At 73.1% G+C, this 57,375-nt stretch carries 55 protein-coding genes, 1 tRNA gene and 1 pseudogene (1 of these 57 only partly in view); 32 read left to right on the top strand and 25 right to left on the bottom strand.

Annotated elements, in window-relative coordinates; all coding sequences use genetic code 11:
- The 3 genes in view from JL106_RS14555 to JL106_RS14545 are tightly spaced (each overlapping or abutting the next) and all read left to right on the top strand, a layout consistent with a single transcriptional unit that may run on beyond the window.
- Nucleotides 1–602: the 3' portion of an SDR family NAD(P)-dependent oxidoreductase gene (locus tag JL106_RS14555; protein WP_205261461.1), read on the top strand. Its footprint begins 232 nt before the window's first position; 602 of the gene's 834 nt are visible here — the last part of the coding sequence; its start codon lies off the left edge, out of view; its stop codon occupies nt 600–602.
- Nucleotides 599–1,342: an SDR family NAD(P)-dependent oxidoreductase gene (locus tag JL106_RS14550; protein WP_205261460.1), complete on the top strand. Its 744-nt coding sequence runs from the start codon at nt 599–601 to the stop codon at nt 1,340–1,342. The genes JL106_RS14555 and JL106_RS14550 overlap by 4 nt, the downstream gene beginning before the upstream one ends.
- A complete protein-coding gene (locus tag JL106_RS14545; protein WP_205261459.1) occupies nt 1,339–2,880 on the top strand; it encodes a class I adenylate-forming enzyme family protein in 1,542 nt (513 codons plus the stop codon). Before JL106_RS14550 ends, JL106_RS14545 begins: the two co-directional genes overlap by 4 nt.
- 3 nt (nt 2,881–2,883) lie before the next feature.
- Here JL106_RS14545 and JL106_RS14540 read toward each other — a convergent pair whose 3' ends face one another.
- Nucleotides 2,884–4,062, bottom strand: a complete 1,179-nt coding sequence (locus JL106_RS14540; protein ID WP_205261458.1) for a thiolase family protein — start codon at nt 4,060–4,062, stop codon at nt 2,884–2,886.
- Between the two features lie 218 nt (nt 4,063–4,280).
- Entirely contained in the window at nt 4,281–5,363 is a 1,083-nt protein-coding gene (locus JL106_RS14535) for a LacI family DNA-binding transcriptional regulator (protein ID WP_205261457.1), read from the bottom strand.
- A gap of 253 nt (nt 5,364–5,616) precedes the next feature.
- On the opposite strand from JL106_RS14535, the gene JL106_RS14530 reads away from it, so the two are divergent.
- The 3 genes from JL106_RS14530 (at nt 5,617) to JL106_RS14520 (ending at nt 9,622) form a co-directional block, all read left to right on the top strand.
- On the top strand, nt 5,617–7,263 hold the full coding sequence (locus JL106_RS14530) for a glycoside hydrolase family 13 protein (RefSeq protein ID WP_236007716.1): 1,647 nt from the start codon (nt 5,617–5,619) through the stop codon (nt 7,261–7,263).
- A gap of 142 nt (nt 7,264–7,405) precedes the next feature.
- Entirely contained in the window at nt 7,406–8,623 is a 1,218-nt protein-coding gene (locus JL106_RS14525; protein ID WP_205261456.1) for an ATP-binding protein, read from the top strand.
- 180 nt (nt 8,624–8,803) lie between these two features.
- Complete coding sequence (locus tag JL106_RS14520) at nt 8,804–9,622, top strand: ABC transporter ATP-binding protein (protein ID WP_205261455.1); 819 nt, start codon at nt 8,804–8,806, stop codon at nt 9,620–9,622.
- 7 nt (nt 9,623–9,629) lie between these two features.
- Here the strand turns inward: JL106_RS14520 and JL106_RS14515 are convergent, their stop codons facing one another.
- Nucleotides 9,630–10,514: a helix-turn-helix transcriptional regulator gene (locus tag JL106_RS14515; RefSeq protein ID WP_205261454.1), complete on the bottom strand. Its 885-nt coding sequence runs from the start codon at nt 10,512–10,514 to the stop codon at nt 9,630–9,632.
- Nucleotides 10,515–10,615: 101 nt separating this feature from the next.
- On the opposite strand from JL106_RS14515, the gene JL106_RS14510 reads away from it, so the two are divergent.
- Nucleotides 10,616–11,380, top strand: a complete 765-nt coding sequence (locus JL106_RS14510) for an SDR family oxidoreductase (RefSeq protein WP_205261453.1) — start codon at nt 10,616–10,618, stop codon at nt 11,378–11,380.
- Between the two features lie 6 nt (nt 11,381–11,386).
- Here JL106_RS14510 and JL106_RS14505 read toward each other — a convergent pair whose 3' ends face one another.
- The 5 genes from JL106_RS14505 to JL106_RS14485 form a co-directional block, all read right to left on the bottom strand.
- Entirely contained in the window at nt 11,387–12,331 is a 945-nt protein-coding gene (locus tag JL106_RS14505) for a hypothetical protein (protein WP_205261452.1), read from the bottom strand.
- Between the two features lie 68 nt (nt 12,332–12,399).
- Nucleotides 12,400–13,938 (bottom strand): circularly permuted type 2 ATP-grasp protein, encoded by a 1,539-nt coding sequence (locus JL106_RS14500; RefSeq protein WP_205261451.1) that lies wholly within the window; start codon nt 13,936–13,938, stop codon nt 12,400–12,402.
- Nucleotides 13,935–15,083: a carboxylate-amine ligase gene (locus JL106_RS14495; RefSeq protein ID WP_205261450.1), complete on the bottom strand. Its 1,149-nt coding sequence runs from the start codon at nt 15,081–15,083 to the stop codon at nt 13,935–13,937. Before JL106_RS14495 ends, JL106_RS14500 begins: the two co-directional genes overlap by 4 nt.
- Nucleotides 15,080–17,239: a S9 family peptidase gene (locus tag JL106_RS22160; RefSeq protein ID WP_205261449.1), complete on the bottom strand. Its 2,160-nt coding sequence runs from the start codon at nt 17,237–17,239 to the stop codon at nt 15,080–15,082. Before JL106_RS22160 ends, JL106_RS14495 begins: the two co-directional genes overlap by 4 nt.
- Before the next feature lie 153 nt (nt 17,240–17,392).
- A complete protein-coding gene (locus JL106_RS14485; protein WP_205261448.1) occupies nt 17,393–19,186 on the bottom strand; it encodes an N-acetylglutaminylglutamine amidotransferase in 1,794 nt (597 codons plus the stop codon).
- A 300-nt stretch (nt 19,187–19,486) separates the two neighbouring features.
- Here JL106_RS14485 and JL106_RS22155 point away from each other — a divergent pair, with 300 nt between their 5' ends.
- Entirely contained in the window at nt 19,487–20,569 is a 1,083-nt protein-coding gene (locus JL106_RS22155) for a GTP-binding protein (protein ID WP_205261447.1), read from the top strand.
- 376 nt (nt 20,570–20,945) lie between these two features.
- Here the strand turns inward: JL106_RS22155 and JL106_RS14475 are convergent, their stop codons facing one another.
- The 4 genes from JL106_RS14475 to JL106_RS14460 all read right to left on the bottom strand — a co-directional run bounded on the left by JL106_RS14475 (nt 20,946) and on the right by JL106_RS14460 (nt 24,574).
- On the bottom strand, nt 20,946–21,419 hold the full coding sequence (locus JL106_RS14475) for a hypothetical protein (protein WP_205261446.1): 474 nt from the start codon (nt 21,417–21,419) through the stop codon (nt 20,946–20,948).
- A gap of 42 nt (nt 21,420–21,461) precedes the next feature.
- On the bottom strand, nt 21,462–22,040 hold the full coding sequence (locus JL106_RS14470) for a TIGR04338 family metallohydrolase (RefSeq protein ID WP_205261445.1): 579 nt from the start codon (nt 22,038–22,040) through the stop codon (nt 21,462–21,464).
- A complete protein-coding gene (locus JL106_RS14465) occupies nt 22,037–22,960 on the bottom strand; it encodes a DUF2786 domain-containing protein (protein ID WP_205261444.1) in 924 nt (307 codons plus the stop codon). Before JL106_RS14465 ends, JL106_RS14470 begins: the two co-directional genes overlap by 4 nt.
- 108 nt (nt 22,961–23,068) lie before the next feature.
- A complete protein-coding gene (locus tag JL106_RS14460) occupies nt 23,069–24,574 on the bottom strand; it encodes a DHA2 family efflux MFS transporter permease subunit (protein WP_236007690.1) in 1,506 nt (501 codons plus the stop codon).
- 179 nt (nt 24,575–24,753) lie between these two features.
- Here JL106_RS14460 and JL106_RS14455 point away from each other — a divergent pair, with 179 nt between their 5' ends.
- A complete protein-coding gene (locus JL106_RS14455) occupies nt 24,754–25,491 on the top strand; it encodes a TetR family transcriptional regulator (protein WP_205261443.1) in 738 nt (245 codons plus the stop codon).
- Nucleotides 25,492–25,579: 88 nt separating this feature from the next.
- Here the strand turns inward: JL106_RS14455 and JL106_RS14450 are convergent.
- Nucleotides 25,580–25,662 (bottom strand) — tRNA-Leu (locus JL106_RS14450).
- Between the two features lie 260 nt (nt 25,663–25,922).
- Here JL106_RS14450 and JL106_RS14445 point away from each other — a divergent pair.
- The 8 genes from JL106_RS14445 (at nt 25,923) to JL106_RS14410 (ending at nt 37,542) form a co-directional block, all read left to right on the top strand.
- Nucleotides 25,923–27,167 carry a DUF3662 and FHA domain-containing protein gene (locus JL106_RS14445; RefSeq protein ID WP_328842433.1) on the top strand — a complete coding sequence of 415 codons (1,245 nt, stop codon included), beginning with the start codon at nt 25,923–25,925 and terminating at the stop codon, nt 27,165–27,167.
- A 16-nt stretch (nt 27,168–27,183) separates the two neighbouring features.
- Nucleotides 27,184–27,675: an FHA domain-containing protein FhaB/FipA gene (locus JL106_RS14440; RefSeq protein WP_205261441.1), complete on the top strand. Its 492-nt coding sequence runs from the start codon at nt 27,184–27,186 to the stop codon at nt 27,673–27,675.
- On the top strand, nt 27,672–29,249 hold the full coding sequence (locus JL106_RS22150; protein WP_205261440.1) for a PP2C family protein-serine/threonine phosphatase: 1,578 nt from the start codon (nt 27,672–27,674) through the stop codon (nt 29,247–29,249). Before JL106_RS14440 ends, JL106_RS22150 begins: the two co-directional genes overlap by 4 nt.
- A complete protein-coding gene (locus JL106_RS14430; RefSeq protein WP_205261439.1) occupies nt 29,249–30,808 on the top strand; it encodes an FtsW/RodA/SpoVE family cell cycle protein in 1,560 nt (519 codons plus the stop codon). The genes JL106_RS22150 and JL106_RS14430 overlap by 1 nt, the downstream gene beginning before the upstream one ends.
- Nucleotides 30,805–32,313, top strand: a complete 1,509-nt coding sequence (locus JL106_RS14425; protein WP_205261438.1) for a penicillin-binding transpeptidase domain-containing protein — start codon at nt 30,805–30,807, stop codon at nt 32,311–32,313. Before JL106_RS14430 ends, JL106_RS14425 begins: the two co-directional genes overlap by 4 nt.
- Entirely contained in the window at nt 32,313–33,596 is a 1,284-nt protein-coding gene (locus tag JL106_RS14420; RefSeq protein WP_205261437.1) for a serine/threonine-protein kinase, read from the top strand. Before JL106_RS14425 ends, JL106_RS14420 begins: the two co-directional genes overlap by 1 nt.
- Complete coding sequence (gene pknB / locus JL106_RS14415; RefSeq protein ID WP_205261436.1) at nt 33,593–35,830, top strand: Stk1 family PASTA domain-containing Ser/Thr kinase; 2,238 nt, start codon at nt 33,593–33,595, stop codon at nt 35,828–35,830. The genes JL106_RS14420 and pknB overlap by 4 nt, the downstream gene beginning before the upstream one ends.
- A gap of 125 nt (nt 35,831–35,955) precedes the next feature.
- Nucleotides 35,956–37,542, top strand: a complete 1,587-nt coding sequence (locus tag JL106_RS14410; RefSeq protein WP_205261435.1) for a S1C family serine protease — start codon at nt 35,956–35,958, stop codon at nt 37,540–37,542.
- 84 nt (nt 37,543–37,626) lie between these two features.
- Here the strand turns inward: JL106_RS14410 and JL106_RS14405 are convergent, their stop codons facing one another.
- On the bottom strand, nt 37,627–37,839 hold the full coding sequence (locus JL106_RS14405) for a calcium-binding protein (RefSeq protein ID WP_236007705.1): 213 nt from the start codon (nt 37,837–37,839) through the stop codon (nt 37,627–37,629).
- A gap of 297 nt (nt 37,840–38,136) precedes the next feature.
- Here JL106_RS14405 and JL106_RS14400 point away from each other — a divergent pair, with 297 nt between their 5' ends.
- The 3 genes from JL106_RS14400 to JL106_RS14390 are packed head-to-tail and all read left to right on the top strand — an operon-like array spanning nt 38,137 to nt 41,002.
- Nucleotides 38,137–39,255 (top strand): LolA-like protein, encoded by a 1,119-nt coding sequence (locus JL106_RS14400; protein WP_205261433.1) that lies wholly within the window; start codon nt 38,137–38,139, stop codon nt 39,253–39,255.
- Nucleotides 39,252–40,196: an ABC transporter ATP-binding protein gene (locus JL106_RS14395; protein WP_205261432.1), complete on the top strand. Its 945-nt coding sequence runs from the start codon at nt 39,252–39,254 to the stop codon at nt 40,194–40,196. The genes JL106_RS14400 and JL106_RS14395 overlap by 4 nt, the downstream gene beginning before the upstream one ends.
- On the top strand, nt 40,193–41,002 hold the full coding sequence (locus JL106_RS14390; RefSeq protein ID WP_205261431.1) for an ABC transporter permease: 810 nt from the start codon (nt 40,193–40,195) through the stop codon (nt 41,000–41,002). Before JL106_RS14395 ends, JL106_RS14390 begins: the two co-directional genes overlap by 4 nt.
- Before the next feature lie 54 nt (nt 41,003–41,056).
- Here JL106_RS14390 and JL106_RS14385 read toward each other — a convergent pair whose 3' ends face one another.
- Together JL106_RS14385 and JL106_RS14380 are read right to left on the bottom strand one after the other, a co-directional pair.
- Nucleotides 41,057–41,857, bottom strand: coding sequence for an esterase/lipase family protein (locus JL106_RS14385; protein WP_205261430.1), 801 nt, complete (start codon nt 41,855–41,857; stop codon nt 41,057–41,059).
- Between the two features lie 60 nt (nt 41,858–41,917).
- Entirely contained in the window at nt 41,918–42,223 is a 306-nt protein-coding gene (locus JL106_RS14380; RefSeq protein WP_205261429.1) for a hypothetical protein, read from the bottom strand.
- Between the two features lie 12 nt (nt 42,224–42,235).
- Here JL106_RS14380 and JL106_RS14375 point away from each other — a divergent pair, with 12 nt between their 5' ends.
- Together JL106_RS14375 and JL106_RS14370 are read left to right on the top strand one after the other, a co-directional pair.
- The gene (locus JL106_RS14375) at nt 42,236–42,415 is read left to right on the top strand and encodes a hypothetical protein (protein WP_205261428.1); all 180 of its coding nucleotides are present in this window, start codon (nt 42,236–42,238) and stop codon (nt 42,413–42,415) included.
- Between the two features lie 42 nt (nt 42,416–42,457).
- The gene (locus JL106_RS14370) at nt 42,458–42,952 is read left to right on the top strand and encodes a DUF2306 domain-containing protein (protein WP_205261427.1); all 495 of its coding nucleotides are present in this window, start codon (nt 42,458–42,460) and stop codon (nt 42,950–42,952) included.
- 6 nt (nt 42,953–42,958) lie between these two features.
- Here the strand turns inward: JL106_RS14370 and JL106_RS14365 are convergent, their stop codons facing one another.
- The 5 genes from JL106_RS14365 to JL106_RS14345 form a co-directional block, all read right to left on the bottom strand.
- Nucleotides 42,959–43,348, bottom strand: a complete 390-nt coding sequence (locus JL106_RS14365) for an acyl-CoA/acyl-ACP dehydrogenase (RefSeq protein ID WP_205261426.1) — start codon at nt 43,346–43,348, stop codon at nt 42,959–42,961.
- Nucleotides 43,349–43,678: 330 nt separating this feature from the next.
- Nucleotides 43,679–44,335 carry an aminodeoxychorismate/anthranilate synthase component II gene (locus JL106_RS14360; protein ID WP_328842425.1) on the bottom strand — a complete coding sequence of 219 codons (657 nt, stop codon included), beginning with the start codon at nt 44,333–44,335 and terminating at the stop codon, nt 43,679–43,681.
- 50 nt (nt 44,336–44,385) lie between these two features.
- Entirely contained in the window at nt 44,386–44,547 is a 162-nt protein-coding gene (locus JL106_RS14355; RefSeq protein ID WP_205261424.1) for a hypothetical protein, read from the bottom strand.
- A 3-nt stretch (nt 44,548–44,550) separates the two neighbouring features.
- Nucleotides 44,551–45,447 carry a class E sortase gene (locus tag JL106_RS14350; protein WP_205261423.1) on the bottom strand — a complete coding sequence of 299 codons (897 nt, stop codon included), beginning with the start codon at nt 45,445–45,447 and terminating at the stop codon, nt 44,551–44,553.
- 76 nt (nt 45,448–45,523) lie between these two features.
- On the bottom strand, nt 45,524–46,276 hold the full coding sequence (locus tag JL106_RS14345; RefSeq protein WP_205261532.1) for a DUF881 domain-containing protein: 753 nt from the start codon (nt 46,274–46,276) through the stop codon (nt 45,524–45,526).
- A 413-nt stretch (nt 46,277–46,689) separates the two neighbouring features.
- Between JL106_RS14345 and crgA the strand changes: the two genes are divergently transcribed.
- The 4 genes and pseudogenes from crgA to JL106_RS14330 all read left to right on the top strand — a co-directional run bounded on the left by crgA (nt 46,690) and on the right by JL106_RS14330 (nt 49,539).
- Nucleotides 46,690–46,977 (top strand): cell division protein CrgA, encoded by a 288-nt coding sequence (gene crgA, locus JL106_RS14340; RefSeq protein WP_205261422.1) that lies wholly within the window; start codon nt 46,690–46,692, stop codon nt 46,975–46,977.
- A gap of 504 nt (nt 46,978–47,481) precedes the next feature.
- Nucleotides 47,482–47,961 (top strand): annotated as a pseudogene (locus JL106_RS22580) (PH domain-containing protein); the annotation flags it as partial.
- An 81-nt stretch (nt 47,962–48,042) separates the two neighbouring features.
- On the top strand, nt 48,043–48,567 hold the full coding sequence (locus JL106_RS22575; protein WP_407940173.1) for a peptidylprolyl isomerase: 525 nt from the start codon (nt 48,043–48,045) through the stop codon (nt 48,565–48,567).
- 246 nt (nt 48,568–48,813) lie between these two features.
- Nucleotides 48,814–49,539 (top strand): rhomboid family intramembrane serine protease, encoded by a 726-nt coding sequence (locus tag JL106_RS14330; RefSeq protein ID WP_205261420.1) that lies wholly within the window; start codon nt 48,814–48,816, stop codon nt 49,537–49,539.
- A 12-nt stretch (nt 49,540–49,551) separates the two neighbouring features.
- Here JL106_RS14330 and JL106_RS14325 read toward each other — a convergent pair whose 3' ends face one another.
- Nucleotides 49,552–50,229, bottom strand: a complete 678-nt coding sequence (locus tag JL106_RS14325) for a DUF2020 domain-containing protein (RefSeq protein ID WP_205261418.1) — start codon at nt 50,227–50,229, stop codon at nt 49,552–49,554.
- A gap of 201 nt (nt 50,230–50,430) precedes the next feature.
- Here JL106_RS14325 and JL106_RS14320 point away from each other — a divergent pair, with 201 nt between their 5' ends.
- Nucleotides 50,431–50,838, top strand: a complete 408-nt coding sequence (locus JL106_RS14320) for a Fur family transcriptional regulator (protein ID WP_205261417.1) — start codon at nt 50,431–50,433, stop codon at nt 50,836–50,838.
- A 15-nt stretch (nt 50,839–50,853) separates the two neighbouring features.
- Nucleotides 50,854–51,330 carry an NUDIX domain-containing protein gene (locus tag JL106_RS14315; protein WP_205261416.1) on the top strand — a complete coding sequence of 159 codons (477 nt, stop codon included), beginning with the start codon at nt 50,854–50,856 and terminating at the stop codon, nt 51,328–51,330.
- Here the strand turns inward: JL106_RS14315 and JL106_RS14310 are convergent.
- The gene (locus tag JL106_RS14310) at nt 51,308–52,165 is read right to left on the bottom strand and encodes a DUF4097 family beta strand repeat-containing protein (RefSeq protein ID WP_236007696.1); all 858 of its coding nucleotides are present in this window, start codon (nt 52,163–52,165) and stop codon (nt 51,308–51,310) included. The genes JL106_RS14315 and JL106_RS14310 overlap by 23 nt on opposite strands.
- 153 nt (nt 52,166–52,318) lie before the next feature.
- Nucleotides 52,319–52,552: a hypothetical protein gene (locus JL106_RS14305; RefSeq protein ID WP_205261414.1), complete on the bottom strand. Its 234-nt coding sequence runs from the start codon at nt 52,550–52,552 to the stop codon at nt 52,319–52,321.
- A 283-nt stretch (nt 52,553–52,835) separates the two neighbouring features.
- On the opposite strand from JL106_RS14305, the gene JL106_RS22140 reads away from it, so the two are divergent.
- Nucleotides 52,836–53,336, top strand: coding sequence for an NADPH-dependent FMN reductase (locus tag JL106_RS22140; protein WP_205261413.1), 501 nt, complete (start codon nt 52,836–52,838; stop codon nt 53,334–53,336).
- 12 nt (nt 53,337–53,348) lie between these two features.
- On the opposite strand, the gene JL106_RS14295 is transcribed toward JL106_RS22140, so the two are convergent.
- The gene (locus JL106_RS14295) at nt 53,349–53,945 is read right to left on the bottom strand and encodes a GNAT family N-acetyltransferase (RefSeq protein WP_205261412.1); all 597 of its coding nucleotides are present in this window, start codon (nt 53,943–53,945) and stop codon (nt 53,349–53,351) included.
- A gap of 392 nt (nt 53,946–54,337) precedes the next feature.
- Between JL106_RS14295 and JL106_RS14290 the strand changes: the two genes are divergently transcribed.
- The 3 genes from JL106_RS14290 (at nt 54,338) to JL106_RS14280 (ending at nt 56,838) form a co-directional block, all read left to right on the top strand.
- Nucleotides 54,338–55,555 (top strand): toxic anion resistance protein, encoded by a 1,218-nt coding sequence (locus JL106_RS14290; protein ID WP_205261411.1) that lies wholly within the window; start codon nt 54,338–54,340, stop codon nt 55,553–55,555.
- A 52-nt stretch (nt 55,556–55,607) separates the two neighbouring features.
- Complete coding sequence (locus JL106_RS14285) at nt 55,608–56,153, top strand: hypothetical protein (protein WP_205261410.1); 546 nt, start codon at nt 55,608–55,610, stop codon at nt 56,151–56,153.
- Between the two features lie 88 nt (nt 56,154–56,241).
- Entirely contained in the window at nt 56,242–56,838 is a 597-nt protein-coding gene (locus JL106_RS14280; protein WP_205261409.1) for a TerD family protein, read from the top strand.
- Nucleotides 56,839–57,375: the final 537 nt, after the last annotated feature.

The raw sequence follows: 57,375 nt of genomic DNA, 5'->3' as shown, positions 1-57,375 counted from the left end.
TCACGCACGACGGCGCTCCCATCGACCTGCTGGTCAACAACGCCGGGATCGGCGGGCCCTACGCCCCCGTCGAGGACGTCGACCTGGACGCGTTCCGGACCGTGCTGGACGTCAACGTCATGGGTCAGGTCATCCTGACCAAGAAGGCCGTTCCGTCGCTGCGCGGCCGCTCGTCCCGGCCCGGTGCATCCGGTGCCGACGGCGGCCCGGCCAGTGTCGTCTTCGTGTCATCGGCGGCGGGGAAGCTGGGGTACCCGATGCGCTCGCCGTACGCCACCAGCAAGTGGGGCGTCGTGGGGCTGACCAAGACCCTGGCCTGGGAGCTGGGCGCGGCCGGGATCCGGGTGAACGCCGTGCTGCCCGGCATCGTCGACACCCCGCTGGCCCGGCAGGTGCTGGCCGATCGCTCGGCCGCGCTCGGCACCACCTCCGACGAACTGTGGGGTCGCTTCCTGAGCCGCAACGCACTGCCGACCCCGGTGGTGGTGGACGACGTGGTGAACACCGTGCTGTTCCTGCTCAGCCCGCTCGCCGGGCACATCTCCGGTCAGGCCCTGTCCGTGGACGGCGGCGCGGACAGCATCGCGGTGATGGACCGGTGACCGCGCCCGACACCGCCGTGGTGGTGACCGGCGCGGCGAGCGGGATCGGCTGGGGCATCGCGTCGCTGCTGCTGAGCCGCGGCACCGGCGTGGTGGCCGTCGACCGGAACGCCGACCGCCTCGCGCAGCTCGCCCGCGAGCACGACGGCCGGCCGCTGAGCACCGTCGAGGCCGACCTCGGCAGCGGCGCCGGCTGCGCCGCCGCCCTGGCCGCGATCGAGGCGACGGGCCGCCCGATCAGCGGGCTGGTGAACAACGCCGGGATCGGCACCACGTCGCCGTACCTGGAGTCCGACTACGAGACGGCCCGGACGGCGATGGCGGTGAACGTGCTGGCCGGCATGGAGCTCACCCGCGGCCTGCTGCCCGGGATGATCGCCCGCGGCGGTGGTTCCGTCGTGAACATCTCGTCGATCGCCGCCCACCTGGGTGGCGGCATCTTCGGCGACACCACCTACGCGGCCAGCAAGGGCGCGGTGCTGTCCTTCACCCGGGGCATCGCCCGGGAGTTCGGCCCGGCCGGGATCCGCTGCAACTCGGTGGCTCCCGGCGCGGTGATCACACCGATGAACGAGCACCTGGCCGACCAGCACGGCGAACGGGTCCGCGGCATGGTGCCGCTCGGGCGGCTGGGCACGGTCGAGGACATCGCGGCGACCGTCGCCTTCCTGCTCTCGGACGAGGCCGCGTACATCAGCGGCAGCACGTTCACCGTCGACGGAGGGATGTCCCGACCATGATCGACCACCCGCTGCCGCTGCTCGAGCGCAGCATCGCCCAGCGTGGCCCGAAGACCGCCATGCGATTCGGGGACCGGGAGATCTCCTACACCGAGTACGGCCGGCTGGCCGAGGTCGCGATGACCCGCCTCTGGGAGGCGGGGGTGCGCCGCGGTGACCGCGTCGGTCTGCTGTTCACCAACAGCCCGGAGTTCATGGTCACCGACCTCGCGCTGCTGCGGATGGGTGCGGTCGAGGTGCCGATCAACCCGATGCTGGCCGACGGCGACATCGCGTACCTGATGGCGCATTCCGGCGCGACGTGCCTGGTCACGCTGGAGGACCTGGCCCAGAGCCGACTGCCCGGCATCCGATCGGCCGAGCCGCGCGGCAACTGGCGGCACGTCTCGTTCGGGGACGGCCTGCGGGCCGACGGGCCCGTCGAGGTGCCGGCCGGGGCGCTCGATCCGTCCGGTCCCGGGGACGACGCGGTGATCTTCTACACCGGCGGCACCACCGGACGCCCGAAGGGCGTGGTGCACACCAACGCCTCGGTGGGCACCAACTGGCTCGCCCACATCATCGAGGGCGAGATCCGCCGGGAGGACGTGCTGCAGCTCAGCAGCCCGCTCTCGCACTCGGCCGGCCGGTTCGCCGCCGCGGCGTTCATCCGCGGCGCGACGGTCGAGCTGGGAGTGAAGTACTCAGTGGACGACCTGATCTCGGGCGTGCTGCACCGCGGCGTCACCTGGACGTTCCTGGTGCCGACGATGATCTACCAGCTGCTGGACGCGATCGACGGGACCGGTGAGGATCTGGCCGGGCTGCAGACCATCGTCTACGGGGCCTCGCCGATCACCCCGGCCCGGCTGCGGCAGGCGCTGAGCACGGTCCGGGCCGGGTTCATCCAGCTGTACGGGCAGACCGAGTGCCCGAACTGGGGCACCACCCTGTCCAAGACCGACCACCGGCGCGCGCTGGACGAGCCGGAGCTGCTCACCTCGTGCGGCGCGTCCGGCACCCTCTGCGAGGTGAGCATCGCCGCCGAGGACGGCGGCGTCGCCGCACCCGGCGACGTCGGCGAGGTGCAGCTGCGGTCGCCGTACCTGATGCGCGGCTACCTGGACAACCCGGAGGCCACGAGCGAGGCGTTGGTCGACGGCTGGCTGCGCACCGGCGATCTCGGCCTGCTCGATCCGAACGGCTACCTGCATCTCAAGGACCGGGCCAAGGACATGATCATCTCGGGTGGGATGAACGTGTACTCGAGCGAGGTGGAGAGCGTGCTGCAGCGCTTCGACGGCATCTCGCAGGTGGCCGTCATCGGCGTCCCGCACGAAACCTGGGGGGAGGCCGTCACCGCGTTCGTGGTGGTGAAACCCGGTGACACGGTGGATCTGCCGGCGCTGGACGCGTACGCACGGCGGGAGCTGGCCACCTACAAGCGGCCGAAGTCGATCGAGCTGGTCGACGCGCTCCCGCTCACCGCGGTCGGCAAGCCGGACAAGAAGGCGCTGCGGGCGCCCTACTGGACGTCCGCCGACCGCCAGATCACCTGACGGTCAGAGCCTCTCGATGATGGTGGCGTTGGCCATGCCGCCGCCCTCGCACATGGTCTGCAGGCCGTAGCGGCCACCGGTGCTCTCCAGCACGCCGAGCAGCGTGGTGAGCAGCCGGGTCCCGGAGGCTCCCATCGGGTGGCCCAGGGCGATGGCGCCGCCGCGCTGGTTGAGCCGGGCCGGATCCGCCTTGAACTCGTCGGTCCAGAGCATCGGCACCGGTGCGAACGCCTCGTTGACCTCGTAGGCGTCGAGATCGGCCAGGTCCAGGCCGGACCGCTGCAGCACCCTGTGGGTGGCGGGCAGGATGCCGTCGAGCATGACCACCGGGTCGGAGCCGCTCACCGAGAAGGCGTGGAACCGGGCGCGCGGGGTGAGGCCCAGTTCCACCGCCCTCGCCTCGTCCATGATGAGCACCGCGGACGCGCCGTCGGTCAGCGGCGAGGAGTTGCCCGCGGTGATGCGCCAGTCGATCTGCGGGTACCGGCGGGCGAAGTCGTCGTCGAAGAAGGCCGGCCTGAGCCCGGCCAGCGACTCGGCCGTGGTGCTGGGCCGCACCGTCTCGTCGACCGTGTGCAGGCTGCCGTCCGGCAGTCGCACCGGCACGACCTCCCGGTCGAAGGCGCCGTCGGCCGCGGCCGTCGTGGCCCGGCGGTGCGACTCGGCCGAGAACTCGTCCAGCGCAGCGCGATCCAGGCCCCACCGGACCGCCAGCAGCTCCGCGCCGATGCCCTGGTGCGGCAGCCCGTCGGGGTAGCGCTCGGCCAGCGGCCCGAGCGGGTCGCCGCCCCGGGACGGCATGCCGATCGGCACCCGGCTCATCGACTCGACGCCGCAGGCGATGACGATGTCGTAGGCGCCGGCCGCGACCCCCTGCGCGGCGAAGTGGGCGGCCTGCTGGCTCGACCCGCACTGCCGGTCGACCGTGGTCGCCGGCACCGACTCGGGGAATCCCGCCCGCAGCACCGCGCTGCGGGTGATGTTCAGCGCCTGGTCGCCGGCCTGGTCGACACACCCGCCGATGACGTCGTCGACCGTCTCCGGATCGAGCCCGTTGCGCTCGACCAGCGCGGTGAGGGTGGCGGCCAGCAGGTCCACCGGGTGCACCTCCGAGAGCGCACCTCCGGGCCGGCCGCGGCCCGAGGCCGTCCGCACTGCGTCGACGATGACGGCGTTGCCCATGGTGTGTCCTCCCGGGTTTCGTTGATCCAGGCTAACGGAGCGGGCGCATCGCGCCGAGTTGCGGGCCGCGGCATCCCCGGGATGCTCGTCGACGGTGCCGGCTCGCCGACCCCGCGACGGGGTGGGGTCGGCCCGGCCGCCCGGGACGATCGGGCAGGGGCTCCGTCATGACTGGATCGTTTCGGCGCCGTCCAGGTGACCGGTGGGCTGACGCCGGGTCAGCCCGCCTGCGGCGGCCCGCTGCTGCCCCGCACCACCACGTGCGTGGGCAACACCCGGCGCCGGTCCTCGCCGCCGGGTCGGTGGCTCAACCACAGCTCGGCGGCGACCCGGCCCTTGTCCTGCAGCGGCTGGTGCACGGTGCTCAGGCCGGCCGTCGCGGCCTGCGGGATGTCGTCGTAGCCGGTGACGGTCAGGTCGCTCGGGACGTGCAGACCGCGGGCCCGGGCCGCGTCCAGCGCCCCGAGCGCCATCACGTCCATCAGCGCGCACACCGCGGTCAGCTCGGGACACCGGGTCAGCAGCGCGTGCAGGGCGTCGGCCCCGGCGGCGGCCGAGTTGACCGGCCGTTCCTCGATCGGCAGGTCGGTCACCCCGACCTCGGCCAGCGCGTCGGCGATCCCCAGCACCCGGCGGTGGTGCACACCCACCGGATCGGCGGCCACCCGGGCCAGGCCGACCGGGCCGCTGTACCCACCGCCGCCCGCGGTGATCACCCCGATGCGACGGTGCCCCATCGCCACCAGGTCCTCGGCCAGCTGCCGCGCCCCGGCCCGGTCGTCCGGCCCGACCCAGTCCGCGCCCGGGAACGGCGCTGGTGAGTCGACCACGACGGTGGGCAGCTGGCGGTCCCGGATCTGCCGCAGGGACGGGTCGTCCTCCCGCACCGAATAGACGACGAACCCGTCCACCACAGCGTTGCTGACCGCCCGGCCCGGCACCTGTGCGCGTCCCGCCACCGGCTCGCTGGAGATGAGCAGCAGGTTCAGCCCCGCGCCGTGGCACCCGGTGGACAACCCCTCCAGGAAGGCCACCGCGCCGGGATCGCTGAACGCGGCCGGCAACCGGGCGGTCAGCAGCAGGCCGAGCGTGTCGGTGCGACCCCGGCTGAGCTGCGCGGCGACCGGATCGGGACCGGCGTACCCCTGTCGTTGCGCCTCCGTGCGGATCTGCTGCAGCAGCCCCGCCGACAACCGCTCGGGTCGGTTGTAGGCGTTGGACACCGTGGCCGCCGAGACGCCGACCGCCCGGGCCACGGTGGCCAGGGACGGCCGCGACGGGCCGGGGCGACGGGGCGACACGCGGGCAGGGTATCGATCACGTCAACCCCTTCAATTCGGCAGCACCAATCCGGCCGGCACCGGAGGTCAGTGGAACCGGTTGTTGAACAACGATTCTGGCTAGGACGGAATGCCGTTTGAACTCGGGCGGTTGAAGCGGTTCAATCGAGGACAGGCCGGGCCACCACCGCCGACCGTCCCGCCGTCGCACTCGTCCCGCTCCGAAAGGCCTCCGGTGACCGTCTCGCCTCCCACCGAACGACCCACCGACGTGCTGGTCGACGCCCCGACCGAGGTCGCCCCCGCGCCCACGCCGCCCACCGGCGATGCACGCTCGCCCTGGTGGCGGTCGGCGGTCATCTACCAGATCTATCCGCGCAGCTTCGCCGACGGTGACGGTGACGGGATGGGCGACCTGGTCGGGGCGCGGCAGCGGCTCGGGTACCTGGCCGAGCTGGGCGTGGACGCGATCTGGCTCAGTCCCTTCTATCCGTCGCCGCAGGCCGACGCCGGGTACGACGTGGCCGACTACCGCGACGTGGAGCCGGCGTTCGGAACCCTGGACGACGCCCGGGCGTTGGTCGCCGAGGCGCACGAGCGGGGACTCCGGGTGATCATCGACCTGGTGCCCAACCACACCTCGGAGGCGCACGCCTGGTTCCAGGCCGCCCTCGCCGCCGGCCCCGGCAGCCCGGAACGGGCCCGGTACGTGTTCCGCGAGGGACGCGGCCCCGACGGCGACCTGCCGCCGAACAACTGGACGTCGAACTTCGGCGGCCCGGCCTGGACCCGGCTGCCCGACGGCTGGTGGTACCTGCACCTGTTCGCCCCGGAGCAGCCCGACCTGGACTGGACCAATCCCGAGGTCGCCGACGAGTTCGACGACGTGCTGCGCTTCTGGCTGGACCTGGGCGTCGACGGGTTCCGCATCGACGTCGCCCACGGGATGGTCAAGGACCAGTCGCTCCCCGACCTGGACGACCCGGTCGGCCACCACCTGCTGCTGGCCACCGACGATGGCGACCACCCGTACTGGGACCAGGACGGCGTGCACGAGATCTACCGGCGCTGGCGGCGGGTCATCGACGCCTACCCCGGCGAGCGGATCTTCGTGGCCGAGGCGTGGGTGCCGAACCCGGACCGGTTCGCGCTGTACCTGCGGCCGGACGAGCTGCACACCGCCTTCAACTTCGACTTCCTCGAGGCGCCCTGGGACGCCGCCGCCGCGCGGGACGTGGTGGACGGGACACTGCGCCGGCTGCACCGGGTCGGCGCACCGGCCACCTGGGTGCTGTCCAACCACGACGTGATCCGGCACGTGACCAGGTTCGGCGGTGGCCAGCTGGGCCTGCGCCGGGCGCGGGCGGCCACCCTGCTGTCGTTGGCCCTGCCGGGCGGCGCGTACGTGTACCAGGGCGAGGAACTCGGCCTGGAGGAGGTCTTCGACATCCCGGCCGCGGACCGGCAGGACCCGGTGTTCTTCCAGACCGACGGGGATCGGCTCGGCCGGGACGGCTGCCGGGTGCCGCTGCCCTGGTCCGGCACCGCGGCGCCGTTCGGCTTCGGCCCGGCCGGCACCCCGTGGTTGCCGCAGCCGGCCGACTGGGGCGCCGTCACCGCCGCGGCGCAGGACGGCGACCCGACCTCCACGCTGACCTTCTACCGCACCGCCCTGGCCGCCCGGCGGGCCGAACCGGCGCTCGGCGACGGCCCGATGCGCTGGATCGACACCGCCGAGCCGACCCTGCTCGCCTTCTGGCGGGGCGACGGCTTCGCCTGCGTCGTCAACTACGCGGACGAGCCCACGCCGCTACCGACCGAGCTGGCCGGTGGGCGGGTGCTGGTGGCCAGCACCGACGACGCACTGACCGGTGGCGTGCTGGCGGGCAACGCCGCGGTCTGGGTGCGGATGGCCGGCTGAGGCGGGTGTTCACGGCGTTCCCGCACTCACCGATCGACGGAGCGCACCCGACCGGTCGACGATCGCGCGGTTGGCTGCTGACCGACTTTTCAGCACTTTAGCCGCAGCGGCTAAACTCGACAAAAGTCGGTAAGCTCGGTCCGTGGACCCAGTGGCCAACCCGTACACACCGAACGCTGGCGCCGAGCCTCCCCTCATCGCCGGCCGCAACGACCAACTGGTGACCTTCGATGTGCTGTTGCGACGGTTGAGCGCGGGTCGGAGCGAGCAGTCGATGATCATCACGGGGCTCCGCGGCGTCGGCAAGACAGTTCTGCTCGGTCGATTCCGCACCAGAGCGCTGTCCGAGGACTGGGTCGTGATCGAGGCAGAGATCGCCAAGCACGACGACTCCGAGTTCCGGCGGCGGATGACGGGCTGGGTCCGAACTGCATTGTTCGAGCTGTCACCCCGCGATCGGTGGGGCGGGCGACTCAAGCGCGCAGCCGGCGTCCTGAAGTCGTTCTCGCTGTCGATCGACCCGTCGGGTGCGCTGACGGCGGGCGTCAGCGGCGAAGCCTCCTTCGGCCACGCCGATCACGGAGACCTCCAGCAGGACCTGTCAGACCTGTTGGTCGCGGTGGGAGAGGCCGCACAGGACGCCGGCCGCGGGATCGTGTTGTTGCTCGATGAAGTGCAGTTCTTGAACAAAGTCCAACTCGAAGCGATCATCGCCGCACTGCACAAGACGGTGCAACGGAACCTGCCGGTGACGATGGTCGGGGCCGGTCTCCCGCAGATCGCCGAACTCGCGGGTGACGCCAAGTCGTATGCCGAACGGCTCTTCAAGTTCCCGAGGATCGGCACTCTCGGGCCCACAGATGCAGCATCCGCGCTCCGGGACCCCGCGATCGCGGAGGCCGCTGACTACGACGACGCTGCCCTCGCCCTCGCCGTCGACGTGACCGGCGGGTACCCGTACTTCCTGCAGGAACTGGGCTACGCGGCGTGGGGTGTCGCGCCAGGGCCGGTGATCGCTCGAGCGGACATCGAGCGCGCGATGCCCATCTACGAGTCGAAGCTGGATGAGTCGTTCTTCACAGTGCGCCTCGATCGCGCCACCGGGATGCAGCGGATGTACCTGCGCGCCATGGCTGAACTCGGACCTCAGCCACAGAAGGCCGGCGACGTTGCCGAGAAGCTCAACCGGACGTCGCCGCAAGTCGCGCCGACCCGGAGCGAGCTCATCAACATGGGCCTGCTGTACACGCCTGAGTACGGGTATGCGGCGTTCACCGTCCCGCATTTCGATCGGTACATGAAGCGTGCGATGCCAGAACTGGTACAGCCGGAGGGACGTCCCCGCGGACGCCGCCCCTGACTCGTCGCGACTGTTGTGGGATCAGCCAACGGAACCAAGGCGCCCAAGCAGCGGCGCGGAGATCGACAGCCGGCACTGTGACGTGCATCGGCCGTCCGGTCGGAACCGGCCGTCGTCGGATACCGTGATCGGCCGCGTCACAGAGGCGCACGACACCGGAACAGCAAGGTACCGACGCTCATGACGCAGACCGCCACGCCGATCGCGCTCGCCCTCGACGACGTCACGTTCCGCCGTGGCGACCAGACGATCATCCCTGGCCTGTCGGTGACCGTCCGGCGCGGTGAGCACTGGGCGCTGCTGGGCCCGAACGGCGCCGGCAAGAGCACGCTGATGAGCCTGGTCGGCGCGGTCGCCCACCCGTCCAGCGGCACCGTCCGGATCCTGGACAGCCAGATCGGGCGGGTCGAACTGCAGGCGCTGCGCCGCCGCATCGGGCACGTGAACCCGCGGCACCCGCTGCGCTCGCCGCTGACCGTGCAGGACGTGGTGCTCTCCGGCCTCACCGGCAGCGTCGATCTGCCGCCCCGGTGGCGGGCCGACGCGGACGAGCTCGACCACGCCACCCGGCTCATCGAGCTGTTCGGCCTGGGCGGCAAGGCCGAGAAGCGCTGGCCCACCATGTCCCAGGGCGAGCGGGGCCGGGCCCTCATCGCCCGCGCCCTCATCACCGACCCGGAGCTGCTGCTGCTCGACGAACCGTCCACCGGACTGGACATCGGCGCCCGCGAACAGCTGCTGGAGACGCTCGACCTGCTGGCCGTGACCCGGCCCGAGCTGACCTGGCTGCTGGTCACCCACCACCTCGAGGAGCTGCCCACCACGACCACGCACGCCATGCTGCTGACCCGCGGGCAGCTGGTCGCGGCCGGTCCGGTGGGCGAGGCGCTGACCAGCCGGGCCGTCACCGAGACGTTCGGCTATCCGATCGAGGTCGTCGAGGGCGACGGCCGCTGGGCCGCCCGGACCGGTCGGACGGCCATCGCCGGCCGGGTCTGATCCCGCCTCACCGGACCGCGGGATCCTGCGCCACGGCATCGGTGCGCTCGCCCGAGCCGAACTGCTGGGTCCCCAGCACGGCCAGCAGCGCCAGCTTGCCGGCCGCCTCGCTCCGCGGCGGCGCGGTGAGCACCAGCAGCACCTGGGACGCGTCCTCGGTGAACAGCGCCTGGCAGTCCACCTCGATCTCGCCCAGCTCGGGGTGCAGCAGCACCTTGTGGTCCTCGAACCGCCGGCCCACCTCCTGGGCCTCCCACAACCGCCGGAACTCCGGGCTGCGCCGGGTCAGGTCGCGCACCAGCTCCCCGGCCCGCGAGTCGGCGCCCATCCCGCCGTACGCCGCGCGCAACGAGGCGACCTGGGCGCGGCTCTGCCGGTCGTGGTCGGCCGTCGGGTAGACCGCCCGCGCCCGCTCCGGATGCACGAACCAGCGGAAGATGCCGCTGCGCTCCAGCCCGGTCGACGCGCTGGCGTCGCCGAACAGGGCACGGGCCGGACCGTTCTGCACCAGCACCTCGTCCAGGGCGGACAGGATGAGGGCCGGGGTGTCGGTCAGCCGGTCCAGCACCCGCAGCAGACCCGGCGCGACGTGGTCCCGCCCGACGACCCGGTCCGGCGCACTGTGCCCGGCGACCCGGTACAGGTAGTCCCTTTCGTCCGCGGTCAGCCGCAGCGCCCGGGCCAGTGCGGCCAGCATCTGGGTGCTCGGCTGCGGCCCGCGTCGCTGTTCCAGCCGGGTGTAGTAGTCGGTCGACATGACCGCCAGCTGGGCGACCTCCTCGCGTCGCAGTCCGGTCGTGCGCCGGCGCGCTCCCGCGCTCAGTCCCACGTCGCCCGGCTGCAGGCCGTGGCGGCGGCTGATCAGGAACTCGGCGAGCGCGGGGCGATCCACCCCTCCATACTGCGCACCCGGGTGCCCGACGACCAGGGATCGGCGATCCCCCGATCACCGCGCTCTGCCTCGGCCGCCGCGGCACCCGAAGACTCGGTCCCATGCACATCACCGGCAACACCGTCTTCATCCCGGGCGCCACCAGCGGGATCGGCCTCGCCCTCGCCCTGCGGCTGCACGACCGCGGCAACACCGTCATCGTCGGCGGTCGCCGCACCGAGCTGCTGGACCGGATCACCGCCGAGCATCCCGGCCTGCACGCCGTCCGCATCGACACCACCGACCCGGACAGCATCAGGATCGCCGCCGAGCAGGTGCTCACCGAGCACCCCGAGCTGAACGTGCTCATCCCGATGGCCGGCATCATGCGGGCCGAGGACTGGACCACCCCGGACGGGTTCCTGGCCACGGCCGAGGAGACCGTCACCACCAATCTGCTCGGGCCGATCCGTCTCATCGGCGCCTTCATCGAGCACCTGCGCAGCCGGCCCGACGCCACCATCGTCACCGTCTCCTCCGGGCTGGCCTTCGCGCCGCTGCGCATCACGCCGACCTACAACGCGACCAAGGCGGCCATCCACATGCTCAGCGAGTCGATCCGGCTGCAGCTGGCCGACACCTCCGTCCGGGTCGTGGAACTCGAACCACCGGCGGTGCGAACCGATCTCATGCCGGGCCACGCGGAGAACGAGACGGCCATGCCGCTGGCGGACTTCATCGACGAGGTGGTGCAGCTGATCGAGTCGCACCCGGAGGCCACCGAGATCCAGGTCGAGACGGTCAAGTTCCTCCGCTACGGCGAGGCCCGCGGCGACTACCCGCAGGTCGTGGCTGCGCTCAACCAGCACGACCCGCACGGGAAGTGACGCGGCTCAACCGGTGAGCGGTAGCGGCCCGTCGCCCACGCCGACCAGGGTGTCGGTCAGGCGGCGGCCGCCCCCGGCGGTGACCATGCAGTCGGCCAACCCGCCGGCCGTCGGCGGCGGCTCCAAGGACAGCTGCAGGGCGCCACCGGCGGTCGGGTCGGCCAGGCCGGTGCGATGGCGCACCTGGTCGGCGCACGACGCCAGCACCTGGTCGCGCGGGGCGGCTCCGCCGTCGGGATCGCCGCCGGAGTCGCCGGTGCGGTCATCGCTGTCGCCGTTGCCGATCAACCGGGCGATCACCTCGGCCTCGTGCGGGGCGGTGCACCGCACCGGCTGCCACGCGCCGGTGTCGGAGCGCGCCCGGCACACGGCCAGGTCGGACGGCCGGTCGGCGGTCAACGTCGGCACCGGCGCTCCCGCCCCGCGGTCCGGCACCACCACGCACGCGGTCCACTGCTGCCCGGCGGCCCGGGCCGGCGCCATCGGCCCGACCAGCAGCACGCCGATCACCGTGGCGGGCTGCCAGATCAGCCCGGCCCGGTCCCGCAGGTCCAGCATCGGCGTCAGGCGACGACCGCTGCGCCACACCGCCTCCCGCGAGGCGCACGACATGCCGGACATCCGCACGTACCTGGCGCTGTCCACCGTCTCCGGCAGTGTCGTGCCGAACGACCGCCCGATGACCAGACCCACCGAGCGGTCGTCACAGGGCGCCGGCGTGGCCGACGGGAACGCCCCGACCACCGGGCCCGAGGTGGGCTGTTCGCGGACCAGCGCCTCGTACAGCCGGGTCAGCTGGGCGACGCACTGACCGACCACGGGCATCCCCGGCGCGGGGATGGCCCGGCCCGGCACGGTGTGCTCGACCCCCGACAGCAGCAGCGCAGCGACGACCGACAGCAGCAGGGTGGCACCGGCCGCCCGACCGCCGGGACGCCCGTGAGGGTGCATGCGCCGAACCTCCGCCGAGAACCGGTGTCAGCATGCGCGTCACCGGTCCGCTCCGCCGGGTGGCGGCCTCAGCGCAGCAGCCAGGTGTCCTTCGAACCGCCGCCCTGCGAGGAGTTGACCAGCAGGCCCTCGGACTCCAGGGCCACCCGGGTCAGCGCGACGGGCGCCACCACGGTGTCCTCGCCGCTGAGCACGAACATGCGCAGGTCCACGTGCCGGGGCACCAGGTGCCCACCGATCAGCGTGGGATGGGTGGAGAACCGGATGACGTCCTGGGCGATGTACCGGTGCGGCGCCGCCGCCACCTCCGCCTCCAGCCGGGCCACCCGCTCCTCGGACAGGTCCGGGCCGATCATCACGCCCTGCCCGCCGGAGCCGTCGATCGGCTTGACCACCAGCTCGTGCATCCGGCCACGCACCGCCTCGTACTGGTTCGGATCGGCCAGCACCCAGGTGCCGACGTCCCGCAGGATCGGATCCTCACCCAGGTAGAACCGGATCATCGGACCGACGAACGCGTAGATGGCCTTGTCGTCGGCCACCCCGTTGCCCGGGGCGTTGGCGATCGAGACCCGCCCGGCCCGGGCCGCGTCGACGAGCAGGTCGGCCGCCCGCCGCCGGACCGGATCGATCGAGGTGTCTCCACCGGCCGTGGGCTTGCGGCCCGCATGCACCAACTCGTCGTCGCCGAGCCGGCGGTAGACGACGTCGATCGGCAGGTGCGCGCCGTCGACCATGGCCGCCACCCCGCCCCCCTCGTCCGGGACCAGATCGGCCGGGGTGATCACCGGGACGCCCATCAGCTCGGCCAGCCGCTGGTGCTCGTACCAGGCCGAGTTCTCCGGCCCGTCGGAGAGCACCACCACCTGCGCCATGGTGCGCGGACAGCCGATCGGCATCTGGTCCAGCAGCGCCCGGTGCAGCATCCGGCCCACCTCGTCCGGGCCCTGCACGCCGATCCGGTCGGCGACCTCGGTCAATTCGGGCAGGACCGCCGCGGCGGTGACCCGATTGGCCCGCGAGTAGGCCAGCCCGGACGGCACCCGGAGGTTGTCCTCCAGCACCACCCAGTCGCCCCGCTCGTCGGTGAGCAGATCCAGACCGGTGACGGTGGCCCGCACCTGGCCCCCCGGGGTGATGTCGCGCGCGCCGTGCAGGTAGCCCGGGCTGCGGCGCACCCAGGCGTCCGGGACGATGCCCTCCGCCACGATGGCCGGCGGCTCGTCGGTCGGCCGGTACACATCGGTCAGGAACGCGTTCAGCGCCCGGACCCGCTGGGTCGCCCCACGGGCCAGGAACGCCCACGAGTCGGCGTCGATGATCCGCGGCACCAGGTCCATCGGGAAGGACCGCAGCTCGGTGCCGGTGGCGTTGAGCGCCGGGAAGGTGACGCCGTGCCCGAGCCGCTCGGCGTCCAGCCGGTCGTGCCGGGCGGCCAGCTCGTCGGCACCGAGCCGGTCGAGCACCTCGAGCACCTGGCGGTAGGCCGGCCGGATCGCGCCGAGCGGATCGACCGCCTCGTCCAGCGGCTGCGGTCCGTACCCGGCCGCGAGACCGCCCTGTTGATCGGTGTTGCCGCTCGCCTCACTGGTTCCCGGACGGCTCACGCCATCGCTCCTGTTCCCGCCCCGAGACCGGCCCGGCCGGTGGCCCGCGTCTCCGCCCGCAGCAGATCGACGGCCGCCCGGACACTCCTGGTGCTGTGCTCCGATCGGGCCACCGCCCGCCGCTGCCGGGCGGCGCTGCCCCCGTCGGCCAGCGACGCCGCGCACAGCTCGGCCAACTCGGCGGCGTCACCGGTCCGCTCCGCGTCGTCGCGGACCTCGGCCAGCAGCAGGCCGACCGCCTCGGCCGCGAGGACGGGTCGGAAGGTGCGGGGGTCCAGGAGCACACCGGTCAGCCCGGAGCGGGCCGCCCGCCACCGCGCCGCCTCCAGCAGCTCGACCGGCACCGGGAGGACGCCGCCCGGCTCGGCCGTCTCCCGCGCCACGGCCCGGCAGACCAGCGCCCGGGCCAGCCCGGCGAGCAGCACGACGTCGTCGACCAGCGGGACCGAGTCGCAGATGCGGATCTCCAGCGTCGGCGCGGCGAGCGCCGGGCGGGCGTCGAAGTAGATCATCTTGTCGTCGTGGGCGACGCCGGACGCGACCAGCGCGTCGACCAGGGCGTCGTACTCGGCGGCCGAACGGACGCAGGGCACCGGACCGGCCGTCGGCCAGCGCCGCCAGGCGATCGTGCGGTAACTGGCGTAGCCGGTGTCCCGGCCCTGCCAGTACGGCGAGCTGGCCGACAGGGCCAGCAGGATGGGCAGCCAGGGCTGCAGCCGCACCATCACCCGGACACCGAGATCCCGGTCGGGGCAGTCAATGTGCACCTGCAACCCGCAGATGAACTGCTCCTCGGCCAGTTTGCGGTAGTCCTCGCGCATCTCCTCGTACCGCTCGGTGTGCACCACCGGGATGCCCTCCGGCGACCACAGCGGCGCCGCGCCGGTGCCGATCACCCCGAGTCCGATCGCGTCGGCCGCCTCGACCACCGCCCGGCGGGACGCGATCACGTCGGCCCGCAGCCCGTCCAGGGTCCCGCAGACCCCGGAATTGGTCTCGACCGCCGACGCCATCAGTTCGGGCTTGAACCTGGCGCCGGTGGGCAACCCGGCCAGCACCCCGGTCGACCCGGGGCTGAGCACGCCGGTCGCCGGGTCGACGAGGTGGAACTCCTCCTCGACCCCGATCCGCACCGAACCGCTCACGGCAGCCACCGGGTGAACCAGGTCGACACGGCGACCGCGAGGTCGGCGCGCCGGGACGCCTCCACGATGGTGTGCCCCTCGCCGCGCAGCAACAGCAGCTCGGCCGGCACGCCGTTGGCCCTGAGCGCCTGGTGCGCCCGCACCGACTCCCCGACCGGGACGTTGGTGTCGGCGTCCCCGTGCACCAGCAGCACCGGCACCTGCACGCGCGAGATGTGCGTCAGCGGCGACAGTCGGCGCAGCAGTTCGGCGTCGGACTCCGGGTCGCCGTACTCGGGGACCGACGCGGCCGCCATCCACGGTTCGGTCTCGGCGTAGAAGCCGGCCAGGTCGGACATCCCGGCGTGCGCGGCGCCGGCGGCGAACTTCTCCGGCCAGCGGGTCAGCGCGGTCAGCGCGAGGTAGCCGCCGTACGACCAGCCGTACACGCCGACCGCCTCGGGCCGGGTCAGCCCGGCGTCGACCAGGTGCTCGACGGTGGCCAGCACGTCCTGGAACGAGGTCTCCCGGGCCGCCCCGTCGTCGGACTCCATGAACGACCGGCCGTAGCCGGTGGAACCCCGCACGTTCGGGGCGAAGACGGTCAGCCCGGCGGCCACCATCGACTGGCACAGCAGCCCGTACGCCGGCCGCTCCTGACTCTCCGGGCCGCCGTGCAGCGAGATGACCGTGGCCTCGGGGCCGTGCGCCGACCGCGGCCGGTACAGCCAGCCCTCCAGCGGAGTGCCGTCCGGGGCACGGTAGCGCTCCAGCGTGGGCACCACCAGGTCGGGCAGTGCGTCGACGGGCGGCATGGACGGCAGGCGGCGGATCCGGGCGGTGGACGGCGCGGGCGCCCGATCGGTCAGCGCGGGATGGCTGCGCAGCGGTCCCGGGCGGGCGTCCGACCCGGCGAGCACCGCGCTGGACCCGTCCCGACCGGACCCGGCGCTCACCCCACCGGCGGTGAACACCGCCCCGCCGTCCACCCCGGACGCGGCCTCCAACGGACCGACCGCATCCTGCAATTCGACCCGGTACAGCGACCGCGGTGACCGCGGACCGGTGAGTTCCACCACCAGCGAACGCCCGTCGCCCTGCAGCGACCAGCCCGGCAGCACCGGCTGCGGCAACGCCACCATCGCGGACCGTCGGCCCGCCCCGAGACCATCTCTCCCGAGATCATCGTCCAGTTCCCGGGTCTCCACCTCGCTGACACCACCGGCGTTCCAGACCAGCATGGCCACCGCACCGTCGGCGAAGACCGCGTACGCCTCCAGGTCGGCGTCGTCGCGGGCCGCGCGGACGCGCATCGGACCGGGTGTCCCGTCGTCGTCCAGCTCGACGGAGGCCAGCACCAGGCGTTCCCGGCCGGCGTTGGTGCGCAGGAAGATCGTCCGCCCGTCCAGGGCGAAGCGGCCGTCCTCCCCGAGGTCGGCCCCCTCCGCGAAGTCGGCCCCCAGCACCCGGACCAGGCTGGTGCCGGCGGAGGGATCCGGCTCGGTGAGCGGCGCCGCCGCGCCGGCCAGTCCGGTGGGCGCCAGCACCAGGTGCCGGCGCCCCCGCGGACCGCGCCGGGCCAGGACCCGGCGGCCGTCGGGGCTGACCGAGGTCACCACGAAGAAGCCGCGGTCGTGGGTGGCCGGCACCGTGTGCACCACCCCGGTGACGACGTCGACCAGACACACGGCGGCGTGCGGCGACACCCCGTCGGCCAGCGAGAACGCGTACCGGTCGGCACCGACCCACCCACCGGCGAACACGGTCTCGGTCGGGCCACCGCCGGCCAGCAACCGACGCTCCGAGCCGTCCGGCCGCATCACGTGCAGCTCGGCCCGGATCGACCCGGCCGGCGACACCAGGTAGGTCAACCACTGCCCGCCCGGCGACCAGGCGACCGAGATCGCCTCCTGGTCCAGCACGGTGGTCAGCGGCCGGGGCAGCGAGACCCCGACACCAGGAGCGACCGAGGTCGGGTCGTCCGTCGGCTCCGGGTCGAGATCATCCTCCAGCGCCGCGATCTCGACCCGGGGGGTGCCGCTGCGGTCGGTGATGTACGCGACCGACCGCCCGTCCGGCGACAGCGACGGGCACCACGCCCCGGGCACCGCGGCGATCGTCCGGATCAGGTCCGCCGTCGACGGCCCGATGACAGTGGTGCCGACGTGACCCCTCACGAACCGATCCTCACGCCCCAGATCCTCCCCGATCCCGGCGACGCCCAACCACCGTGCCCGGGAACGACTCGGTTGCGGTGGGAGCCAGGGCCGGCCGGGCACCGCGCGGTCCGGGTCGCGGTGGCCGGGGTGCTGTTCGGGTGCGACCACGGCTCAGCCCACCCCGTGGTGCTGCAGCCACATCTCGAGCAGACCGATCTGCCAGAGCTGGTTGGACCCGAGGTTGGTCCGGAACCGGTTGGGGTCGGTGAGCAGGTGCTGGACGTACTGCGGGCGGAACAGCCCGCGCTGCTTGGCCTCCGGCGCGTGCAACGCGTCCACCACCCGGTCCAGGTACGGACCCTGCAGGTTGATGATCGCCGGCACCGGGAAGTGCCCCTTGGGCCGGTCGATGACCTCGGCGGGCAACACCGAGCGCGACGCCTCCTTGAGCACGCCCTTGCCCTGCTGCGCCAGCTTCAGAGCCGGCGGCACCGCCGCCGCCAGTTCGACGAACTCGTGGTCCAGGAACGGGACCCGGGCCTCCAGACCCCAGGCCATGGTCATGGTGTCGACACGCTTGACGGGGTCGTCGACCAGCATCACCTGCGAGTCCAACCGCAGCGCCCGGTCCAGGGCGCCACCCGCGCCCGGGCGGGCGAAGTGTGCGGCGGCCAGCGCGCGGCTCGGATCGTCCGGGGCCAGCCAGGGCGGCATCAGGATCTGCGCGAGCTCGGCGTGGGTGCGATCGAAGAACCGGCCCGAGTAGGTGCTCAGCGCCCCGTCCAGGTCGTCGTCCACGACGGCGGCCAGCGGCGGGTACCAGTCGTAGCCGGCCAGGATCTCGTCCGCGCCCTGCCCGGACTGCACCACCTTCACCGACCGCGAGACGTACTTGGACAACAGGTAGAAGGCGATGCAGTCGTGACTGACCATCGGCTCGCTCATCGCGTCGAGCATCCCGTCCACCTCGGTGAACAGGTCGGCGGTCGGGACCATGATCCGGTGGTGGTCGGTGTCGAACTCCCGGGCGACCAGGTCGGAGAAGACGAACTCGTCGCCCTCCCGGTCACCCACCCGCTCGAAGCCGATGCTGAACGTCTGCAGCCCGTGCTGGCCCTGCTCGGCCAGCAGCGCGACGATGACGCTGGAGTCGATGCCGCCGGACAGCAGCACGCCGACCGGCACGTCGGCGACCATGCGCCGGCGCACCGCGGTGCGCAGCCCGTCGAGCACCCGGTCCTGCCAGTCCTGCTGGGTCAGCCCGGCGTCCTCGGCCCGGCGGTCGTGCGACGGCGACCAGTAGACCGTGTCGGTGGACCGGCCGTCCGGCTCGTAGACGCGGACCGTGGCCGGCGGGAGCTTGCGCACCCCGGTCAGGATGGTCCGCGGTGGGGGGACCACCGCATGGAAGGTCATGTAGTGGTGCAGGGCCACCGGGTCGATCGAGGTGTCGACGTCACCGGCGGCGAGCAGCGCGGGCAGGCTGGAGGCGAACCGCAGCCGGTCCCCGCGATGGCTCAGGTAGAGCGGCTTGATGCCGAGGCGATCACGGGCCAGCACCAGCCGGCCGGTGGCCCGTTCCGACACCGCGAAGGCGAACATGCCCTTGAAGTGCCGGACGCAGTCGGTGCCCCAGCGGTGGTACGCCTTGGCCACCACCTCGGTGTCGGACATGGAGAAGAACTCGTAGCCGGCCGCGCGGAGCTCGTCGCGCAGTTCCCGGTAGTTGTAGATGCAGCCGTTGAAGACGACCGACAACCCCAGCGCGCTCTCCACCATCGGCTGCGCGCCGGCCGCGGACAGGTCGATGATGGCCAGCCGCCGGTGGGCCAGGGCCACCGGACCGCTCTGCCAGACGCCCTGACCGTTGGGCCCGCGCGGCTCCATCCGGCAGGACATCCGGTCGACGGCGGCGAGATCCGGTGCCGCACCGTCGAAGCGGACTTCGCCGCACAGGCCGCACATCGGGCCTCCCGTTGATCTTCGTCGGGCCGAGTGGCGCTCACGCTAACCACGTCGTGTGTCGGTGACATTTCGAGGTTACGAGGGTCACCCGGTGTGGTGAAGGGCCGGCTGGACGCCGCCGGGGTGGACGCCGGGCGGGCACCGATCACCCGTCCGGGAACCGGGTGGTCGCCGCCGGCAACCGCCGGATGTCTCCGGTGTCCGGCGGGTGAACGAGCGCCATCTCACGCTGACCGGGGGGAGACAGATCGGGGTCAGCATGGTTAGCCTTGCCTCACCCGAACGACCTGGAGTGCCGTTGTGACCGTCCCCGTCGTGGTGTTGTCCGGCATCGACCCCGTGCTGTTGGAGGTCGCCGGCGGTGCCCTGCTCGTCGATCTGCCCGGTGCCGTCCTGCTGCGGCACGAGGTCGACGCCCGCTCCGGCCGGCTCCGCCGCGTGCTCGGCGACCTCGGCGGCGTCCAGGAGGACCAGCGGATCGATCTGTCCGACGGCTGCGCCGGGTGCGCCACCACCTCCCACACCGTGCACGACCTCGCCACGCTGGTCCGGCACCGTCGCTCGGGCCCGCCGACCGCCGTGGTCGTGCAGCTCCCGGTCGGGGCGGCGCCGCTGGGACTCGCCGGGCAGCTGGACACCGCGTCGCTGGCCGCCGAGCTCGGTGTGCACCTGGCCGCGGTGGTCAGCCTGGTCGACCTCGACCGGGCGGTGGCCGACCTGCTGGGCACCGCGCTGATGGCCGACCACGACCGGCAGCTGTGCCCCACCGACGCCCGGTCCGTGTCGCATGCGCTGTCCGCCCAGCTGACCCCGGCCGACCTGGTGCTGACCAGCGGGGGCAGCCCCACCGGCCGTGCCCTGGTCGACCAACTCCGGGCAGCCGACAGCGAGCGCGCCGACCTGCTGCACGCCGGTCCCGAGTCCCTGCTGCGCCGGCACCGCCGGCCGGGTACCGCCGCCCGGCGCGCCGACCTGCGCGAGCTGCCGGCCGGAGCGCCCACCCAGGACGGCGGCATCTGGACCATCACGCTGCGCTCGCGGCGACCCCTGCACCCGCAGCGGTGGCGGCTCATCGCCGAGAGCCTGCACGACGCCCCGGTCCGCAGCCGCGGCTGCTTCGCGCTGCCCACCCGGCCCGAGCAGTCCTGCGCGTGGGACGCCGCCGGCGGCCAGCTGCTGGTCCGCGGGCTCGGCGGCTGGGACGGTGCCCCCGCCCGCACCCAGCTGTCCTTCACCGGCGTGCAGGGCGAGCGGCCGAGGATCACCGCGGCGTTCGAGCGAGCTCTGCTCACCGACGACGAGCTGGCCGCCCATCCGCGGGCGTGGTCCGACGTCGACGACGGACTGGACCCGTGGCTGGGTCTGCGGGAACAGGTGGTCTGAGTTCGGCGGCCTGCACTCGGCTCGGTCGCCGCGACACCCGCTGTACTCGGCCAGCAGGGCCTGTTCCCGCGCGTGCGCTGGGCACCGCCACCACACCAGCAGGGCGCCGACCACCGTGGCCAGGACGCCGACGCCGTGTTGCCCGGTCGGCGCCGTGCAGGAACGACTGCGGCCGCGGCGATCTGGTCGGCGTACTGCGGAGACTGCTCGGAGATTTGCACCGCCCCGCCGAACGACCGCTGCAGCTGGCCCTCCACCTGCGTGGTCAGCTCGGCCTGCACACTCGGCGATGCCTCGCCGGCCGCGGTGATCTGCCGGGTGATCGCCGCCGTGTAGCCGGCGGCTCCACCGCGGGCGGGACGCGGGTCCGTTCCAGTCAGTCGGCTCCGGGTCCGCCGTCCTGCTCGCGCGCCTTCATCTCGGCCTCGAACACGTGCGGGGCACCGCCCATCAGGTCGTCCCGGACCCGGTCCGCCGCGGCCCGGAAGACCTGGAAGTAGTGCTCGTCGTACTGCTCGACGAGCTGGAAGGTCCAGAAGCCCGGGAGGACGTCCCGGCCCACCAACGCCTGGTCGATGTCGTCGGCGAGCTCGGTGGCACCGGCCTCGCGCAGCGCCGACACCGCGTCCTGGAGCGCCAGATCGGCCTCGCCGCTCATCCGGTGGAACCCGTAGAGCAGACCGCGGGCCTGCTCGATGACCTCGAACGCGGCCGACACCTTGCCGGCGGCGTCGACGAGTGCATCGGACGCCCCGTCCGGGCGCGGGTGCGCGACGGGCCGCTCGGGATGCTTGGCGAATCCGAACCGGGCGAGCAGGGACGGGGTGGTCGCGGTGGAGGCGTCGATCATGCGGAACAGGTGCCCACCGACGGCGCCGGATACGCGGCCCGATCACCCGACCTGGGCACCCAGCTGCAGCAGGGTGACCCGGAGCAGGAACGCGGCCTCCGGACCGATCACGCCGTCGACCAGGTCGAGGAACCGTCCGACGAACGCCGGCCCGTGCGGGGCCAGCCGGAGCTGGTCGTCCGCCGCCAGGTGGTGGGCCAGCTCGTGCAACACGACCAGTTCCCGCAGCGCCCACGGCCGACCGTCGGCGTCGCGACCCACCGGTACCGCGAGGACCGCACCGGCCCGCTCGTAGTGGGCCCGGCCGGCGCCGGCCCGGGCCCGGACGGTGACCGGTTCGACGGCGCGGGGCCACCGCGCCCGGATCCAGGGCAGCGCCGTCACGGCGGCCAGGTAGGCCTGCACGGACTCGACCGACGCGAAACGGCGCTCCACCGGCAGCGTGACGGTGGACCCGGCCACCTGCACCGTGGCCGCGGACCGGCCGTCGACCGCACGGTCGAACGCCCCGCGGACCAGCTGCTCGGCGTCGTAGACCAGGGAACGCTGGCCGTCCCGCTCGGGGCCGTCCCGCTCGGGGCCGTCCCGGCGGCGTCCGGTCGCCCGGCCGGAGGGCGTCATTCCCCGGCGTCCAGCCCCGGCCGGCTGCCACCGATGGCTCGCTCACCGCCCAGGCGGGCGCGCCGACCGGCCCGGTCGCCCGCCCGGCGGGACCGCTCGGAGGCGCCCGCGGTGGCTCGGGCACCGGTCCAGCTGCCTCGCGCCGTCGAGTGCGCGCGGTAGTGCTCGGCCAGCTCCAGCTCACGGGCCCGCAGCGCCAGTGCGACACCGGAGGCCGGCTCGGCCGGATCGCCGGCGCCGGTCGGGCCGGTCGTCACGCCGATCGGATCCGGCCCGGTGGACCGGGCCGCGGTCCGGTGTTCGTCCTCCCGGGCCTGCTGCTCGGCCTGCTGCCGTGCCTCGGCGAGACGAGCGCCGATCCGCGCCGCGAAGGCCTGCTGGAAGTTGATCCGGGCCGTCGTCGCGTGCACCGGCCGGCGCTGGACCTGCACGTCCTGCACCACCCGGCCCCAGCGGTCCCGGCGGGTGCTGCCGGGGACCAGGATCTGCCGGAGGGTCGAGTCGGCCGCGTGCTCCGGGGACGCCAGGTAGGCGTCGCACGCCCGCACCATCTGCACCACCAGCGAGGCGTACATGGCCTCGACCGTGTCGATGTCGCCCTCGAAGCCGTAGGCGTAGATGACACTGGAATCGCGGGCGATGTCGCAGGTCAGGTTGTTGGCTCCGGCGATGGCCAGGAACAGGTGCGCGTAGGTGCGCAGGCCGCGCTTGCCGGAGGTGCCGATGGTGACCACCCGCTGGGTGGGGGCCTCCCGTCGCTCGCGGGCGTCGGTGTGGGCGCGGGCCACGGCCAGGTCGACGGAGGCCAGCGTGGCCAGCCGCTGCGCGGCCTGCAGGTACGCGTCGGCCTCGTGCGCGTTGTCGGTGCCCTCCGCCTTGCGCAACAGCGCGGCGATCCTGGCCAGGTGCCGGTCGGTCATGTCGGCAGGGTGTCACGGGAAGCCGACAACCCGGGTCCGCGAGGGGCCGGGCTGTGGATGGCTCGGCCCATGTGGACAACTCGTCGGCGCGACCGCCGACGGGACGGCTCAGTGGACGGCGACGTCCCGGGACGGCGCGTGCTCCGGGCGCCGCACGAAGAAGGACGCCACCACGGCGGCGAGCGCGATGATGCCGCCGACCAGGAACGCGCTGTGCACGCCACCCGCCTCGGCGGCCACCTGGTCCAGTCCCTGGTCCAGCCGGGACGCGGTGCCGGTGGTCATCAGCGTGATGAAGACCGCGGTGCCGGCCGCGCCGGCCAGCTGCTGGACGGTGCCGATGATCGCGCTGCCGTGCGGGTACAGCCGCGACGGCAACGAGCCGAGCGCGCTGGTGAACAACGGCGTGAAGATCAGCGCCAGACCCGCGCTCATGAAGGTGTGGATCAGCACCACGGTGACCCGGGACGTCGACTCGTCCAGCGTGGAGGCGAACAACCACAGCGCACCGGCCACGATCATCGCACCGGGGATGGCCAGCGGACGCGGACCGACCCGGTCGAACCAGCGACCGACCACGGGCGACATCACGGCCATGACCACGCCACCGGGCAGCACCATCAGACCGGTCGACAGCGCGCTGCTGTGCAGCACCTGCTGCAGGTAGATGGGGAGCAGGATCAGCGAGCCGAAGAGCGCCATCATGCTGATGGCCAGCTGCAGCAGCGACAGGCCGAACGAGGCGAACTTGAAGGTGCCCAGGTCCATCAGCGCGCGGCCGTCCCGGGCGAGCAGCAGCTGCCGGACCACGAACAGCACCAGCGCGGCGGCACCGATGGCGATCGGGATCCACGGGGCGACGGGCGCCTTGCCCTCGGCCGACTCGCCGATGCTGCTGAGCCCGAAGATCAGCCCGCCGAACGCGAAGGCGGACAGGACGATCGACACCGCGTCGAACGGCGAGCTCTTGCGGTCGATCTCGACCTCGGTGATCTTCGTCGCGCCCAGGACCAGGGAGGCCACCGCGATGGGCAGCACGATCCAGAACATCCAGCGCCAGCTCAGCGCGCTCAGGATGATGCCGGAGATGGTCGGGCCGATGGCCGGCGCGACAGCGATGACGATGGAGTTGCGGCCCATCATCCGGCCCCGCGAGGCCACCGGGACCAGGTTCATCACGGTGGTCATCAGCAGCGGCAGCATCACCGCGGTGCCGGAGGCCTGCAGCACCCGGCCGGCCAGCAGCACCTGGAAGCCGGGGGCGATCGCGCAGACCAGCGTGCCAACACTGAAGATGCCCACCGCGGCGATGAACACCGAGCGAAGCTTGTAGCGGGACAGGATGAATCCGGTGGCCGGGATGACCACGGCCATGGTGAGCATGAATCCGGTGGTCATCCACTGCGCCGTGCTCGCGGTGATGTCCAGGTCCTCCATGAGCCGCGGCAGGGCCACGCTCATGATGGTCTCGTTCAGGATGACCACGAACGCCGAGATCAGCAGCACCGCGATGACCAGATTGGCACCGGGTGCCATCTGGTCCGGGCCCCGCTTGGCGGTCGGCGGTCCGGGAACGCTGCTCCCGGATGTCGTCGCCGGCGCGTCGACGCTCATTGCACATTCCTTTCCCACGTTGAACGCCCATCTTGACACACTCCGCGCCAAGTTGGCAGTGAGTGTCATCTTGGCGTGGAGCGACTAGCATCACTCGGCAAGTGCGGACGACCGCCGGCATCCCGCCGGTCGCCGGATCCGCGTGCGCACCACCGGACGAAACGGGGAGGAGACGCACCATGTCCGTCACCGACGCCGCGGTCGCGGATCCAGTGACCGATGCCGAGCACCCGAGCGAGCGCCCCGACCTGCGGGAACGGCGACGCCAGGCCACCAGCGCGGAGATCAGCGCGGCCGCCTTCGACCTGTTCGAACGCCAAGGCGTCGACGGCACGACCGTGGAGGACATCGCCCGGACGGCCGGCATCTCGCCGCGGACCTTCTTCCGCTACTTCCCGTGCAAGGAGGAGGCGGTCCTCACCGTGCAGCGGGAGTTCGACTGCGCGATCGCCGACGTGCTGGCCCTGATCGGGGCCCGCCCCGATCCTGCGGCACCTCCGGTCGCCGTGGAGGAGGTCGGCGCCCGGGTGCTGTCCGCGGTGGTCGCCGCGTACGTACGAGTCATCGACGAGTTCGGCGACCGACGGGCCGCGGCCGGCGCCACCCTGCTGCGCGTCCGCCGGCTCATCCGCACCGAGTGCGCGCTGCGCACCGTTGCCATGCGGATGGACAACGAGGGCGACGAACGGCTGGCCCAGGCCATCGCCGCGGCGGTGGACCTGCCGGGTGGCATCCACGAGGCCCGCGGCATCGTCCAGATCGCCGGGCTCGGGGTCCGACTGGCGCTGGACGAGTGGGCCACCCGGGTCGAGGCCGGCGAGGCGGTCACCCCAGCCGAGATCTACCGCGGCACCCGCCGGATGCTCGAGCGGGTCGTCGCCCCGATCGTCACCCCGATCAGCACAGCCATCGGCTGAGCACCGGGTCGGTCACCACCGGGGCCCACGTCCCCGGGGAACGACACGACCCCTGGGCCGGAGGCTCCAGGGGCCGTGATCACTCGGGTGGGCAAGGGGGGAGTTGAACCCCCACGTCCTTTCGGACACACGGACCTGAACCGTGCGCGTCTGCCATTTCGCCACTTGCCCGCGTCGGCCGGCCGGAAGGATCCGACCCGTCGAACGACTCGAAAAGGCTAGCACGGGCCCGGAGGTGCCTCTGACCACTCGGCGACCGGTCCGGCCGCGCAACCATGACCACCCGAACGGGCAGGACACGGCACGCCCCGCAACCCCGTCCACCGTCGGACGTCACCGTTACGATCGGCCCCGAGCACGGCCGGTGCGGGTCGCCGGCTGCGTCGGGAACAGGGCACAGCCGGGTCGGGGAACAGGAGGAAGGTGCACCGGTGCGCGTACTGCAGAACCTGGAACGGCGTCTGCAGGGAGCCGTCGGGAACACCTTCGCCCGCCTGTTCGGTGGATCCGTCCAGCCCGCCGAGGTGGCGGACGCCCTGCAGCAGGAGGCCGACCGGCACCTCGACCGGCGGTCGGCCCGCGCCATCGCGCCCAACCACTACCGCGTCCAGCTCGGTCCGACGGACCGGGCCGGCCTGGACGGCGGGACCGGCGCCGATCAGGACGCCTCGGTGGCCACCGCCCTGGCCGACATGCTGCGCGACTACTTCACGGAACGCGGCTGGGATACCTTCGGTGATGTCGCCGTCACGCTGGAGGAGTCGACCGCCCTGCACACCGGCCAGTTCCGCATCAGCTCGTTCGTGGACCCCGATGTCGGCCGGAACGTCCCCCAGGCACGCCCAGGAGCGACCCCGATGAGTGAGCACCCAGACGCCCGCCCCGGCGAGCCGCGCGGCCACGCCGGTGGCGACTCCCGCCCGCAGGACGACCAGTACGGCCAGCCGCAGGAGCAGCCGCGGTACGAGCAGGAGCCCCAGCCGCCGCTCGACGAGTACGGCCGGCCGCAGTACGGCCAACAGCCGGACCAGCAGTACGGCCGGCCGCCGTACGAGCAGCCCCGGTACGACCAGCCGGGCCACGGACAGCCGCAGTACGACCAGTACGGGCAGCCGCTGTACGGGGCGCCGCAGTACGACCAGTCCGGCCAGCCCCAGTACGGCCAGGGCTACGGACAATCCGGCCCCGGGCAACCGCAGTACGGCCCGGGCTACGGCCAGCCCGCGTACGGACAGCCCTCCTACCAGCCCCAGTACGGACAGCCCCAGTACGGACACCAGCAGTACGGGCAGCCCCAGTACGGGCAGCAGTACGGCCAGCCGGACCCGGGCCAGTACTACCAGCCGGCGCCCGACGCAGAGGCCGTGCTGTACCTGGAGGACGGCTCGAACCGCACCCACCGGCTGCAGCACGGTTCCAACATCATCGGGCGCGGCCAGGACGCGGTGTTCCGGGTGGCCGACACGTCGGTGTCACGCCGGCACGCCGACCTGTGGTTCGACGGCCAGACGGCCGTGCTGCACGATCTGGGCTCGACCAACGGCACCTCAGTCAACGGCGCCCCGGTGCAGACCTGGCAGCTCGCCGACGGCGACGTCATCACCGTCGGCCACTCGACGATCCGGTTCGGCATCCACCTCGCGCACCAGTACCCCGGCCAGTCGGCCGGCCGCTGACCCGCGGATCACTGTCGTGCCGGCCATCGTCCTGCAACTCACCCGAGTGGGCTTCCTGATCCTGCTCTGGCTGTTCGTGCTGGCCGCGATCCGGGTCATCCGGGCCGATCTGCGGGCCGGGGCGGCCGCCGCGGGCAGCGGCTCGGAGCGGCGCGCCGACCGCGGCCGTCGCCAGTCGTCGAACGGCGGGGGCACGGCCACCGCCGGCGCGCGGCCGGTGCCGGGGATCCTGGTGGTGACGGCGGGGTCGATGGCCGGGACCCGGCTGCGACTCGGGCCCGGGCCGATCCTGATCGGCCGGGCCGAGGACTCGACCCTGGTGCTCGACGACGACTACGCCTCGACCCGGCACGCCCGGCTGGTGCAGCACGGCCAGCAGTACTTCCTCGAGGACCTCGGCTCCACCAACGGCACCTACCTCGACCGCGCCCGGATCACCGCGCCGACCCCGGTCACGGTCGGGGTGCCCATCCGCATCGGGCGGACCGTCATCGAGCTCAGACCATGAACCATGAGCTGCGCTACGCCGCGCGCACCGACCGCGGCCTGCTCAGGTCGACCAACCAGGACTCGCTGTTCGCCGGGGACCGGCTGCTGGTCGTCGCCGACGGCATGGGAGGGCACGCCGCGGGCGACATGGCCTCCCGGCTGGTGGTCACCGCGTTCACCCCACTGGACCGCGAGGAGCCGGGCACCAACCTGCTCCGCGGGCTGGCCGGCGCCGTCCGGCACGGCAACGCGGCCATCGCCGATGTCGTCGAGAGCAACCCGGAACTGGACGGCATGGGCACCACGGTCACGGCGGTGCTGTTCGCCGGGGACCGGTTGGGCATGGCTCACGTCGGCGACTCCCGCGCCTACCTCTACCGCAACGGCGTGCTGCACCAGCTCACCCACGACGACACCTTCGTGCAGTCACTCATCGACGACGGCCGGATCAGTGCCGAGGAGGCCGTGCACCACCCGCAGCGTTCGCTGTTGCTGCGGGCGCTGAACGGCACCGACCTGGACCCGTCACTGACCATCCGGGACGTCAGCGAGGGTGACCGGTACCTGCTGTGCAGCGACGGGCTGCCGGCCGTGGTGTCCCCCGAGGCGATCGCCGAGGCCCTCGGCAGCGGCCGCGACCCGGACGACACGGCTGACGCCCTCGTCCAGCTGGCCCTGGCCGGTGGCGGTCCGGACAACGTGTCGGTGATCGTCGCCGACGTCATCAACACCGGCGTGGACGGAGAGTCCTGGTACGCGGCCGACCCGGACGCGACCGGCCCGATCGGGACCTACGAGTCGGTCCGGATGACCCAGGAGATGCCGCGGGTCCCGCTGCCCGGCATCCCCGAGGACGTGCCGTCCCGCCCCGAATGGCTGCCCCCGGACGACGAGGCGGACACCGATCCGCCAGTCGATGCGGACCCGGCCCAGGACGACGACCCTCCGGCCGTGGCGACGCCCCGACCGGCCGCGCCGAACCGCGGCCGGACCTGGCGCCGCCGGCTGGCGCTGTCCCTGGCGCTGGTCACCCTGGCGGGCGTCGCGGTCGCCGGGACGATGCTCTGGGTGCGCAGCCAGTACTACGTCGGCGTCGACGACGGCGAGGTGGTCGTCTACCGCGGTGTGGACGGATCCGTCCTCGGCTTCTCCCTGGCGTCGGTCCAGGAACGTTCCTGCACGCCCGGGCTGGACGGCTGCCGGCCGTTCCAGGTCCAGGACCTGGTGCCCTCCGCCCGGGCCCAGGTGGACGCCGGCATCCGCGCCGGCACGCTGACCGACGCCCGCGACGTGGTCAGCCGGCTCGGCGCCCAGCTGCTGCCGCCGTGCCCGGCGGTGACCGAGGGCACCACCGGCACCACCGTGCCGGGGTCGACGACGGTCACCGTCCCGTCCGGCCCGACCGGCACCCTGCCGACCGACACCGTGCCCTCCACGGTCCCCGTCCCGGGCGACGCCACCACCACGGCCCCCGCCCCCGGCGAGAGCACGCCGATCGCTGCGGCTCCCACAGACACCACCACCAGTACCTCCGGCTCCCCGCTGCCCACCGCGGCGCCCGAGCCCGGGGTCACCTGCCGGGTGGTCGGCTGATGGCCGCCCCGTCCGGGCAGCAGGCCGATCGGCAGCACAGCGACGATCCGGCCGCCACCAGCCCCCCGACCGACCGCCGGCCCACCGGCCGCGCCGCGGAACTCGGCCTGCTGGTGTTCGCGGCCGCCCTGGTCACCGCCGCGCTGGTCATCGTCGAGCTGAACCAGAACCGCGCGCTGTCCTGGCATCTGGCCGCCTACGGCGGGGCGTACCTGCTCGCGCTGGCCGCCGCGCACCTGCTGGTCCGCCGGTTCGCCCCGTACGCGGACCCGGTGCTGCTGCCGGTCGCCGCACTGCTCAACGGGCTCGGGCTGGTGATGATCTACCGGCTCGACCTGGCCGCCGCGGCCAGCGCGGTGAACCGCGGGGAAGACCCGCCGGCCGCGCAGGCCACCCTGCAGCTGGTCTGGACCGCCGTCGCGCTGGTGCTGTTCCTGCTGGTGCTGGTGATCATCCGGGACCACCGGTCGCTCGCCTCGTACGCGTACACGCTCGCCGCGGCCGGCATCGTGTTCCTGGCCGTGCCCGCCCTGCTGCCGGCCCGGTTCTCGCAGGTCAACGGGGCGCAGATCTGGATCCGCATCCCGGGGCTGTTCTCCATCCAACCGGCCGAGTTCGCCAAGATCGCACTGATCATCTTCGCGGCGGCGTTCCTGGTCACCAAGCGTGGCGTGCTGTCCACCGCCGGCAAGCGGTTCCTGGGCCTGACGCTGCCTCGGGTCCGGGACCTGGGACCACTGGTGGTGGCCCTGCTGCTGGCGCTGGCCGTGCTGGTCCGGGGCAACGACCTGGGCACCTCGCTGCTGCTGTTCGGGACCCTGCTCACGATGGTCTACCTGGCCAGCGGCCGGGTGTCCTGGCTGATCATCGGGCTGCTCGGCTTCGCCGCCGGGGCGGCCCTCGCCTACCGGTTGTTCGCGCACGTCCGGGTGCGGGTCAACATCTGGCTGCATCCGTTCGACGACCCGCTGGGCTCGGGCTACCAGCTGGTCCAGTCGCTGTTCGGGCTGGGAACCGGCGGCATGTTCGGCACCGGGCTGGGCGCCGGCCGGCCGGACATCGTGCCGTTCGCCTCCACCGACTTCATCACCGCCGCGCTCGGCGAGGAGCTCGGTCTGGTCGGCCTGACCGCGATCCTGCTGCTCTACCTGGTGCTGGCCACCCGGGGACTGCGCACCGCGCTGGCCGTCAAGGACCCGTTCGGCAGCCTGCTGGCCGGCGGCCTGGCGTTCGCCATCGCCCTGCAGGTCTTCGTCATCGTCGGCGGGGTCACCCGGCTCATCCCGCTCACCGGCCTGACCACGCCGTTCCTGTCGTACGGCGGCTCCTCGCTGCTGGCGAACTGGATCATCCTGGCCCTGCTGGTGCGGATCTCGGACTCGGCCCGCCGCCCGCCGGTCGCACCCGTCCCGGCCGACCGGCCGCGGGCGTCGCTCACCGAGGCGCACACCGAGCTGGTGCCGGTCACCGGTGAGCGAACCGACCGGACCCGTCCGGCCGGCCGCACCGACACGCCCGCCGACTCCGGCACCACCGACACCGAGCGGGCCGGGTCGTGAGGCGCCCGCTGCAGCGGGTCGGCACGGCGGTGACGGTGCTGGTCGTGCTGCTCCTGGCCAACATCACCTGGATCCAAGTGGTCAAGTCCGACGACTACCGCGAGGACCCGAACAACCGGCGGACCCTGGTCGCCGAGTACAGCCGGCAACGCGGCCAGATCACCGCCGCCGGCGGCGTCGTGCTGGCCCGCTCCGACCCGGTCGACGACCAGTACCGCTACCAGCGGGTCTACCCCGGTGGGCCTGTCTACGCCGACCTGACCGGCTACTACTCCATGCGCTACGGCCCGACCGGACTCGAACGCACCCAGAACGACCTGCTGTCCGGGGAGAGCCCGGACCTGTTCGCCGGGCAGCTGTCCGACCTGATCACCGGGCGTGACCCGCGCGGCGGCAACGTCGAGCTGACCATCGTGCCCGCGGTGCAGCAGGCGGCCTACGACGCCCTCACCGCGCAGGGCTGGGCCGGCGCGGTGGTCGCGATCCGGCCGTCCACCGGTGAGGTGCTGGCCATGGCGTCCACCCCGTCGTACGACCCGAACCCGCTGGCCAGCCACTCGGACGCCACCCAGCGCGAGGCGTACAACGCGCTGGTCGCCCCGGCCGACCCGGACGCCCCGTCCCCGCTGATCAACCGCGCCACCAACGACGTCTATCCGCCCGGCTCGACCTTCAAGCTGATCATCGCGGCCGCCGCCCTGCAGGCGGGCGACACCCCGGAGACGCTGGTGACCGGTCAGTCGCAGATCGTCCTGCCCGGCACCGGCGGCGCCACCCTGTCCAACTTCCTGGGCGAGGACTGCGCCGACGCCGGCGGGGCGGACGTGACGATGACGCAGGCGCTGGCCTTCTCCTGCAACACCGCCTTCGCCGAGCTGGCCATGAGCCTCGGCGCGGACGCGGTCCAGGAGCAGGCCGCGGCCTTCGGGTTCGGCGAAGACCTCAGCGAGTCGCTCGGCCTGTCGGTCGAGGACTCCCGGGTGGGCGACATCGGGGACATCGCCGCGCTGGCCCAGACCGGCATCGGGCAGCGGGACGTGGTGGCCACCCCGTTGCAGATGGCGCAGGTGGTGGCGGCCATCGCCAACCGCGGCGAGGCGATGACGCCGCACGTCATCGCCCGGACCACCGCTCCGGACCTGTCGGTGATCGAGCAGACCGAACCCGAGTCGCTGGGGCAGGTCGTGCCGATGTCGGTGGCCGACTCGATCGGCGACATGATGATCGCCTCGGAACGCGAGACGCCGGGTTCGGGCTCGATCGCCGGGCTGACCATCGCGTCCAAGACCGGCACCGCCGAGCACGGCGTCGATCCGAAGAACACCCCGCCGCACGGCTGGTACGTCGCCTACGCCCCCGCCGGCGATCCCTCGCAGCCGCCGCCGGTGGCCGTGGCGGTCCTGGTGGAGAACGGCGGCAACGGCGACCTGGCCGCGACCGGCTCCCGCACCGCGGCCCCGATCGGGCGCGCGGTGCTGGCCGCGGCACTGGCGGCGGGGCTCTGATGACCCTCACCCCCGGCCTGTTCCTGGCCGACCGTTACCGGCTCACCACCCGCATCGCAGGCGGTGGCATGGGTGAGGTGTGGGCCGCGGACGACACCCGGCTCAGCCGGACCGTGGCGGTCAAGGTGCTGCGCTCGGAGTACAGCGGCGACCCGGAGTTCCTCGACCGGTTCCGGGCCGAGGCGCGCCTGACCGCGTCGCTGAACCACCCGGGCATCGCGGCGGTCTACGACTACGGCGAGATCCAGCAGCCCGGCGACGACCGGCCGACCGCGTTCCTGGTCATGGAGCTGGTGCAGGGCGAGCCGTTGTCCGCGGTGCTGGACCGCGTCGGCCGGCTGTCCCCGGCCCGCACACTGGACCTGCTCGTGCAGAGCGGCCGGGCGCTGCAGGCGGCGCACGCAGGCGGCATGGTGCACCGGGACATCAAGCCCGGCAACATCCTGATCACCCCGGCCGGCCAGGTGAAGATCACCGACTTCGGCATCGCCAAGGCGGCCGACCAGGCGCCGGTGACCCGGGTCGGCATGGTGATGGGCACCGCCCAGTACCTGTCGCCCGAGCAGGCGTCCGGGGTGGAGACCGTGCCGGCCTCCGACGTGTACGCCCTCGGCGTGGTCGGCTACGAGTGCCTGGCCGGCCGGCGGCCCTTCCAGGCCGAGAGCGCGGTCGCCACCGCCATGGCCCACCTGCACGAACCGCCCCCATCGCTGCCGCCGGACGTGCCGCAGCCGGTGTCCGACCTGGTGCTGCGGATGCTGGCCAAGGACCCGCGGCAGCGCCTGGCCGACGGGGCCGCCGTGGCCGCCGCCGCGTCGGCGGTGCTGGCCGGGCGACCGGCACGGATGGACCCGCTGCCCGGACGCGACCGGCCGGCGGGGCCGTCCGGTCCGAGCACCCGGGTGCAACCCCCGGGGGCCTGGCCGACCGGTGCGGCGCCGGTGGCCCAGCGCACCGACGCACCGGACCCGGCGCGCTCCGCCCCGCGGATGGTGCCGGCGCCGGTGACCCCGCGGGTGGCCTCCCGCCGGGCCACCGCCTCGGTGCTGCTCACCCTGCTGGTGCTGGTGCTGGCCGCCGTGGTGGCGGTGTGGCTGTCCCGGCTGGCCGAGCAACGGGCCGCGATCGGCCCGGTCCACAACGATCCGGCGGCAACCGGCACCGTGGCCTCCGCGTCAGGTACGCAGGGCTCCGAGGGTGTGCCACCCTCGTGGCTGGCCGTCAGCGGCGTGATCAGTACCAGCGTGCACCGGGGAGTGCACCCAGCAGAGGGACGGCAATGACGGGTTACCTGTTCGGGGATCGCTACCAGGTCGGGGAAACCCTCGGCTTCGGCGGCATGTCCGAGGTGCACCGGGGCCGTGACCTGCGCCTGGGCCGCGACGTGGCGATCAAGGTGCTACGGGCTGACCTGGCCCGCGACCCGTCGTTCCAGGCCCGGTTCCGGCGCGAGGCGCAGAACGCCGCGTCCCTGAACCACCCGGCCATCGTGGCCGTCTACGACACCGGCGAGACCACCGGGGAGAACGGCCCGATCCCCTACATCGTGATGGAGTACATCGACGGCGAGACGCTGCGCGAGGTGCTCAAGCGGGAGGGTCCGCTGGATCCCCGCCAGGCGATGAAGATCGTCGCGGACATCTGCTCAGCATTGGACTTCTCGCACCGGCACGGCATCGTGCACCGGGACATCAAGCCGGCCAACGTGATGCTGAACCGGGCCGGTGCGGTCAAGGTCATGGACTTCGGCATCGCCCGCGCGGTGACCGACGGGTCGTCGACCATGACGGCCACCGCCGCCGTCATCGGCACCGCCCAGTACCTGTCGCCCGAGCAGGCCCGCGGGGAGTCGGTGGACGCCCGCTCCGACGTGTACGCCACCGGCTGCGTGCTGTACGAGCTGCTCACCGGTACCCCGCCGTTCGTCGGCGACACCCCGGTGGCCATCGCCTACCAGCACGTGCGGGAGACCCCGAAGCCGCCGAGTGAGGTCCGGCCCGGGCTGACCCCGGATCTGGACGCCATCGTGCTCAAGGCGCTCAACAAGAACCCGCTGAACCGCTACCAGACGGCCGCCGACATGAAGGCCGACCTGGTGCGGGCGCTGTCCGGGCAGCAGCCCGAGGCGACCCCGCTGATGTCCACCGAGGAACGCGAGGCCATCGAACGACGCGGCCCGGAGCGGGTCGGCCTGGGCGGACCTCCGCTGCTGGCGCCGTCCGTGCACAGCGGCGGGGACGCCTGGGACGACGACGAGGATCCCGGCCGCCGGGCGCGTCGGGTGTGGGGCTTCGTCGGCATCGGCGTGCTCTGCGCGGCTTTGCTGGTCGGCGCGGTGTGGTTGACCCTGCGGGTGACCTCCGCGGCCCCGCCGACCCAGCAGGTCGCGGTCCCGGAGCTGACCGGCATGTCCGCGGACGAGGCCACCGCCAAGCTGCGGGAGAGCGGACTGCGCGTCGGGTCCATCTCGTACGTCGAGTCGACCGACGAGCAGCGGAACCAGGTGATCAACCAGCGGCCGTCGGTCCGGACCCAGGTCGACGTGGACACCGAGGTGGCCCTGGACATCGGCGAGGGCGTCCGCAACGTCTCCGTGCCCAACGTGGCCACGTACTCCCCCGACGCGGCCAAGAAGGCGCTGGAGGCGGTCAACCTGCTCTACGAGCAGAAGCTGGAACCGTCGTCGGACGCCGACAAGGACAAGGCGATCGCCCAGGACCCGGCGCCGCAGGCATCGGTGCCGCCGGGCACCACGGTGACCGTCACCATCGGCAGCGGCCCCGCCTTCACCACCGTCCCGGACGGCCTGGTCAACAAGACCCAGGACGAGGCCACGGCCATCCTGGCCCAGCAGAAACTCACCGCGGTGGCCCAGCAGGTGGACGGCGCTGCGCCGGCCGGCACCGTCGTCAGTGTCGAGCCGGGTCCGGGCACCCGGGTGCAGGAGAACTCGTCGGTCACCCTGACGGTGTCCAACGGGACGCTCATGTCGATGCCGAACCTGCGCAACCTGACCCCGGACGAAGCGGTCGCCCGGCTCCGCAACGCCGGCTGGCAGGGCGACGGCAACGACCTCAAGGTGCAGACCCAGACGGTGACCAACCCGGCCCAGGTCGGCGTCATCTTCAACCAGGACCCCGCCGCGGGCGCGTCGGTCAGCCGGACGACCACCGCGGTGACCGTGGTGATCGGTGTCGGGGCGCAGGTCCAGATGCCGTCGGTGGTCACCCTGCCCGAGGCCCAGGCCCGCGCGGCGCTGTCCGGGTTCTCCAACGTCACCTTCGTCTCGGCCGGTCCCGCGCCGACCCCGGGCCAGGTCGGCACAGTGGCCGAGCAGTCCGTCCCGGGCGGGTCGACGGTGAGCGTCACCACCCGCATCCAGGTGAGCGTCTACGCGTCGGTGGCGACGCCGACGCCGCCTCCCGAGACGTCGACCACGCCGCCGGCTGCCGAGACGACGCCGCCGGCCACGCCACCGGACGGGGGCCAGCCGGCACCGGGACCGGCCAACCCCTGATCGATCAACGTCCTCCGATCGGGGGACGCGGCGGGCCGCCCAGCCGTTGCCGGAGGTCTTCACAGCTTCCGGCGGGCTGACTCTGAACCCAGGACCACGGAACTCTCGGCGTTTCCACACGCAGCGTGACGAACCTGGTGGTCATGAGCCAGGACACGCCCTCGCAGTTCGGTGCCTCCGCCGCGGCCGGTGCGTCGTCGTCCACGCCGGAGCCCACTCCGTCCGTGTCCGCCGATGCCGACTGGTCCGCCGCCTCGCCGCACCAGCCCGCCACCCCGAACCCGCAGCACCAGCCGGACGACCATGGCTGGTGGCAGCCCCGCCCGAGCGGCGCACTGTCCGACCCGGTGTGGACCGGGACTCATCCCGCCGCACGCGGACAGCGCTCGTCCGGCACCCAGCAGTTCCCCGGCCCGGCCGGCTGGTCGCAGTACGCACCGACCGGCTCGTACGGCACCTCCGGGGGTGGGTACGGCACCTGGTCCGGGTCCTCGACCGGGTACGGCACGCCAGGTTCCCCCGGTGGCGTGGGCGGAGGTCCCGTCGGACCGCAGGGCGGCGCCTCGGTCGCCATCGCCGAGCGGCCCGCCCGACGCCGCACCATGACCACCGTGGCCGCGGCCGGCGTGCTGGCCTTGGTGGCCGGGTTCGGCGGCGGGCTGATCGGCAGCAACCTGGCCGACAGCAACGCCGGCGTCGTCGACAACTCGCTCACCCGCGCGTCGTCGTCGGCGACCGTGTCGGACACCTCCGCGCCGGAGGGCTCCGTCCAGCAGGTCGCCGAGACCGTGCTGCCGTCGGTGGTCTCCGTGCTGGCCGGGTCGGCCACCAGCCAGGGCGAGGGTTCCGGCGTGATCCTGTCCAGCGACGGGCTCATCCTGACCAACAACCACGTCATCAACGGGGCCACCCAACTGCAGGTGCGGTTCAACGACGGCACCACGGCCGACGCCACCGTCATCGGCACCGACCCGACCGACGACCTCGCCGTCATCAAGGCCGTGAACGTGTCCGGTCTGACCGCGGCCACCCTGGGCAGCTCGGACGACCTGCAGGTGGGCCAGGAGGTCGTGGCCATCGGCTCGCCGCTGGGCCTGTCGGCGACCGTCACCTCCGGCATCGTCTCCGCGCTGGACCGGCCGGTGCGCACCGGCTCCGCCCAGCAGGAGCAGCAGTCGCCGTTCGACCGCGGGCAGAGCACGACCACCTCGCAGGACACGGTGATGAACGCGATCCAGACCGACGCCGCCATCAACCCGGGCAACTCCGGCGGCGCGCTGGTCGACATGAACGGGGCCGTCATCGGGATCAACTCGGCCATCGCCTCGACCGCGAGCTCGGGCGAGGCCGGCAACATCGGCGTGGGCTTCGCCATCCCGATCGACCAGGCCAAGCGGATCGCCCAGGAGATCATCGAGACCGGCCAGGCCACCCACGCCGTGCTCGGCGCCTCAGTGCAGGACGCGTCGGTGACGTCCGAGGGTGAGGCCGGCGCCACCATCGCGCAGGTCACCGCGGGCGGCGGGGCCGAGGCGGCCGGCCTGCAGGCCGGCGACGTCGTCACCAAGCTCGACGACCAGCTGGTCGAGTCGGCCGACGGCCTCATCGCCGCCGTCCGGTCCGCGGATCCGGGCTCCACGGTCACCGTGACCTACCTGCGCAAGGGCGAGACCGAGACGGTCGACGTCCAGCTGGGCTCCTCCACCAGCTGATCGTCGCCGGATCGGCACGAACGACTCGGGCCTCCGGCCCCCGGCCAACCAGTCCGGGGCCGGAGGCCCGAGGGCTGGGCCGGATCAGGCGTCCGGGCCCTCCTGCTGCTGGGTGCCGCGACCGGCACCCGGCACGAGCAGGTCGAACCCGGTCCCTCCGATCAGCCGGTCGGCACCGGCCTCTCCGGACAGCAGGTCGTTCCAGGCGCCGCCGTACAGGGTGTCGGCCCCGAGACCACCGAGCAGCAGGTCGTTGCCGGCCTCGCCCCACACGGTGTCGTCGCCGGACCCGGCCATCGCCACGGCGGGCGGTGGTGGCGCCCCGCCCGGCGCCACCCGGCCAGCGCCGGCCGCGGCCGGGTGTCGATGCGCAGGGCGGGGGTCGGATCGAGGCAGAGGGCGAGGCAGGGGGCGGGACGGACAACGACGGGTCCTCCTGGTCGGCTCGCCGGAGCGCGGGGACGATCAGGGGGCGGCTCCGGCCTTCGGACACGAGACCGCCGACGCCAGAAACCCGGCATGAACGCAGCCCGCTGTGCCCGTGAACGGGCCATGGCGACCGGGCCGGGCCGGATCGTCCGTACCGTTGATCGGGTGGCCCGGGGACACGGTGCCGGACGGCGCTGGACCCTCGTCGCCGCGGGGGTGGTGATGCTGCTCGCCCTGCCGCTGGTGCTGCGCCTCTGGCCCGCCGGCGACGACGGCCGATCGGCCGCCGATCTGCGCACCGCCGTGCTGGCCGGCGCCGACCAGGGCTGGTCCGGGATCGCCGAGTCCTCCGGTGGCCTGGCCCTGCCCGAGACCGATCAACTCGGCACGATCGCCGACCTGTTCAGCGACCGGACCCGGATGCGGGTGTGGTGGCGCGGCCCCGAGGACCACCGGATCGACGTGGTCACCGCCACCGGCGAGACCGACCTGCGCCGGACCGCGGCCGGCCGCTGGACCTGGGACTACCAGAGCGACCGGGCCGGGTGGACCCCGGCCGCCGGGATCACGGGCTTCGCGCTGCCGGCGGCAACCGATCTGCTGCCGTCCACCCTCACCCGCCGGCTGCTGTCCGAGGCGGACGACGGCGAGCTGTCCCGCATCGGCTCCGCCCGGGTGGCCGGTCGCGCCGCGCTCGGACTGCGTCTGGTGCCCGCCGACCCTGGCGCGTCGGTCGCCCGCGTCGACGTCTGGGTGGACGCCGAGACGGGGTGGTTGCCGCTGCAGGTGCAGGTGTTCGACCAGAGCACGGGCACCGTGCCCGCCCTGGACACCCGCTTGTTGGAGGTCGATCCGACCGCGCCCGATCCCGCCGTGATCGCGTTCCGACCACCGCCCAGCGCCGACATCCGCAGCGACGACCCGCTGGGCCTGCTGCGGGACGTCGCCGACCGGCTGCCCGACGTGGCCTTCCCCGACACCCTCGCCGGGTTGCCGCGGCGCGATGTCACCGGGGCCCCGCCGTCGATCGGGCTGTACGGCCGGGGCGTGACCCTGCTGGCCGTCATCCCGCTGCCGGGCCGGGCCGCCGCCGAACTGCGCCGAGCCGCGGACGCCGATCCTGCTGCGGTGCACGACCAGCTGGGCAGCCGGCTGACCGCCGGCCCGATCGGCATCCTGCTCACCGGCGCCCCGCGGAACGCCTACCTGCTCACCGGCACCGTCACGCCGGAGACGCTGGCGCAGGCGGCGCTGGCCCTGCCCGGGCTGGGAAGTCAGCGATGACGGAACGCGACGCGGTGATCACCACCCGCGGACTGGTCAAGCGGTACGGCCGCACCCGCGCCGTCGACGGCATCGACCTGGACGTGCGCTCCGGCGACGTCTACGGGTTCCTCGGGGCCAACGGGTCGGGCAAGACGACGACCGTGCGGATGCTGCTCGGCCTGGTGCTGCCCACGCAGGGTGAGGTGGAGGTGCTGGGTCGGCGGATGCCGCGCGGCGGCCGCGAGGTGCTGCCCCGGGTCGGTGCGCTCATCGAGGGACCGGCGTTCGCCGGGCATCTGTCCGGCCGGGAGAATCTGTCGCTGCTGGACGCCTCCGGTCCGGGCGGGACCCGACGCACCCGGCGCCGGCGGATCGGCGACGTGCTGGAGCAGGTCGGCCTGGGCGGCGTCGACCGGCGGCCGGTACGGGCCTACTCGCTCGGCATGCGGCAACGGCTCGGTCTGGCCGGCGCCCTGCTGCGCCGGCCCGAGCTGCTGGTCCTGGACGAGCCGACGAACGGCCTGGATCCGCAGGGCATCGCGGAGATCCGGGACCTGCTGCTGGAGCTGCACCGCGTCGGCACCACGGTGTTCCTGTCCAGTCACCTGCTGGCCGAGATCGAGCAGATGGCCACCCGGGTCGGCGTGCTGGACCGCGGTCGGCTGGTGCTCCAGGAGGAGCTGGCCGTGCTCACCGCGCCGACCGGCGCGACCGTCGTCACCACCCCGGACCCGGCCGCGGCCCGGGCGGTACTGGACGGCCGGGTGCTCACCGAGGACGGTCACCGGCTGCTGGTGACCGCCGCCGATCCGGCCGAGGTGAACGCCCGGCTGGTCGCCGCGGGCGTGCCGGTCACCGGACTGGCGGTGCACCGGCCCACGTTGGAGGAGGTGGTGCTGGCCGCGGCGAGCACCAGCGCGGACCGGGTGGAGCGTCCCGGTCAGGGGGCACCGCGGTGATCGTCGTCGAGCTGCGCAAGCTGTTCCGCCGTCCCCGTACCTGGGTGACCATCGCAGTGCTGAACCTGCTGCCGATCATCGTCGCGGTGCTGCTGGTCCTCACCGATCTGGCCCCACGGCCCGGGCAGGGGCCGGCGTTCCTGTCCGCGGTGCTGACCAACGGGGCGCTGTTCCCGCTGGCCGCCCTGGCCATCGTGCTGCCCCTGTTCCTGCCGATCGCGGTGGCGGTGATCGCCGGCGACTCGGTGGCCGGCGAGGCGCAGGCGGGCACGTTGCGCTACCTCATCGCCCGTCCGGTCGGCCGCACCCGGCTGCTGGTGGCCAAGCTGCTCGCTGTCCTGGTCTTCGTGCTGGTCACCGTGGTGGTCGTGGCAGTGGTCGGCTACCTGGTGGGCGTGACGCTGTTCGAGGCGGAACCGGCAGCCGGCACCTCGGTCTCCGGCACCACGCTGACGGTGCAGGAGCTGCTGGTGCGCACCGGGTACGCGGTCGGCTACGTGACGGTGTCGATGTGCGGCGTGGCCGCGTTCGCGCTGTGCTTCTCCACCTTCACCGACTCGCCGCTGGCCGCCGCGCTCGGCGCGTTGGCCGTGCTGGTCGCCTCGTCGCTGCTGTTCACCCTGGACGCAGCCTCGCCCATCGCGCCGTACCTGCCCACCCGCTACTGGCTCGCGTTCGTCGACTTCTTCCGCGACCCGATCCTGTGGCGGGACATCGTCCGCGGGCTGGCCCTGCAGGGCGTGTACGTGGTCGTCCTGCTCGGCGTGGCGTGGGCCAACTTCACCACCAAGGACGTGACCAGCTGACGGAGGAGTCGTCGGAGCGAGGCACGAGCGGAGAGCCGGCACCGACCATCCGGATCAGCTTCCGACCAGCCCCATGCAGTCGGACTCGGTGAGCGGCACCGGATCACCGGCGCCGAGCTCGGCGACGACCATGTTCAGCATCAGTGGCAGGTTGGGCAGCTGGTTGTGGCTGACCTCGGCCTCGGGGCAGACGGACTGCACCGGGATGTTCAGCGCGCCGTCCAGCCGGGAGGTCTCCGGCGGGGTGACCGTCTCGTCCTGCTCGGACCAGATCGACACCCAGGTCGGGCCCACCGGGGTCTCGTCGTCGGCGTTCAGTCGGCGCAGCAGGTCGCTGCCGGTGGTCATCTGCTCGCAGGCGACGGTGCACTCGGTGATGGATGCACCGGTGTCGGCGAGCGTGGTGCCGTGGTGCGGCGACCCCAGGGTGAGCACCCGGCGGACCTTGTTGGCGCCGTCGTCGGACGCCGCCCAGACCCTCGAGACGATGCCGCCGGCCGAGTAGCCGACGAGGTCGACGCTGCTGGCGCTCGTGCGCTGCATGGCTTCGTGCGCGGCCTCGCCCAGGACTTGCGCCGCGACGGTCAGGTCGCCCTCGTTGTTGTCCGGCAGCCACACCGCCTCGGCGTCCCGACCGGACGCCTCGATCGCGTCGACCAGGGTCTGCATCGTCTCGGGCGTCCCGCCGTAGCCGTGCACGACCAGGACCGGCCCGAGCACGGCCTGGTCGACGGGGCGGCGCGGGTCGCTCAGCCACCGCGGGAGCAGGACGGCCAGGGCCACCGCGACCACGGCGACCACCGCGATGAGCACCAGGACGAGGCGACGGCGTGCAGGCGCGAGAGAGGACAGCACGCGTCCACTGTCCCCCATGCGGACGCAGCGACACCCGATCGTCGCGATCAATCACTCCTCTCAGTCGCCATCCGCCCCGAATGGGTGGCCGACCGGATCGGGATCGACGGCCCGCGCGGAGGTCACGATGCCAGCGAGCCCCCGGCGCAGGGTGGTGATCTCGTCCGCGGTCACGTACTCGGCCGGTGCCTGGTTGGCCACCCGGGCGCGAGCGGTGATGGCGGCCAGCACCGGCGTCCCGTCCGGAGTCAGGGCCAGCAGCGGCGTCGACCGGTGGCCCGGGTTGGTCACCCACTCGGTCAGGCCGTCGCGGGTCAGGTCGTTGGCCACCCGCTGCACGGCCTGCCGGCGGACGCCGAACGGCACGCCACCGTCCTGGTGCTGCGGGACGCCTTCGGACGCGGTCTGCTCACCCCGGACGAGGTCGTCGCGGCCCTTCTGCTCGCCGTGCTGCTGGCGGTGCTGCTCGTGCTGGCGTTCGGCCACCTGGCGGCCGAGCTGATGACGCCGGGACCGCCCCGGCCTTCGGCGGTGGCGGAGGTGGTGGTCCGCGGCTGACCGAGCCGTGACGGAAGGATCTTGAACGCTTACGCTCGGTGAGTGCTGGAGCCGTGGACCGTGCTCATCGCCAGCCACGCCGTGGCGGCGAGCGTCGCGCTGCTGCTGGGGCCGTTCCAGATCCTGCGTCGGGTCAAGGGTGATCCGGTGCACGTGCTGGTCGGCCGGATCTGGGCCGGGCTGATGCTGTACGTGGCCGCCGGGTCCTTCTTCTTCGGCGGGTACGGCGGCGGGATCGACCTGTTCCTGCGCGCCCTGGCCACCTGGACGCTGATCAGCGTGACGGTGTCGATCGTGCAGGCCCGCCGGGGCAACATCGCCGCCCACCGCGGCTTCATGGTCGGCACCTGGTTCGGACTGGTCGGTGCCTTCATCGGGGTGGTCGCGGTGCACACCCGGCGGGTCCCCAGCTGGTTCGAGGCGCGCCCGCTGCTCATGTCGCTCATCGCGGTCGGGATCGTGGCCGTCGCTGGCGCGGTGGTGGGTGCGGCGCTGGCCCGGTACCGGGCCGACCGCGTCAAGGGCCCGGCCGACTGACCGGACTCAGGACGTGCGGACCTCCTCGAGCCGCATCGACCCGGGCAGGTCGAGGGTGGCCTCCGGGGTGAGCGGATGGAACGGGCCGCCCCGCACGTCCCGGTGGGCCCGCTCCAGCGGCGAGCGGACAGACGACCGTCCATCGGCCAGTTCCAGGGCCAGGTCGACGATCGTGCGGGCCTGCAGCACTGCCGTGCGCTTGGCGATGGCGACCGTGGCCATGGTGGCGTCGTCGGCGCCCGGGTCCTTCCGATCTCCTCGGCCGCACCGAGCAGGGCCCCGGCGGGCCGACCGGTACCGCGCCTGCATGTCGCCGACCGTCCGGACCGCGGCGATCCGGTCGCCGGCCCGGCCGGTCGGCGCGTCGGTGCCCCGATCAGCGGCTCCCCGCGCCACGCCCAGGTCCGTCGCCCGACGATGAGCGAGAAGTTGATCACCGCCACCTGCACCGGACCGGCCAGCTTCCCGTACGGGCGGGTGCCGACCACCGCGGCCGCCGGCACGAACACGTCCTCGACGACCAGGTCGTGGCGCGGGTCCACGCGGTTCAACGAACTGGCCGCGGGCCCGGCAGGCCGGCCGACTCACGGTCAGCGGGCGGCGCGAGGCCGTGCAGCAGCTGCCCGACGCCTGGCGGTTCAGCCCGGTGGCGCCGTGGGTGCGCCGCGGGTTGGGCCTGGAGCCGGTGGGCTGATCGGCTCGAGCGGGACGGTCAGCGCGGTCCGATCAGACGGCGGAGAGCCGGAGCCGTTCGACGTCGGCCTCCAGGCCGTCGACCCGGGCCGCCGCCTCGGCGTCGCCGCACCGGGCCAGCCAGGTGGCCAGCAGGCGGTGACCGCCCTGGGTGAGCACCGACTCCGGGTGGAACTGCACGCCCTCGACGTCGAACTCGCGGTGCCGCAACCCCATGATCACGCCGCCGTCGGTGCGCGCGGTGACCTCGAGCTCGGTCGGCACGGTGCCGTCCACCACGGCCAGCGAGTGGTACCGGGTGGCGGTGAACGGGTCGGGCAGTCCGGCCAGCACGCCGTCCCCACCGTGGTGGACCTGGGAGGTTCGGCCGTGCAGCAGCTCCTCGGCGCGGTCGACGACGCCGCCGTAGACCTCGGCGATGGCCTGGTGGCCCAGGCACACCCCGAGGACCGGCGTCCGCCCGGCCGCCCAGCCGATCATGTCCTTGGTCACGCCGGCCTCGGCCGGCGTACCCGGCCCCGGGGACAGCAGGATGCCGTCCACGTCCAGGTCGGACACCTCATCGGTGGTCACCTGGTCGTTGCGCCGCACCACGCAGTGCGCACCCAACTGCTCCAAGTACTGGACCAGGTTGAACACGAACGAGTCGTAGTTGTCCACGACGAGGACCCGGGTCTGCCGCACGCTCACCGCACCAGCATCCCAGACCGGCGCGCACCCCGGTCCAGGCTCGGCCGGCATCAACCAGCGTCGACGCTGACCGAGTTGAACGGCATCCAGGGCTCGGCCCACGGGAACACCACGAAGAACAGCAGGGCCACCACGGCCAGGAACAGCACGAGGCACTGCACGGCCTTGACCGCGGACGGTCCCGGCAGGTGCCGCCAGATCCACACGTACACGGCTCAGGCCTCCCCCATCTCCGGCGGCAGGAAGCCCGGAGCCTTGGCGTAACTCTTGGTCAGCACCCCGTGCACGATCATCCGCTCGGCCGCGGAGAACTGCGGGTGGCAGGTGGTCAGGGTGATCAGCCGCTGCGCGTCGGCCGGGACGGTGGCGTCCGAGATGCCCGGCACCGGAAGGATCTGGGCGTAGTCCGACGGCAGGGTGATCTCCCGGCCGACCGTCTGCTCGTACGGGCTGGGCAGCACCGACACGTCGGCGCACAGCGGTCGGGTCGGCGCGGTCGACGACCAGGTCGGGATCTCCTCGGGCATCGGCAGCACCCGGTAGACGAACCAGTCGTCCTGCGTCTCGATGATCACCGAGTCGCACGAGTTGAGCAGACCCAGGTCGTTGAACGGCGACCCCTTGGACACTCGGTGGCCGGCGACGGCGAAGTTGCCCTGCTCGCCCGGCATCTGCGACTCCGGGTAGTGCCCGGGGCCGACGTACAGGTCGTCGTCACTGGTGCCCTCGACGATCGTGAACTGGTAGTCGGCACCGAACGCCGGGATGGAGATCTTGGCGAAGCCCTGCCCGGTCAACGTCTGGTAGGTGGGGGTCCGCTCCCGCGGGTCGGTGACCAGCTGGGCCGGGTCGGTGACCACCACGGTGTCGGTCTGCGGCGCCTGCGTCTGGGCGGCCGCGGCCCACGCCTCGTCGACCTCCTCGGTGGCCGCCGCCTGCTTCTGCGCGCCGAACAGATCGGTCACCCAGATCTCGTAGACGACGAACAGCAGCACCACCACGCCGGCCGTGATGAGCAGCTGGCCGAGGCCACGGATCAGAGTGCGGCCGGCGCCCGGCCGCGCGGGCGGGGGTGACCCGGCCGGGGCGGGCGGCAGCTGGTCGACGGTCATGCCGTGGTCCTCCTGCGGGACGGACGCCGGGCGTCCGGGTCGGGCGGGGTCATCGGGGCGCGGGACGACGTCCGGGTCATCGCGGCACGTCGGCACTGGTCAGCCGGATCGAGCCGTCGTACCCGGGCAGCTCCGCGGCCTGGAGGTCGGTGATCTCGAAGCCGAGGTCGTAGCGGTCGACGTAGCGCTGGAACAACTGCACCCCGGGCTGGTCGCGGACCGCCGTGCGCATCCGGTCGGGGTCGCCGATGGCGGTCACCACGAACGGCGGCGAGTAGGTCCGGCCCTGCAGCAGCAGGACGTTGCCGATGCAGCGCACCGCCGAGGTGGTGACGACCCGCTGATCCATGATCATCATGGCCTCGGCGCCGCCCGCCCACAGGCCGTTGACCACCGCCTGCACGTCCTGCTGGTGCACGACCAGGTCGTCCGGGTTCACCCCGGCCGGATAGTTGCCGTCGGAGTCCCGCGGGGCGTCGGTGAGCGAGACCCGCAGTCCCGGCCCGGTCACCGGCGTCAGCCCCGCCTGCGGCCCCGCGTCCTGCACCTCGGTGAGCACCGAGTCGACCTGCGGGGACAGGTCCGCCGAGGCGGCCTCCTCGACCTGGGACCGCAGTCCCGCCGCCGTCCGCTCGGCCTGCTGCACCCGCTGCTCGCCCTCGGTGACCAGCACCGACAGGTCCACCGATCGGGTGCGCGTCTCGTGCCCCGACGACCAGGACCGGGCCGTGCCCAGCAGCAGACCGGCGACCAGGCAGACCAGGACGGCGGCGGCCTGCCAGGCACGACCGCCGACCCGCCGCGGGCCGGACTGCTGGCGCTGGCTCAGGGCGGTGATCCTCTCCGGACTGATCGGACGGCGGACGGGTTGGGCGACCGGACACCGGACCCGACGCGCGGTCGCGCCCGGTGGGGCGCGCCCCCGTCCCCAGTGTGTCCCCGCGCAACGGTCCTCGTCCCCCTGATCCCACCGCGATGCTGCCGCACTGAGCCAGGCGCCCCCGCGCCCAACTCGACCGTCGCGCACCGCGCGCCCCCCGCGAGATGGCAGAGCCGCTGGTCAGCCGCCTGGTCAACCGCGTCGGCACGTACGCTAGCCAGGTCGATGTACGGTCCCGGTCAACGAGCGGACCGGCCCGGCGATGAGCGTCGGGGTGCCCGGCGCCCCGGGACCGATCCGCTCACTCCGGACGACGGCACCGGCGCAGCCGGTCCAGCTGATGCGCAGTGGAAGGAACGGACGTGCCCAAGAGCAAGGTGCGGAAGAAGGTCGCGACGGCGTCCGCGCAGGCCGCTTCGCAGGCGAACGAGACCGCGGCCACCTCGGCCCGCACCAAGGTCGCCGCGCCGTCGGGACCGGTCTACCTGTCCGTGATGCTCGGGCTCATGGTGCTCGGCCTGCTCTGGCTCGTCGTGTTCTACCTATGGGGCTCGAACATCGCCTTCATGGACTCGCTGGGCAACTGGAACTTCGCGATCGGGTTCGTCCTGATGATCGCCGGCCTGCTCATGACGATGGGCTGGCGCTGACTCCTGCGGGCTCTCCGCCCCCTGCTCCGACCGACGCCGCCGACCCGCTCCGGGTCGGTGGCGTTCGTCGTCTTGGGGTGGCTCTGGGATGGCTCGGCACCCGGCCGGTCACGGTCGTGGGCCGGATCGTCGGCTGTCCACATCTGTCGGAGTGACGTCACACCGGACCTGGCGCTGTCCCCGGGTTGTCCACAATCCGTCCCCATGACGGTGCATCCCTCGACCGTGGCCACGCCGGACATCCACAGATCCGGGGCCCTGGGGATGATCGGTGTGGATGGGGCCGGCGGGCGGCGGCGTTCCCGCGGATCCGTCCCCGTCACGTCCCGGCCCGGTCCCGACATCCGTCCCCAGTGGGGATGCACCCGGACACGGGACACTGACCTGCGACGACCGCCCGGTCGAGCGGGAACGACACTGCTGTAGTTCATCCCCACTGTGGACAGACCCTGTGGACAACCGGCCCGCCGGTGGACGGGCCGTCCAGGAAGGACGTCGACGCGCATGGCCGAGACCTCGTTGTCGCCGGCGGACGACGACCCGCCGACCAGGGCGAGCGGCCCGCTGCGCTGTGGTCCGTCCCCCGCGCTGGCCGCCGCCGGCGGTGCGGTCGCCGTCGCCGGTGGAGCGCTCGCCGCGCTGCTCGCCGATCCCCAGGACCGGGTGTTCGCGGGTCTGGTAGCGCTGGTGGCCCTGGCGGTCGCGTCGGCGGCGCTCCGGGTGCGCCGCCGACTGACCGCCGACACCGACGGCGTGGTGATCGGCACCATGGCCGGACCGGTCCCGGTGCCGTGGGCCGCCGTCCGTTCCCTGGCCACCCCGACGCGGCGGCGGCTGGGCATCGCCACCACCGTGCTGGAACTGGAGGTCGACCTGCCCGAGGAGCCGGACGACCGGAGCGGCCGCCACGCCACGCCGGACGAGCTGTACGTGTTCGGGCGGATCGATCTGGGCCGACCGCCGGAGCAGGTCGCGGACGCGCTGCGCGAGCTGCGGAGCCGCCGGGCGGTCCCCCGGGCACCGGGCCGACCCGGAGCAGTCGGTGGCCGATGGCAGGATGGCCCCGTGAGCACCCAGTTTGCGACCCTGCACACCAACCGTGGCGACATCCGGATCGAGCTGTTCCCGAACCACGCCCCGAAGACGGTGGCCAACTTCGTGGGACTGGCGAACGGCACCGCCAACTACACGACCAAGAACGCCGCCGGCAACGCCGAGGGCCCCTTCTACGACGGCGCGATCTTCCACCGCGTCATCGACGGCTTCATGATCCAGGGCGGCGACCCGACCGGCACCGGCCGCGGCGGCCCGGGCTACACCTTCGCCGACGAGTTCCACCCGGAGCTCGTCTTCAACAAGCCGTACCTGCTGGCCATGGCCAACGCCGGCCCGGGCACCAACGGCTCGCAGTTCTTCATCACCACCGGCAAGACCCCGCACCTCAACCGCAAGCACACCATCTTCGGTGAGGTGGCCGACCAGTCGTCCCGCGACGTCGTCGACGCCATCGGCTCCACCGCGACCGACCGGTTCGACAAGCCGGCCGAGGACGTGGTGATCAACTCGATCAGCATCGAGACCGTCGACTGATCCGTCGTTCCCACACGGCAGCACCACCGGGTACCGACCGGCTGATCACGGAGGACCGTCCTGAGCACCCCTGATCCCCGGTCGGGCCCGGCCGTCTGCACCTGGCACCCCGACCGGGCCACGGCCCTGTCCTGCACCCGGTGCGGACGGCCCGCCTGTCCGGAGTGCCTGACCCCGGCCAGCGTCGGCTTCCAGTGCCGCGAGTGCGTCCGGCAGCAGGCCGCCGCGACCCGGAGCCCACGGACCGTGTCCGGGGCACGACTGGGCGAGCAGCCGGTCGTCACCTACGCGCTCATCGCGGTGAACCTGGCGTTCTTCGTGGTGACGGCCCTGCAGGCCCGGGCGGTGATGACGGTGACCCAGTCGTCGCTGTACCTGCAGGGGGCGCTGCTGCCGGAGCTGGCTTCGACCGGCGAGTGGTGGCGGGTGCTGACCTCCGGGTTCCTGCACGTCGGCCTCTGGCACATCGCGGTCAACATGTTCTCGCTGTACTTCCTGGGCCTGCCGCTCGAGCGCATCCTCGGCCGGGTCCGCTTCGGCGTCGTCTACGGGCTCAGCCTGCTCGGCGGCTCCGCCGCGGTGATGCTGTTCTCGGATCCGCTCGTCCCGACGGCCGGCGCCTCCGGGGCCATCTTCGGGCTGATGGGCGCCCTGCTGGTGACGGTCCGGCGGCTGCGCTACGACGCCCGGCAGCTCATCGCCATCGTGGTGATCAACCTGATCATCACCTTCCAGGTCTCGAACATCTCCTGGCAGGCGCATCTCGGCGGCCTGGTGGTCGGTGCGGCGATCGGCGCGGTGATGGTCTACCCGCCTCGGGAGCAGCGGAAGCGCTGGCAGCTGCTCGGCAGCATCGGGATCGGCGTGGTCCTCATCGCCGTCATGGCCGTGCGGGCGGTGTCGCTGCCGCACCAGTACTGCTCGATCGAGCCCACCCCGACCGCCACCTACCTGGTGCGCTGCGCGACCTGACCGGCTGGCCGGTCACAGCCCGAGCGCGGCCACCGTGGCGATCACCATCTGCCGGCCCTTGATGGACTGCAGCTGGTTGGACTCGGCCACGATGGCGACCGTGCCCTTGGACACCGCGTAGACCGACTTGGTGTCGGTGACCATGGAGCCGCCGGACCAGCCGGCCGGCTGGTCGGCCGGGTCGGACTGCTCGATGGGCACGTGCTGGTCGACCGCGGCCACCGCCGACTGCTCGGTGTCCGCCGCGATGATCTGCACGGTGGCCAACCAGCCGCCGTCGGACCGGGTGAAGACGCACGTCGGGTGCGGGGACACCGCGATGATGCTGGTCTGCCCGGTCTTCTGCCCGTTGATGTCCGCGGCCTGCTCGTCCGACAGGTACGGGCACGTCCCCGGCACGGCGGGTGGTGTCACGGTGGCGGCCGGTGGGCCGGCGGTGACGATCGTGCCCGGCGCCGTGCTGGTGACGGTGAGCGGCGGCGGCGTCGTCGTCGATGTGGTCGTGGTGGTGGACGCCGGGGCGGTACTGCTCGCATCGGTGGTCGTGGCGGTCTCCGTCGGCAGGGCCGACATCGTGGGTTCGCCGCTGCACGCCGCGAGCCCGGCCAGGGCACCGGCGGTGAGCAGACCCAGCCAGACCGATCGGCGCCGGGCGACGCGGGAGCGCCGGGGTGCCGAGGCACCGGTCATGGAGGCGGTTCCTTCCTGACGTGCTGACGGACGTGCTGCCGGCAGGAGACGCTCCCGCCGAGCGACCGCCACGGTAACGGGGCGCAGGTGGAGCCTCGGTGTGCTCGATCGGCCGGGCGGTACGCTCGAGTGCCGGCTCGGCCGAGCCGTCCTCAGCCGCGGGCCGAGCGTCCGCACCGCCGTACGGGAGCATGCCTGCCCATGGTCACCACGCAGCGCCGGAACACCGCCCAACGCGCGGCGATCGTGGCGATGCTCGAGGAGACCGGCGAGTTCGTCACGGCGCAGGACCTGCACAGCGCGCTGCGCAACACCGGCTCCGGCATCGGGCTGGCCACCGTCTACCGGACCCTGCAGGACCTGGCCGGCACCGGCGAACTCGACACCGTCCGCAAGGAGTCGGGAGAGGTGCTGTACCGGCAGTGCGCCCAGCCGTCGCACCACCACCACCTGGTCTGCCGGTCCTGCGGCCGGACCGAGGAGGTCAAGGCACCGGGCGTGGAGCGGTGGGCCAAGTCGGTGGCCGAGCAGTACGGGTTCGTCGAGCTCGACCACCAGGTCGAATTGTTCGGGCTGTGCCAGGACTGCGCCCGGTCCCGGGCGTCCTGACCGCGGCATCCGGACGTGTCCCCGGCCAGGCCTGCGAGCGCCGGCATCCTGCTGTTCCGGTCCGGCCCGGACGGCCCGGAAGTGCTGCTGGGCCACATGGGCGGGCCGCTGTGGGCCAAGCGTGACGAGCGGGCCTGGACGATCCCCAAGGGCGAACCCCTGCCCGGCGAGTCGCTGCTGGACACGGCGCGGCGCGAGTTCGCCGAGGAACTGGGCAGCCCGCCACCGGACGGTGAGCCGATCGAGCTGGGTCAGGTGCGGCAGTCGGGCGGGAAGGTGGTGACCGCCTTCGCGCTGGCCGGTGACTTCGACCCGGACACGCTGCGCAGCAACACCTTCGAGATGGTCTGGCCGCCACGGTCGGGACGGGTGCTGCAGTTCCCGGAACTGGACCGGGTCGCCTGGTTCGGGGTGCCGACGGCGGCGGCCAAGGTGGTGACGGCGCAGCAGGAGCTGCTGGAGCGTCTGGTCAGCCGGCTGCGCGCAGCGTGACCGCGCCGGTGGTGCTGACCACGACGACCCGCGACGCAGCCGCGCTCTCGGTGGTGGCCACGGTGATGTCCAGTGGCGCGCGGACACCGGTGGTGTCGACGGCGTAGGGGCCGCCGGCCAGGGCCAGGTCGACGGTGCCGCTGTAGGTCGTGACCCCGAGCAGGCTGGGCTCCTCGACGAAGGATGCGGTCACCGTCCCGCTCGCGGTCTGCACGGCCACGGCGTCGGACGCGGCGTCGGTGATGACCACGTTGCCCGAGGTGGTGGAGGCGATGAGCGCCTCCGCGGGAGCGGTCACCGTGATGGCGCCGAGCTGGCTGCCCAGCTGCAGTTCGTTGGGCATGCCCTGGGCAGTGATGGCTCCGGCCGTGGTGGCCACCGACACCTGCACACCGGACGGCACGGCGACGGTGACGGTGCCCTCGCACTGCTGCTGGCTGGGGCAGTTCACCGTGAAGTCGGTGACCTCGCCGTCGTAGGAGGCGGTCACCGTCGGCTGGTGCACCGAGTACCGCCCGCGCAGCTGAGCGACGGCCGTGTCGGCCGACTCGTTCTCGGCAGAGGCGGGGACCAGCACGACGTCCGCCCGGTCCGCGGAGATGCGCAGCTCGTTGCCCGAGAGCACCGCGGCGACGGCCGACGTGGACGAGTGCCAGGCCGGCACGATCGACAGCACCAGACCGGCGAGCAACGCCACGGTCAGCGCTCCGGCGGCACCCGCGCCGAGCGCGATGGGCAGCAGCGGCAGCTTCGGCTTCGGGGTGGATCCCGGGGCATCGTCTCGACCGGTGCCGACCGGACGTCCCGCGGGACCCGCGGGTGCCTCCTGAGTCATCGTCACGGTCGAACGGTAGTCAGTCGATCACCGTCCGTGATAGTCCACCGTCGTGTGTGACGGCCGAGCCAGCTCCGCCCGACCGTCACCCTGCGCGACCGGACCGAGGCGGCACGGCCCGACACCCGCCGGCACCGGGTGTCGGCGCCAGGATCAGCCGCCGCCGCCGGCCGAGGCCAGCACGGCGAACAGCGCGGAGCCGAGGATGCCGAGCACGACCGCCACGATGACCGCCGCGACCCACGCGCCCGCGTCGGATTGGTACAGCGCCTCGTGATCGTCATGGCCACCGTGGTGAGCCGTCTTGCGGGCCGGGATGCGGCCGGGCAGGACGAACAGGGCGACGACCGCCACGCTGGCGGCCATCACGAACGTGGTGGTCCACATGTCAGGGAAGCTCCTTCTCACCGGTGACCGGGTCCCGACCGTATCGTCCCAGCTGCCGTCATGGCACCTCAGGGCCGCCGCCCGAGCCCGCCGGCCGGACGTCCGCGGGGTCACGACGGTGCGACCCCCCGTGTTACGAGCGGGGCAATGTGCGGGTGGTAGGACAGGCCCCGGCCGACCCGAGCGGGGTGAGCAGGTCCCGTCCGGGCGGCGCCGTGTCCGTCCGCTGTCCGTCCGTATCCCGGCCCCTGCGCCGGGGTCGACCCAGTCGTTGGAGCCCCTCGTGACCGTCACCGTCGTCACCGGCAACCCGAAGCCGGCCTCCCGCACCCTCACCGCCGGCGTGATGCTGGCCGAGCAGCTGACCGGCAGCGCCCCGGACCACCAGATCGATCTGGTCGAGTTCGGCGCCGGCCTGCTGGGCTGGGGCGACGACAACGTCGCCGCGGCGGTGAAGACCGTGCAGGAGTCGTCGCTCGTCGTCTTCTCCAGCCCCACCTACAAGGCCAGCTACACCGGCCTGCTCAAGCTGTTCCTGGACCAGTTCGCCGGCGGCACCGGTCTGGCCGGGGTGGTCACCGTGCCGCTCATGCTGGGCGCCGGCCCGGCGCACGCCATGGCCCCGGAGCTGACCCTCAAGCCCGTGCTGTCCGAGCTCGGCGGCACCTGCGCGCTGCCCGGGCTGTACCTGCTGGACGCCACCTACGCCGACGGGCCGGAGCTGGCGGCCTACGCCAGCCGGTGGAAGCCGGTGGCCCAGGCGCTGATGGCCCTCGAGGCCTGACCCGGCGGCCGCTCACCCGGCGACCGATCCTGAGCCCGCCGGGCCGTCCAGCGAGCGCTGCAGGTTCACCGTGTCCACCCAGCGGCCCAACTTGCGGCCGACGGCCCGCAGTCGTCCTGCGTCGACGAAACCGGCCCGCCGGTGCAGCCGGATGGACGACTCGGCGCCGGGGTCGGAGATCACCGCGATGACCTGCCGGGCGCCCGCCGCGGCGGCCTGCTCCAGCAACGCGTCCAGCAGCAACCGGCCCAGCCCACGACCCGTGCTCGCCCCGTCCAGGTAGATGGTGTCCTCGACGGTGTGCCGGTACGCGGCCTTGGGCCGGAACGCCGAGACGTACGCGAAGCCGACCACCCGCCGGTCCCCGCCGACGCCACCGACCGGGCCGTCCTCGACGACCAGGAACGGCCAGCCGTCGGCCGTGATGGCCTCGATCCGGCCGGCCCAGTGCGACGGCGGCCACGGCTGCTCGTCGAAGGTGATCGTCGTCTCGAGCACGTACGGGCGATGGATCTCGCTGAGCCGCTCCGCGTCGGCCACGGTGGCCGGTCGGACCACCGGCGCCGGGAGTTCGGACGAGGGGACGGCGGGCGGCTGGGCGTCGGGCACGTCGTCGATCGTTCCACCGTCCGGGCCGGTGGACGCGGCGTGATCGGCGTGTCCGGGGCCGAGGGCGGCGGAATGCTGCTCACGGGGCCCGGAGGCCGGGCACCACCCCCACTCGGACGACTGGCGCCAGGTCTGGACCGTCGTGGTCGAACTGACGCACGACGATCACCGACCTCCGCCCATCACCCGACGGGGGGCTCCGGCGGAACCGTCGGCCGCCGTCGACCTTCGTCTCGATGGCCTCTCTACGATGGACGCGGACGCACCGGAACGGACGGACACGTCCGGCCGTTGATCGGCCGGGTCCGTCCGTTCCGGCGATGGACCGGTCCGACCGTCCCGCACGAGGAGTGTGCTCGTCCGGCGCCGCAGCCCCGAAGGAGTCGACCCGCATGACCGATCTGGATCTCGGTTCCAGCCCGACGCCGCCGTCCGGTGGCAACGCCGCCTCCGGCGGAGGCCTGGTGCTGGCCCCGCCGGCCCCGGTGCAGGTGGTCGAACCGGCGCAGGCCGCCGGGGCCGTCCCCGTCGCAGAGGGCCGGGCGCTGGAGCTGCAGCAGCGCGCCCAGGCGTTCGCCCGCGAACTCGCGTCGATGGACGTCCGGTCGCCCGAGTTCACCCGCAAGGTCGAGTCGCTCACCACCCTGGGCGACCGGGAGATGCGCGAGTCGGCCAACGTCTCGAACCGGATGCTGGAGCGTCCGGCCGCCGCCCTGGGCAAGGGCGGCAAGGACGTGCAGACCAAGGTGGCCGGGACGCTGTCCGACCTGCGCGTCACCATCACCGAGCTGGACCCGAACCGGGCCGACCTGACCGGCGTCAAGAAGCTGCTGAAGTGGATCCCGGGTGGCGACAAGGTCGACCGCTACTTCGCCAAGTACCAGTCGGCGCAGTCGCACCTGGACGCCATCGTCCGCGCGCTGGCCTCCGGCAAGGACGAGCTGGGCAAGGACAACGCGGCCATCGAGGTCGAGAAGCAGAACATGTGGGCCCTGATGGGCAAGCTCGGCGAGTACAACGAGCTGGCCGAGGCGCTGGACACCGCCGTCGAGGTGGAGATCCAGCGGCTGGAGACCACCGGGAAGACCGAGGACGCGAACTCGCTGCGTTCGGACGCGCTGTTCCCGATCCGGCAGCGGCGGCAGGACATCATGACCCAGATGGCCGTGGCCGTGCAGGGCTACATGGCGCTCGACCTCATCCGCAAGAACAACGTCGAGCTGATGCGCGGCGTCGACCGGGCCCAGACGACCACGATCGCCGCGCTCCGCACGGCGGTCATCGTGTCCCAGGCGCTGTCCCGGCAGAAGCTGGTGCTCGACCAGATCACCGGCCTGAACGCGGCCACCGGCGACCTGATCGCCCGGACCAGCGAACAGCTCAAGATCCAGGGCCAGCAGATCCACGAGCAGGCGGCCAGCAGCACCGTCGCGGTGGAGAAGCTGCAGCAGGCGTTCGACAACGTCTTCCAGACCATGGATGCCGTCGACACGTTCCGCGCCCAGGCAGTCACCTCGATGGCACAGACGGTCTCGGCCCTCGAGGGGCAGATCCAGCGCGCCCAGCCGTACCTGGAGCGCACCCGGCGCGGCGAGATCCAGAGCTCCTGACGGGGTGTCGTCCGATGGCTGATCGGCGCAGCGACGGACGGGCGGTCCGGCCATGGTGATGGACTGGCTGTTCGGGCGCCGCGCGGAGGACCGGGCGGCCGAGGAGGAGACGCCGGCCGCCCGGGCCGCCGAACCGGACAGCCCGGCCGCGCTGGCGGCCCAGCTGACCGTGGTCAACCGGTCGGTGAACGCCGCCGCCGGGCAACTGCCGGCGGGTGCGTCAGTGACCGCCCGCCGGGTCACCGACGTCATCGACTCCGTCCTGTCCGAGGCCGAGATCCCCGTGGCAGCCGGGGTTCCCGGAGCGCAGTGCGGGCATCGCGAGCTGGACATCCACGCCCGCGTCTCGCTGAACGGCATCCTGCGTGACTACCTGCCCACCACCCTGCGCAGCTTCCTGGCGCTCGACCCGGCCACCCGTGCCGCCCCGCGCCCGACCGGCGGCACGGCGGCGCAGGCCCTGCAGCAACAGCTCGAGTTCCTGCTCGGCGCGGCCGGGGAAGTGCTGGAGGCCGTCCAGCGCAACGACGCCAACGCCCTCGAGGCGCAGGGGCACTTCCTGCGCAGCAAGTTCGCCGGCTCCGAACTGGACCTGTGACCCCGCACCACGATCCACCCGCACCATCTGCACTGCGAATTGACCGCGACCTGACCTGTGACTGCGACCGGCGAGGAGCCCTGACCCCGTGGCCCCACCCATGCGACGCGGCGCCAACGTGGCGCTCACCCAGGAGATCCCGTCCCTGACGGGCGTGGTCCTCGGCGTGCGGTGGAACGCCGGCGCGGAACACGTGCTGAGCGACAACCTGGTCGCCGCCACCCTGCTGTGCGACCGGAACGCCCGGGTGCCGTCCGAGGACTGGTTCGTCTTCTTCAACCAGCTCGCCTCGCCGGAGCAGTCCGTGCAGCAGCGGGCCGCGGCGACCGGGTCGGCCGCGGGAAGCGACGGCGCCGGCGGTGCCGACAGTGAGCAGATCGAGGTCGACCTGGCCGCGGTGCCGCGGGAGATCGAACGGATCGTGGTCGTGCTCTACGTCAACGACGGCCCCGGCGCGCGGCGCACGCTCGGGCAGCTGCGGGACTGCCGGATCCGGGTGCTCGACCTGGCCGGCGACGCCGAGCTGGTCCGGTCGGAGAACCTGGCCGAGCAACTGCGCACCGAGACGGCCATCTGCCTGGGCGAGCTGTACCGGCACAGCAGCGGCTGGAAGTTCAAGGTGATCGGCCAGGGCTACGAGAACGGCGTCGCCGGCATCGCCGCCGACTACGGGGTGCCGCTGTGATCGTCACCCGCGGTCCGGTCGGCGCGCCGTGATCGACCCGTCCCGTCCGGATCTGGCCCCGCCGCGTCCCGACCTCACCTTCCTGCGGCACCGCCGCACCGCCCGGGCCAACCCGGCCGTGGCCGCGTTCGTCGCCGGCCGGGCGAAGCACCCGCACCGACCCGATCGGGCCGTCACCCCGGGCGCCCCCACGCCGACCGCCCCGGCCGGCGTCCCGACGTCCGCGCCACGTCAGCCGACCGGCGGCCGCCCGCTGGGCGGCAGCACCCTGCCCGCCGCCGCGCGACCGGCCCGGCCGGCGCCGGCCGCGTCCGCGCCGCCGGCCCAGACGCGTCCGACCGCACCCGACCGCCCCGCGCGACCGGCGACATCCGCACCGGCGCCGGCCGCGTCCGGTGGCGACGCGCTCGACCTCTTCGGTCCGGGGCCGACGCCGTCGGGCCCCCCCCCCCCCGGCCCCCCCCCCCCCGCCCCCCCCCCCCCCCCCCCCCGCGGCCCCCCCCCCCCCCCGCCCGCCCCCCCCCCCCCCCCCCCCCC

It is taken from the genome of Nakamurella leprariae (assembly GCF_016918035.1).
Taxonomy (GTDB): Bacteria; Actinomycetota; Actinomycetes; order Mycobacteriales; family Nakamurellaceae; genus Nakamurella; species Nakamurella leprariae.
The sequence above is the reverse complement of the archived record's forward strand: the minus strand, read 5'-3'. Positions and strand labels throughout refer to the sequence as shown.

Excerpts from the sequence above, each read along its gene's own strand:
- JL106_RS14545 (WP_205261459.1), top strand. The coding sequence starts at position 1,339 with ATGATCGACCACCCGCTGCCGCTGCTCGAGCGCAGCATCGCCCAGCGT.
- JL106_RS14540 (WP_205261458.1), bottom strand. The coding sequence starts at position 4,062 with ATGGGCAACGCCGTCATCGTCGACGCAGTGCGGACGGCCTCGGGCCGC.
- JL106_RS14520 (WP_205261455.1), top strand. The coding sequence starts at position 8,804 with ATGACGCAGACCGCCACGCCGATCGCGCTCGCCCTCGACGACGTCACG.
- JL106_RS14510 (WP_205261453.1), top strand. The coding sequence starts at position 10,616 with ATGCACATCACCGGCAACACCGTCTTCATCCCGGGCGCCACCAGCGGG.
- JL106_RS14505 (WP_205261452.1), bottom strand. The coding sequence starts at position 12,331 with ATGCACCCTCACGGGCGTCCCGGCGGTCGGGCGGCCGGTGCCACCCTG.
- JL106_RS14485 (WP_205261448.1), bottom strand. The coding sequence starts at position 19,186 with ATGTGCGGCCTGTGCGGCGAAGTCCGCTTCGACGGTGCGGCACCGGAT.
- JL106_RS14475 (WP_205261446.1), bottom strand. The coding sequence starts at position 21,419 with ATGATCGACGCCTCCACCGCGACCACCCCGTCCCTGCTCGCCCGGTTC.
- JL106_RS14470 (WP_205261445.1), bottom strand. The coding sequence starts at position 22,040 with ATGACGCCCTCCGGCCGGGCGACCGGACGCCGCCGGGACGGCCCCGAG.
- JL106_RS14465 (WP_205261444.1), bottom strand. The coding sequence starts at position 22,960 with ATGACCGACCGGCACCTGGCCAGGATCGCCGCGCTGTTGCGCAAGGCG.
- JL106_RS14460 (WP_236007690.1), bottom strand. The coding sequence starts at position 24,574 with ATGAGCGTCGACGCGCCGGCGACGACATCCGGGAGCAGCGTTCCCGGA.
- JL106_RS14455 (WP_205261443.1), top strand. The coding sequence starts at position 24,754 with ATGTCCGTCACCGACGCCGCGGTCGCGGATCCAGTGACCGATGCCGAG.
- JL106_RS22150 (WP_205261440.1), top strand. The coding sequence starts at position 27,672 with ATGAACCATGAGCTGCGCTACGCCGCGCGCACCGACCGCGGCCTGCTC.
- JL106_RS14430 (WP_205261439.1), top strand. The coding sequence starts at position 29,249 with ATGGCCGCCCCGTCCGGGCAGCAGGCCGATCGGCAGCACAGCGACGAT.
- JL106_RS14420 (WP_205261437.1), top strand. The coding sequence starts at position 32,313 with ATGACCCTCACCCCCGGCCTGTTCCTGGCCGACCGTTACCGGCTCACC.
- pknB (WP_205261436.1), top strand. The coding sequence starts at position 33,593 with ATGACGGGTTACCTGTTCGGGGATCGCTACCAGGTCGGGGAAACCCTC.
- JL106_RS14405 (WP_236007705.1), bottom strand. The coding sequence starts at position 37,839 with ATGGCCGGGTCCGGCGACGACACCGTGTGGGGCGAGGCCGGCAACGAC.
- JL106_RS14395 (WP_205261432.1), top strand. The coding sequence starts at position 39,252 with ATGACGGAACGCGACGCGGTGATCACCACCCGCGGACTGGTCAAGCGG.
- JL106_RS14350 (WP_205261423.1), bottom strand. The coding sequence starts at position 45,447 with ATGACCGTCGACCAGCTGCCGCCCGCCCCGGCCGGGTCACCCCCGCCC.
- JL106_RS14325 (WP_205261418.1), bottom strand. The coding sequence starts at position 50,229 with ATGACCGGTGCCTCGGCACCCCGGCGCTCCCGCGTCGCCCGGCGCCGA.
- JL106_RS14320 (WP_205261417.1), top strand. The coding sequence starts at position 50,431 with ATGGTCACCACGCAGCGCCGGAACACCGCCCAACGCGCGGCGATCGTG.
- JL106_RS14310 (WP_236007696.1), bottom strand. The coding sequence starts at position 52,165 with ATGACTCAGGAGGCACCCGCGGGTCCCGCGGGACGTCCGGTCGGCACC.
- JL106_RS14305 (WP_205261414.1), bottom strand. The coding sequence starts at position 52,552 with ATGTGGACCACCACGTTCGTGATGGCCGCCAGCGTGGCGGTCGTCGCC.
- JL106_RS14290 (WP_205261411.1), top strand. The coding sequence starts at position 54,338 with ATGACCGATCTGGATCTCGGTTCCAGCCCGACGCCGCCGTCCGGTGGC.
- JL106_RS14285 (WP_205261410.1), top strand. The coding sequence starts at position 55,608 with ATGGTGATGGACTGGCTGTTCGGGCGCCGCGCGGAGGACCGGGCGGCC.